Source organism: Colwellia sp. C2M11, from assembly GCF_018860915.1.
Taxonomy (GTDB): domain Bacteria; phylum Pseudomonadota; class Gammaproteobacteria; order Enterobacterales; family Alteromonadaceae; genus Colwellia.
Genome location: NZ_JAHKQD010000048.1, coordinates 115,344 through 159,874, shown reverse-complemented (window position 1 = coordinate 159,874; position 44,531 = coordinate 115,344). Strand labels below are relative to the sequence as shown.

Genomic DNA, 44,531 nt, shown 5'->3' with positions numbered 1-44,531 from the left:
TTAAGCTTAACGCCTAAACTTGCCATTACTTTTGGTGACCCATTTAAAGCGGGTCCTGAAGGCAAGTTTGACTTAGCGCTTTCCTCAGAAAAAGCCACTCTAACCAATCTTAACTTGCTAGTAAGTGCTAACGAAGTAGCACAGCAGTTACCACTGCCTTTACCTATGCTAGCGCAAGGTGATGTTGAATTAACGGTATCTGCAGCAGAAATTGACCTCACTAAAAACAACCAATGTATTAGTGCAACAGGTAATGGTGCATGGTCGAAAGCAGGCATAACCGCTTTAGATAAAACAGTGCCATTAGGTCAACTCAACGCAGACATTAGCTGCGCGAACGGCGTATTAACTTTGGTTATGTCACCAAAAAATGATTTAGGCTTAACCTTTACCGCATCTGTTGGTCAAAATGGTAAAGCCTCTGGCAAAGGTTATTTAAAGCCGGGCCCTAAGTTTCCAAGCGCCCTTAATGACGCCTTACCTTTTTTAGGCACACCTGATAGCCGTGGTCGTTATCGTTTAGTTTTTTAGTTGGCTAATCACCCTACATACGCCTTAACAAAGAACATTGTTAGACGAAGGTGACCGACATCACCGTAGGGACGAATTTATTCGCCTAATAAGAACAGGCGACTGAAGTCACCCCTACATACGCCCTACATTCACCCTGCATACGACCTAACAAAAAACATTGTTAGGCGAAGGTGCTCGACATCACCGTAGAGGCGAATTTATTCGCCTAATAAGAACAGGCGACTGAAGTCGCCCCTACATACGCCCTACATTCACCCTACATACGCCTTAACAAAAAACATTGTTAGGCGAAGGTGATCGACATCACCGTAGGGGCGAATTTATTCGCCTAATAAGAACAGGCGACTGAAGTCGCCCCTACATACGCCCTACATTCACCCTACATACGCCTTAACAAAAAACATTGTTAGGCGAAGGTGTTCGACATCACCGTAGGGGCGAATTTATTCGCCTAATAAGAACAGGCGACATTCGTCGTCATTCCTTACCTTTTTAGGTACGCCTGATAGCCGTGGTCGCTACCGTTTAGTTTTTTAGTTTGATTAGTGGCTCACTTTATAATTAAGAGAGCCACTATCTTTTATTTTTGTAGATCAAATGCTTACTCGCATTCTCTTCTGGATTGGCACTCAATTAATATTGATTAACTTGTTTTCTGCTTTCCCAAAATTATTTTGTTCAAATAAAACTGATAAATACGCATGTGTATTTATCAAGCCTGTTCATTAAAGTAAATGATCAGGTTTTAAACTGATTCATTCTCCTATCACCTTAATTATATTGATAATTTTAAGTCCATATTCTAAGAATATGATCCTAAGGTTCTTAGTAACCCCTTGCGTTTATTAGTTGGCTGTATATAATGACAGTTGTGAATAAATACAGGTCTTTACCTAGAAAGGAAAAGCTAATGCTAGCAACAAATGAATTAAAGCCGTTAACTAATCGTCAACAACAAATATTTGACTTGATTAAAGATAAAATTCAAGAAACTGGAATGCCACCTACTAGAGCCGAAATAGCGAGTTTTTTTGGTTTTAAATCTGCCAATGCAGCAGAAGAACATTTAAAAGCATTAGCAAAAAAAGGTTATATTGAAATGTTGCCAGGAACATCTCGTGGCATACGGTTATCTGAGCAGTTTATTGAAGAAGAAGGTCTTCCTCTTATTGGTAGAGTAGCTGCAGGTGAGCCAATTTTAGCCGAAGAGCATGTTGAAGAGCATTATCAAATGAGTGGTAGTTTATTCCACCCCGTGGCTAATTACTTGTTACGAGTAAATGGTGAAAGCATGAAAAATATTGGTATTTTAGATGGTGATCTATTAGCAGTACATCAAACAACTGACGTGCAAAATGGTCAAGTGATTGTTGCTAGAGTAGAAAATGAAGTGACAGTAAAACGCTTCAAACGTGATGGTAATATCGTCTATTTACAAGCTGAAAATGAAGATTTTGAACCTATCAAGGTAGATCTTAGCTCTCAAGATTTCTACATTGAAGGGCTTGCTGTTGGTATTATTCGTAACGGCAATTGGATGTAAGTTTTCTTTTTTATATTTTTTAATTGTTGCTATACCTTAGTGACAATTTTTATTAGTTATATTCACTAGCTTTATTTTATTAAATAAAAACCTCTCAAATTTGGTTGTTAAATAATCAATTAATAATTATTGATTATATCAATAGCCAAAATTCCCCTAGACTATACCAGTCATGCTATAGAGACAGCTTAGAGTAGTTACTCTATTGATTATATTAGCTTTTATCTAAATTATAATTTGACCTAGGTTAAGTTTTGAGCGATTCTAGAAGGTGAATCGAACAAATTAATACCAGTTTCATTAATTAAGTGAACAATTTTATACGTAGAAAAAACAGCCAAATACAAGGCATTTATTTCAATAACTAGTTGTTCTAATTATTAAATAAATAATGATGTAGTTGGTGATTTTAGCAAGTAGAAATGATCACATAGCTAGTGAGATTGCTATAACTAGCAAAAAACTGAATAAGAATAAAAAAGACGTCAATGCGCTAATTCGATAGCTAAACTTAAATATTTACGCTTATGTCATTTGAGTTAGTCATATCACGTCAGTTAATTTAATAAATTTCAAATTAAGTGCTTAATTAGAAAATAATAATAACTAAATTAACAGATCATCAGTTAAATGATTTTTGATGTACATTGCTGCTTTTCTGTTTTCTATTTTTATATGTTGTTTTAAACGGTGAATTATTACACCGATTTTATTTAAAACGAAGTAAATATTGATAGGGGAGAGGTTGAGTGAATAGAAGTAATCAACGTTGGTGGATGGAAATTTGTCTTGTTTGTTTAAGCTTATTTTCCAGTTCAGCTTGGTCAGATTCACAGTTAAATTTGACTAAAGGCGTAACGGCAGTTAGTAGGGAGGTGTATGATTTACATATGCTAGCACTCTACATATGTACTGGTATTGGGGTTGTTGTTTTTGGAGCGATGTTTTGGTCTATGATCTTCCATCGTAAATCAAAAGGAGCAAAAGCAGCTGACTTTCATGAAAGCACTAAAGTAGAAATACTCTGGACGGCAATTCCTGTCGTTATTCTTATCGCAATGGCCGTTCCGGCAACTAGTACCTTAATTGACATGGAAAATAATGATAACTCCGATGTCACTATTCAAGTTACAGGCTCGCAGTGGAAGTGGCATTATAAATATTTTGATCAAAATATTGAATATTACTCGGTATTGTCTACCCCGCGCGAGCAGTATGAAAATCAGGACGGTAGCTTTAGTGGTAATGGTGCTCTAAAAGGAGAAGATTACTTACTTGAAGTGGACAAGCCTTTAGTTATTCCTGCTAATAAAAAAGTCCGCTTTTTAATTACTTCTGATGATGTTATTCATTCTTGGTGGGTTCCTGCTTTTGCTGTTAAACAAGATGCTAATCCTGGCTTTATAAATGAAGCTTGGACAAATGTTGATGAGCCTGGAGTTTATCGCGGTCAATGTGCTGAGCTTTGCGGCAAAGATCATGGCTTTATGCCGATTGTAGTCGAAGTAAAATCTAGCGAAGACTATGATAAGTGGTTGGATGAACAACACGCATTGACTGCTCAAGCTGAAAATGCAGAGAAGGCATCATTAAGCTCTTCTATGAGTAAAGCAGAACTAATGCAGCTTGGCGAAACCGTATATCTTGCTCATTGTGCTGCATGTCATCAGCCTACAGGATTGGGCTTACCTCCTACATTTCCTGCACTTAAAGGGAGTGCTATTGCCACTCAAGGCTCTATTGAAGAGCATTTAACTTTAGTCATTAACGGCAAGGGTATGATGCCTCCGTTTGGGAAACAACTCAGTTTAAAAGAAATCGCCGCGGTTACTACATTCGAGCGTAATGCTTGGGGTAATGAAACCGGTGATTTAGTACAAAGCTCAGATGTTAAAGCGGTAAGCGAGGAGTAAGAGATGACGACACATACAATAGATGAATCGCTTGATGATGCACATCATGATCATAAAATGAAAGGTATTAAGCGATGGTTATATACAACAAACCATAAAGATATAGGGACTCTCTACTTATGGTTTTCTTTTATCATGTTATTAACTGGCGGTGCTTTAGCTATGGTGATCCGTGCTGAATTATTTCAGCCAGGTTTACAAATAGTAGAGCCAGACTTTTTTAATCAGTTAACTACTGTTCATGGTCTTATAATGGTTTTTGGTGCCATAATGCCAGCATTTACCGGTTTTGCTAACTGGATGTTGCCCATGATGATTGGTGCGCCGGATATGGCATTACCGCGAATGAATAACTGGAGTTTTTGGATTCTTCCTTTTGCATTTGCCATTCTGCTTAGTTCATTTTTTATGGAAAGCGGTGCGCCAAATTTTGGTTGGACATTTTATGCGCCTTTATCGACAACATATTCAAATGGTAGCACGGCATTTTTTGTTTTTGCTGTTCATATTATGGGGGTATCTTCAATTATGGGCGCAATTAATATTGTTGTGACTATTATGAATATGCGTGCACCGGGTATGACTTACATGAAAATGCCATTATTCGTTTGGACATTTTTCATAATGGCTTATTTACTCATTGCTGTTATGCCGGTGTTAGCGGGTGTTGTTACTATGGTGTTGACCGATACTTATTTCGGAACTAGCTTCTTTAATGCTGCTGGGGGCGGTGATCCTGTAATGTTCCAGCATATTTTTTGGTTTTTTGGACACCCTGAAGTTTATATTATGATTTTGCCGGCATTTGGTATTGTTTCAACTATCATTCCTGCCTTTGCTCGTAAAAAGTTATTTGGTTATAGCTCTATGGTGTATGCCACTGGCTCAATTGCACTGTTGTCATTCATTGTTTGGGCACACCATATGTTCACCACGGGTATGCCTTTATTTGGTGAGCTGTTCTTTATGTATTGTACTATGCTGATTGCCGTGCCCACAGGTGTGAAAGTATTTAACTGGGTCGCAACAATGTGGCGTGGTTCAATGACTTTTGAGGTACCAATGTTGTTCTCAATTGCCTTTGTGATTTTGTTCACAATTGGGGGGTTTTCTGGCTTAATGTTGGCATTAACTCCCGTAGACTTTCAATACCACGATACTTACTTTGTGGTTGCGCATTTTCATTATGTACTTGTAACTGGTTCATTATTTTCTATTTATGCCGGAGCGTATTTTTGGTTACCTAAGTGGACAGGGCATATGTATAGCGACTCCCTTTCTAAATGGCATTTCTGGTGTTCATTAATTTCAGTCAATCTACTCTTCTTCCCAATGCACTTTTTAGGTTTAGCTGGCATGCCTAGACGTATTCCGGATTATGCATTGCAATTTGCTGATTTTAATAAATGGGTCAGCATTGGTGGTTTTGCTTTTGGTTTATCACAATTGATTTTCTTAGCCGTTGTTATTAAGTGTATTCGAGGTGGAAATAAGGCCCCAGCTAAACCATGGGATGGGGCTGAGGGATTAGAATGGACCGTGGCAAGTCCAGCTCCATATCATACCTTTAGTACGCCGCCTAAGGTGGATTAGTTATGAGCGATAATACCGAGCAAAAACTTGTTAAACCGAATAACAGTAAAGTTATTAAAAAGTTAGTATTCATGGTATTTGCTATGTTTGGTTTCGGGTTTGCACTTGTACCTTTGTATGATGTTTTTTGTGATATTACGGGCTTAAACGGTAAGACCAATGATGTAGCCGTAGTTTATTCTGATAATGGTATTGATACGTCACGTACAATAAAGGTGCAATTTATTACGCGAATGGCGAAAGGAATTCCTTGGCAATTCGAACCTATAATTAATGAAATTTCTGTACACCCAGGTGAAATGAAATTCGTTAATTTCTTTGCTAAAAATGAAGCGAATCATGATATTACAGGGCAAGCTGTTCCTTCTGTTTCGCCAGGCTTAGCCGCTGGATATTTTCAAAAAATAGAGTGTTTTTGTTTTGAGCGGCAACCATTAAGAAGTGGTGAAGAAGTCGAGATGGGTTTACAGTTTTATGTTGATATTGATTTGCCTGTGGATATTCACACCCTGACATTATCATACACTTTGTATGATATTACTGAAAAAAAAGACTCATAAACTATTTATCACGCTTATAAATATTATGAGTAAAAGAGGTAATAAAAATGACAACCAAAGAATATGAAAGTTATTACGTACCATCACAAAGCCATTGGCCAATTGTAGGTGCAGTTGCATTATTTATGATTGCTGTCGGGGCTGCTAATTATGTTACCGATATTAAAAATGAAGTTAGTGGTTATGGTGGTTATTTGCTACTAGCGGGAATTGCTTTAGTCATTTATATGGTAGTTGGCTGGTTTAGTAATGTTATTAATGAATCGATGGCTGGAAAGTACAGTCGTCAAATGGATAATTCATTTCGACAAGGAATGAGTTGGTTTATTTTTTCTGAGGTTATGTTCTTCGCTGCCTTTTTTGGCGCACTATTATACGCACGTACTTTTTCTATACCGTGGTTAGATGGTGCTGGAAATAATGCGGAAACAGCGGCTGTTTTATGGCCAGAGTTTACTGCTAGTTGGCCATTAATTAAAACACCTGGAGGCACCGAAACTACTGCTATGGGATGGTATGGATTACCATTAATTAATACTATCCTATTATTAACTTCTTCCATTACCGCACATTTTGCCCATGTTGCGCTAGAAAAAAATAAGCGATCACAGCTAAAAGCTTGGTTAGGATTTACTATTATTTTAGGTTTGACCTTTATTAGTCTACAAGTTTTAGAGTATTCCCATGGTTATTCTGAAGAAATGCAACTGTATTTAACAAGTGGGATCTACGGTAATACCTTTTACATGTTAACTGGGTTTCATGGTTTACATGTAACACTAGGCTGCATTATGTTAATTGTTATGTTCTTTAGAGTGTTAAAAGGACATTTTACACCTGAAAATCATTTTGCATTTCAGGCAACAAGTTGGTACTGGCATTTTGTTGACGTAGTGTGGGTACTACTTTTTCTATTCGTCTACATTTTGTGATGTTAAATACTTTGCTAAATCCGTAATAACTGCATTGAAGGTACTCATTAATTGGCGTCAACTCCGTGCCTTCGCTTTGCTCTAACGAATTTATTTATCAAAAATTATAAAAATATTAACTTTAATAAGGTCTTGGGTTTGGTGTAATTAGGCCGGTGAGTAACCCTATTAGTATTAAAATCACTATCGCTACCGAGACCATTAATCTCCGGCCAATGTATTTAGTCATAGAAGGTTGGTTTGGATCGGGCTTTTTATTCATAATAAATAAAGCACGAAAGAGGTTGTAAACCATGAATAGCATAAGTGTGATAATAATAATTTTAAATAACATACACTCAATATCCTAAGTATTAACTTGTTGTAAGGATTTTATTTTTGATGCCAAGTAGTACACCTTTAAGTATTGATCAAAAGCGATCAAATTATTTTAGTAAGCATAATTTACTTTGGCTAGTCTTTACTGTGCTCGTTTTTTCAACATTAGTAAAGCTTGGCTTTTGGCAAATTAGTAGGGCATTAGAAAAAGAGCAGCGATTAGCACAGATTGACAAACTAAGCGCTAAAAAACCAATCTCACTAAGTCAGGTTTTAACCCTCTCAAATAATGGAAGTTCTTTAAATAAAATCAACGATTTCCCTGTATATATCGAAGGAAGCTTTGATGAAGGAAAAGTATTCTTATTAGATAACCAAGTGAGTAAAGGGCGTTTAGGGTATCGGGTCTACCAAGTAGCAGAAACAAGTAAACACGCAGTATTGGTAAGTCTTGGTTGGATACAAGGATCAATAAATAGGCAAGAAATACCGGATGTATCAGCCTTGAGTGGGCAATATAAATTTAAAGGGCATATTCGTTTAATAGAAGTAGGTATTCAATTAGTAGAGCAAGTATTTTCTCAAGCAAGCTGGCCATTAAGAGTGCAGCAAATTGAATTAGATAAGTTTTCAGCTTTACTCAAGCGAGAGTTATTGCCTTTTGTTATTTATTTAGACGAAAGTGAAAAAATAGGCTTTGAAAAAAATTGGCAACCTATAGTGATGCCACCAGAAAAACATCGTGCTTATGCTTTTCAGTGGTTTAGTTTGGCGATAGCTTGGTTACTTTTAATGTTATGGGCTAAGTTTAGTATAAGTAAGGGTGATAATAAAAATAATAGTAAGGCGAAATAATATGAATTCAGTACACAATGAAGTATCAGGTGTTCAAGAGGCAACCATTAAAAAGAGTAATCGTCGAAGCTTTTTATTGATGATTGTTGTTTTTTTGTTACCCGTTATATTGGCTAAACTTGCTTTAGATGGCGAGTGGTTGGCAAAAAGTGTAACGAATAAGGGGACTTTGTTAACTGAGGAGCTAACGCTTGATAAATTAGGAATCGACAATTCAGCGTTTGAACATCAGTGGTTGATTCTTTATAGCCTCCCATTGAACTGTGAGGAAAACTGTCAACATACTTTAGAGTCTGTTCATAATACTTATGTAGCTTTGGGTAAATATATGCCTAGAGTTACCCCTGTTGCTCTGTATCAGTCTGTGCTGTCTAACGATCAACTGCAACACCTTTCACAAAGTCAGTGGCAGCTAGTAGCAACCCCAAGTAAAGCTAAAACAATTATAACAGAGCAAAAAATATGGTTGGTTGACCCCCTTGGTAATGTTTTTATGAGCCATGAAATACCTAATGACACTAAGCAATTACCACATTTCGGTAAACAGATTTTAGCTGATATGAAAAAAATTCTTAAATATTCAAAGGTTGGTTAATATGAGCAATGTAGCACTGAATAGCGATCACACTAATATACTTAGAAAGTTAGTCATTCTGAGTATTGTGTTAGCGTTTATTGTTATTGCTTTAGGTGCATATACAAGACTGACGCATGCAGGACTAGGCTGCCCAGACTGGCCTACTTGTTACGGACAACTTGATGTACCTAAAACAGCAGAGCAAATTGCGAAAGCTGAATTAGCATTTCCTGAACGGCCCGTTGAGCCTCATAAAGCTTGGAATGAAATGATCCATCGATATTTCGCTGGTGCATTAGGTTTGTTTATTCTCGCTATTGCTTTTTTGTCATTTAAAAATCGTCATCAAAACACACCTTTACGCCTACCTTTACTTATTTTAGCGGTTGTTATTTTTCAAGCTGTATTAGGTATGTGGACAGTAACCATGATGTTAATGCCAATAGTGGTTATGGCTCACTTACTTGGCGGCTTTACTACTTTGAGTTTGCTATTTTTGTTGCATTTACGTTTACGAAAAACTCAAATAAGCGTCAGTGAGGCTCCAGTAAAAAAATATGGCAGCTTTGCTTTGCTTGGTATTATTGTTTTGGTTGGGCAAATAGGATTAGGGGGCTGGACGTCATCTCATTATGCTGCGTTAAGTTGTGTTGAATTACCTATTTGTCAGCCGGGCTGGCAAGAGCAACTGACTTTTGAAAACTCTTTTGACTTAGTGCCACCCGCACAGGAAAGTTATGAATTTGGGCACTTGCCTCATGAGGATCGTGTCACTATTCATGTGACGCATCGTTTTGGCGCTATTATTACTACAGTCTATTTAACTTGGTTGATGATAATGGTTTACCTTAGAGCTAAAACCAACGCCCTTAAAGTAGCAACATTAGTTGTAGGGGTTGCTTTAACAAGCCAGGTTTTACTTGGAATTTCTAATATTGTCTTGTCATTGCCGCTTGGCATTGCTGTTGCGCATAACGTGGTAGCGGCCTGCTTAATGTTAACGCTTATTAATTTAACTTATCGCTTGTACCATAGAGTATAAGGTAAGGAGATATAATGTCTGATGAAGTGCTAAATAATACAAAAATACCTACTATATCGATTTCTAGGTGGCGAGCTTATTATGATATTACTAAGCCAAAAGTAGTTGCTTTGTTAGTATTGACCGCGTTAGTTGGCATGAGTTTATCTGTGCCAGGCGGTTTGCCTTGGCAACTATTGCTACCTGCTATGTTAGGTATTGCGTTATTGTCATCTGCAGCGGCGGCAATTAATCACATTGTCGATGAAAAGATTGATGCGGTTATGGGCAGAACACATAATAGACCTTTACCTGAAGGTCGAATCACCACTAATAATGCCATCGTGTTTGCTTTTAGTATTGCCTTATTGGGTTTCATTCTACTCTATGGGTTAGTTAATCCATTAACGGCTTACTTAACGTTATCAGGGTTAGTGGGCTATAGTTTTGTTTATACCTTATATTTGAAGCGTGCAACTCCACAAAACATTACTATTGGCGGTCTCGCTGGTGCTATCCCGCCGTTACTAGGTTGGACAGCTATGACAAATGAAATTCATCCACATGCCTTGTTATTGGTTCTATTAGTTTTTACTTGGACACCGCCGCATTTTTGGGCCTTAGCCATTCATCGTAAAGATGAATATGCGAAAGTGAATATCCCCATGTTACCTGTGACGCATGGTATTAGCTTTACGAAAACCCAGATTTTACTTTATACCGTATTGTTATTTATTGTGGGTTTATTGCCTTATTTAGTTGGCATGAGTAATTGGCTATACTTAATTGGTGCTGTAGTACTTAATGCTATCTTTTTTGCTTATGCGTGGAAGCTTAAATTTAATGCTGATGAAAATACGGCTATGGATACATTCAAGTTTTCTATTATCCACTTGATGTTACTATTTATTATTTTGTTACTTGATCATTATTTATTGCCAATAGGCTAGAGAAACTAAGGTATGAAAAATTATGTAATTTACATCGGCGGTTTTATTGCCGCTGTTATTGGAGTCTTGGCATTTCAACAAGTCAATAATGTTGAGCAACCAGAGCATGCTTTGTATTATCAACAGCCCAGAATAATTAAGCCCTTTGAATTAACGGATCATACCGGTCAGTTATTTACTAAAGCTCAATTAAAAGATAATTGGTCACTGGTATTTTTAGGTTATACCTCTTGTCCTGATATTTGCCCTACTACATTACAAAATTTAGGTTTCATTTATGATGATTTAAAAGCGATAGCGAGCAACAGCCAAGTATTGTTAGTAACTGTTGATCCACATAGAGATACTCAAGAAAAATTAAACCAATATATACCTTATTTTAACGATGAATTCATTGCATTAAGGGGAGAGCATAGTGCGCTATTTCCTTTCGCACGTAATTTAGGTTTAATGTACGCTATTAGCGATGAAAGTGAAGGATATTTGGTTGATCACAGTGCGTCAATAGTGCTCATTAATCCTGATGGAAATATATCGTCTATATTTAAGCCTGAGCAAGAAGTTGGCAAAGTACCGGCCATTGATAGTGAGAAATTACTCAGTGATTATAAAAAAATAGTCGCGCTCTATTAAAGGCTGTACCAAGCTCCACCTTGTTGTAAAATAAACCATGGCTTCGAGTACCAATAGTATTGCCCTGGGTTATTTATACTCGCAGCGGTACAATTACAACGTACTCGGCCTACAGGTAAGTCACCGTTAAATTTGATAGTAAAACTATTATCTCCCTGCCATTGTACTTTTTGTTTACCTAAGCCGGAAATATAACAATTTAGACCTGATTTATAAAAGTCGTCAGTTTCTATAGTAAAAGTAACTTGTGAAATTTGTTTGTGCTCAAAGATAGTTTCAGCATCTTTGCCTTCTAATTTGATAGTAAAAGGTAAAGAATTAAGTTTATCTCTTAATGCTGATATTTCATCGTAAGGCATTGAGGCAGGGAAGCGCGGTATACTGGTTAAATCTGTATTTAGTCCAACAGCACCAGACTGTTGTGAAAAGGCAATAAAATCATTCTCTTTGGCCCAGTTTTGTATGGTAGGGCTGTATTCACCATAAGGATATGCATAATATCGCCAACTTTGACCTGTTTTCTCTTCAATTATTTGCTCTGCTTTTAATAAGAGTGCACTCTGTTTAGCTAACCATTGAGTTTGCGTTAGATTGTCTGGAATTCTGGTCATAGAGTCGTGAGTAAAGCCATGGTTGGCAATAATGACTCCTTCATCAGCTAGGGCTTTAAGTTGTTCCCATGAAAGGTAAGAAGATGAACTTTGAGTAATAACACTTGGGTTCACAAAAATAGTGTAAGGGTAATTAAATTTATCAAGTAATGGCTTAGCATTTGTTTCTATGTCAAGGTATGCATCATCAAATGTAATGACTACTGTTTTATTTTTTAATGGTTGTTGCTTTTTAATTTTATCTATCAATTGAGATAGGGGAATAACATTAAAATTGTGCTCTTGCAGGTATTTTAGGTGCACTTCAAACTGAGTAGGGGTAATACTGGTACTTTTAGGGGTAGTGTCACTAACATGATGGTATTGCAAAATAACAGCACCAAAACTGGTTGAGTGAAAAAATAATAACAATAAGGTGATAAAATTAAGTTTCATGAGCATCTCTTTTCGCACTGTTAGCTTAAAATACCGTTTTTTTAATCAAATGACTAGTAATAGACTACTTAAGCATTATTTTTCGTACAAAAAAGTATTATTTTTGCTAACAACCAACCAAACATAAGCCCTACAGTATTAGCTAATAAATCTAACCATTCTCCATAGCGGTTAACATAAGGTTGAACTAATTCAATTACACCGCTAAATGTAATAAAGCTAAGAACAAAATACAAAGAATATTTTGGGTGTCGTAATGCCGCTGGTAAAGCTAATGCAGCATAAGCAATGAAATGGTGTGTTTTATCAGTGCCTGGCACACTCGGTAAATGAATTGCAGGCCATAGTGATAATGTAGTAATAGCGACAATGAGTATAACTGTAAGATGAGACCAGTACTTCTGAATTAGATGAAGCATTAAGAAAGTTCTTTATCTTTGTGTTTATTTAGAATATTAAACCAGCGATTAGCAAAAATACCTAAATAACCCCAAGCGGAAATTATACAACCTAGAGCAATTAAAATCAGACCAGCTACTTGCCACAAGTGGTGGTAATAGTAACCGAAAGCAATAAATAATAAACCTAGGCTAAATAGGCCAAGCCCACGCAAAAAAATGGATAGACTTCGTGCGGGATCTTGACCTAATTTGGCTAATAAATTATTCATAAATTAATTTAATAGTAAGAGTGATCACCACGTTCATGTTCTGTGGCATCTTTTACGCCTTTAATTTCATCACCCATCATTTCGATGAGCTGAGCTTCAATACCATCTTTTACGGTAACATCTATTTGACTACAACCGTTACAGCCACCGCCAAATTGTAATACAGCATAGCCGTCATCGGTAATTTCAACTAAAGTACATTCACCACCATGTCCTGCTAATTGGGGGTTAACTTCCGCTTGTAAAAAATAATGAACACGTTCAAATAATGGAGCGTCATCAGCAACTTTACGCAATTTAGCATTTGGCGCTTTAAGGGTTAATTGAGAGCCCATTTGATCAGTAACAAAATCTATCTCGGCTTCTTCTAAAAAGCTTTTACTGTCAGCGTCAACCATGGCAGAAAATCCATCAAATGGTAATTCTATGTCATCAGGCTCTACAGCATCGGCAGGGCAATATGATACACCGCATTCTGCCTTAGCGGTTCCCGGGTTTACAACAAAGACACGAATATGGGTCCCTTCTGCTTGTTGGGATAATAGCTTAATAAAATGCTCTTGGGCGGTAGGGGATATAGTGATCATAATACAGTAACTCGCTTGTGCTCTTCAGTTTGAAACAGGAAATATAATCAAGCCATCGCAAAATAGATATTTATGAGGACTTAATAGCTTGAGTATACTTGAGCGTTTTACTCAAGTATAGGTATTTTACTTTGCAATATTGCTATGCGCTAATGATTTTTATGCTTTTATTTGCTATTTTAGCTGAGTTCATCAAATTGGAAGTTATTATGTCATTATATCGTTTGTTTACCTTGTTTATTTTAGTCATTCCTACGTGGATTTCTTTCGCTCAACCAGTACAAGAATATTTACCGAAACAAGCTACATTTAATTCAAGTACCCCTTTACCAAGTACAACGTTAGGTTTCGGAATAGGTGAACGTCACATAAGACATGATCAATTAAAGCAATACTTTAATACGCTAGCGCAAGATTCTACACGTATAAAAATGACTTCTATCGGTAGAACGCCACAGCAACGCGAGCAATTTTTAGTGACTATTTCAAGTCCTGAAAACTTAGTTAACTTAGATAATCTTCTAGCAAAAAGGCATGTACCCTACCAAACCCAAGCATCAAATAATGCCAATGAACCCTTGGTCATATGGTTAGGATATAGTGTTCATGGCGATGAAATTACTGGGGCTAATGCAGCTATGGTAGTGGCTTATTATTTAGCGGCTAGTGAAGAAGAACGTATTGAAACTATGCTAGCGAATACGATCATTGTCTTAGAGCCGAGCATTAATCCAGATGGAATGGATAGATTTGCGAGTTGGGCGGCTACCTATAGAAGCTCTGCGGGTAATAGTGATCCTGAAACTATTGAACATCACCAAGGTTGGGTTAGTGGCCGAACTAATCATTTTTGGTTTGATCTTAACCGAGATTGGTTGTTGTTAACGCAACAAGAAAGTCAACACAGACTGAAGTATTTTCATCAATATCAACCTCATGTGTTAGGTGACTACCATGAGATGGGCGCTAACAGTAGTTATTTTTTTCAACCAGGTATTGCAAGCAGAACACACCCACTAACACCTAGAAAAAATGTGACGCTAACTAAAGCACTAGCGAAGTTTCATGCAAAAGCATTAGATTCAGCTCAACGTTTATATTATAGCGAAGAAAATTTTGATGACTTTTATTATGGGAAAGGTTCAACTTATCCTGATATTAATGCTGGTATTGGTATTTTATTTGAGCAAGCTAGTTCTCGAGGTATGCAACAAGATACGATTAATGGTTTGTTAACATTTGAATATGGTATTCAAAACCATGTTTTAACATCGCTTTCAACTATTGAAGGTGCATGGGAAAACCGTCAAGTACTTAAAGACTATAGACAAGATTTTTATCAACAAGCGCTTAAAAAAGCTAAAAAAGAAAAGTTTACTGGTTATTTACTTAGCGAATCGCAAGATGCTTATCGCTTAAATACTTTACTAGATAAATTAGCACAGCATCAAATTAACGTGTATCAACTTGCAGAAGACTTTAATTATAAAGAAAAAAATTATGCTAAAGAAACAAGTTATTATGTACCGATAGTGCAAAGCCAATACCGAGTTATTCAAGCTTTATTTACCCAAGGAACTGATTTTCCAGATAATACTTTTTATGATGTTTCCGGCTGGACTATGCCGCTAGCAATGAATATTGATTTTCAAGCTCTCGATAAAACTAGAGGTTTAACACTGAAAAAAGAGCCTTGGTCTTCAAAAGATATTGCTCATGTAAGCAAGTTATCTACTAAGGATACAGATTATGCGTATGCATTTGAATGGCATCATTTTTTAGCACCTAAGCTACTAAATAAACTACAAAATAAAAAGATCAAAACTAAAGTAGCAACAAGTGAATTTGTTAGTCAAGTTGATGGTAAGCAGAGAGTATTTGCAGCTGGTACTATTATTATTCCTGCCGGTATTCAGCAAACGTCGAATTGGCGTGAAAGCTTAGCTGAGCTAGCACATGAAACTAATATAGCGTTAGTAACAATTAATAGTGGTTTAACTAGTCAAGGCATAGATTTGGGTAGTAATTCATTTAAAACTTTAGAACAGCCAAAAGTACTATTGTTAGGTGGTAATGGGATCTCTCAATACGAAGCAGGCGAAATTCGCTATTATCTTGATGAAATATTACAAATTCCCGTTAGTATTATTGAGCATTCTCGTTTATCAACGGTTGATTTATCAAATTACAGTCATGTAATTTTAGTTAATGGTGACTATAGAGTTCTTTCAGATAGTCATGTTAGTCAATTGAAGCTATGGCTTAAGCAAGGCGGTGTAGTTTTTGCTCAAAAAAGTGGTGCACAGTGGCTAGCTAAACAAAATATATTATCTGCTAGCTTTGTAGGGAAACAAGAGATTGATCAGTTGTTTAATAGTCAAGGATTAACTTACCAAGACAAAGAACAGCTTAGCGCGAAAAAACGTATAGCCGGCGCTATTTTTGCTACAGAGCTTGATACCTCACACCCCCTTGCTTTTGGTTATACCGATAAACAGTTACCTTTATTTAGAAATAGCACCCTCATTATGAATTCAAGGCAGCAACCTTTCCTAACGGTTGCAAAATATCATGAAGAGCCATTGTTAAGTGGTTATACAGACGAAAAACTAGTTAACCTTATCGCGGATAACTCAGCGCTTGTTGCGCATAATTATGGGCAAGGTCGTGTTATTGCTACGGCTGATGTATTAGCCTTTCGTGGCTATTGGTTAGGAAGTGCAAAATTATTGGCAAATAGTTTGTTTTTTGCTAAAGCTTTTAATGCACCAACAAGGTAAATATTATTAATGATTTGTGTGCGGTAAGGTTAAGCAAACCGTGACAATAGTTACTTTACTAGCGCCCGCATGTTTTAATATTTTACTGATTTCATTGGCTGTGCTGCCGGTAGTTAATACATCATCAACAACAATAATATGTTTAATATCATTGGGTAATTCTTTAGCTAATGTAAAAGCGTTAGCTAAAGTTTGCCGCCTTTCTTTACCGGTTTTTCCAACTTGACTGGTATTATTTTGAGTACGAACTAACGTAACTTCATCGTAAGGTAACTGTAAAGATTGAGCCAATGGCTGTGCAAGTAAATGTGCTTGGTTGTAACCGCGAATTTGCCACTTATTAATATGTAAAGGCACACTTAAAATAAGATCAGCCGGCGAAGTTAACGTTGTTAAGTGTTGTTCTTTCCATTGTTGTGCAAGTAAGGTTGCTAATAGGGAGGCAATTTCAAATCGCCCTTGATATTTTAGTTGTGGTAACCAATGAGTGAAAGGGGGCAGATAAGGCGCTAAGCAAATTAAATGGTCGAAGTTAATATTGGGTAATGCTTTATTTATTGCCGGCCAATTAAGTAAATCACCTTGTACAATTGCTTGATTAAACATGGGTAAATCATTTAAACAAGATGGACAGAGTAATTTTTGTTGGCTGGAACTTATATCGTGTAGGCAATTACCGCATATATCACACTGGCCTAGTGTGGATAAAAAACGTTGATAGAGCATTTGTACTCTTTTTTTCCATGCCATTGGTCGTTCCATTTTGTAAAATAAAGCGCATTAATTAATTCTACTAAGGATAAGCATGGCAGAAACTCTCAATATTTCCATTTTTCCCAGAATAGAAACTCCAACTTCTCATAAAAAAACTTCTTTAGTTCTACTTCATGGCTGGGGACTAAATTCAGCAGTATGGCAGCCTTTTATTGATAGCCTACCGGATAGTTTTTTTAATGATTTTAATATAATTACCATTGATTTACCTGGCTTTGGTAATAATGTTAACAAAAAAATAAATCCTTACTCAATAACGAATATTTGCCAATCTATTGTTGGTAGTATCACAGAACAGGCTGTTTATATAGGGTGGTCTTTAGGTGGGTTAATTGCCACTGAAATGGCACTTAGTTACCCAGAAAAAGTACTGGCTTTAGTGACTATTGCAAGCTCCCCTTATTTTCTGGAAGAAAAAAGCCAAAAAATAGAAGAAAGCCAATTGATATGGCCAGGCATTAAGGCAAAAGTTCTTGAGGGGTTTCATCACCAACTCCAAGTAGATATTCAAAAAACGATTGGTAATTTTTTAAAAATACAAGCAATGGGGAGCTCAGCTATTCGCCAAGATATTAATAAAATTAGTGAGTTAGTTTTTCAATATACTATGGCAAATAAAACGACACTTGAGCAGTCATTAAAGTTGTTAGAAAACAGTGATTATAGAAAGCAACTAAATAGCATAAAGCAACCATTTCTTCGTTTATATGGTGACGCAGATAGTCTTGTTCCTAAAGCCGTCATTGAGCAAGTGGAACACTTGGCGCCTACTAGCGATTGTTATCGTTTTAAGCAGGCTTCTCATGCACCATTTATTTCACATCTTGATAATTTTACAGTAGTACTGACTCGATGGCTTGTAAGTATGAGAAGAAGTCATTTTGTTAAACTAAATTAACTTTACTTTTTAAGTGTTTTGGTTAATAATTAGTCAGTGTAACTAAGGTTAATATAAAACCTAGAGAGGTAGATTTAATGGAAATTCAATCAGCATTTAATTCTGGTGTGCAAGGTTTTCAAAATGCCACTGAAATGGCCAATAAAGCAGCGGTAGATATAGTTGCTGAAACAACTGTCGCTCGTGATTCTGCAGTTAGTGAAATAGATGGTCAAGACACTGCTACATTTAGTAGTGAGTCATTTAGTAATGCGAATAAAGTACCTGAATTAAATCAATCAATAGTTGAGTTAAAAGTTGCCGAGTATCAAGCTAAATCTGCAACTGAAGTAATAAAAACAGCAGACGAAAGCTTAGGTACTCTGCTTGACGTAACAGCGTAAATTACAAGTATTCTCTGAATGTTGATTTTATCAATATAATTAACTGTCTCGAATAATTTAATTATGAACATTACCCCGCAAGTACCAAATTTATCTATACCAACTGTGCTTAATCCGCACACCGAAAGCTTGCGCCGTGAAAATAATCAACGAGAAGTTATTACCCAACCAGCACCGACCAGCCAGTCATCTGCAGAGAAAGGAGTAGCATCTGATAAAGAGCGTGGCAGAACACCTGCTCAAAACAATGCTGATATCGATTTTGCCAGTATTACGGAACAGGCAGAGTTAGCAAATTCCAGTATTACAGAGCAAAATGAACAAGACAATGCCCAACAGGGCCAAGGAAATGAGCAAAAACCTGGATCACAAGATTTGTCTAAATCTGAAGGTGGTGATTCAGTTGATGGTAATGAAGAACATACCCCAGAACAAGAAAAAGTTATTAGTGAGCTTAAAGCTAGAGATCAAGAAGTTCGGGCTCATGAAGCTGCACATGCGGCTGTAGGGGGGGCTATTGCAGGTTCACCTAGCTATTCTTATGAACAAGGGCCTGATGGTAAAAAGTATGCGGTAGCCGGGGAAGTCTCGGTAGATGTTGCGCCGGTAAATGGTGATCCTCGAGCAACGATTACCAAAATGCAAAAAGTGTATTCGGCAGCCTTAGCCCCTGCGAATCCTTCCGCGCAAGATAGAAGTGTAGCAAGCGCTGCCACACAGCAAATACTTGCAGCACAATCGGAATTATTAGTTGAGTTAGCGCAAGAAGAAGGTGCTGCTAAAACAGCAACTGATAGTGAGGAAAATGATAATATTTCGGTAATAGAAACTTCATCGTCAAATAGACAAGCCGACGCTATTACTCAACGTTCATTAAGAATAGAAAGCTTTTATTCCGATATAACCAAAGCTTATGAAAAGGCTCCAACATATAATTTTGAACTTACCGCTTAATTACATTGCTAACTTCACTACCTCGTTGTTATTAGTAGTGTAAATAAACCTAATTAAAATATAAAAAGCCTACAAGTGTGTAGGCTTTTTGTTTTACTGAATAACTAAAAAATTAAATGCCGTAAGCTTGACGATATTGAGTAATACTCGCTAAGCTAGCTGCTAACTCGGACTGAGTGTTTTGGTCATGTTCTGAGTTAGTTGCTAATTTTTCTTCAAGAAAGGTGACTACATCACCTAAAGTTACAATTGAAATCACCTGTGTACCAAAGTCACGTTCAACTTCTTGAATAGCAGATAATTCACCTTGTCCTTTTTCTTGACGATCAAGCGCAATTAATACACCTGAAAGCTCAGCGTTATGGCTTTTAATTATTTCCATCGATTCACGGATGGCAGTACCAGCGGTGATAACATCATCAACTAACATTATTTTTCCCTTTAGCTCTGCACCAACTAATGAGCCACCTTCACCATGTGTTTTTGCTTCTTTACGGTTAAAGCAATATGGAACATCTACGTTATGGTGATCAAACAACGCGACAGTTGTTGTTGTAGCAATAGGAATCCCTTTATAAGCAGGGCCAAATACTAGATCAAAATTAATATTAGCATCAACTAATGCTGCTGCATAAAAGCGTCCTAATCGGGCTAAATCTCCACCGGTTTTAAATAAACCTGCGTTAAAAAAATATGGGCTGGTACGGCCAGATTTTAATGTGAATTCGCCAAAACGTAATACTTGTTTTTCTAAAGCAAACTCAATAAAGTCACGTTGATAATCTTTCATTTTATTCTTTCCTATTGATATCAGGCTAAATTAACGCTGCTTTTTGTATTTCAAATAATTCATTAATACTGTTTTTAGCAAGGCTTAACATCGCTTGCATTTCTTCAAAGCTAAAAGGCTCTTCTTCAGCAGTACCTTGAACTTCAATTAACTTGCCTGTATCTGTCATAACAACATTCATATCTGTTTCGGCATTTGAATCTTCAGCATAATCTAAGTCAGATACCGGCTCACCTTTATAAACACCAACAGATACGGCGGCAATCATATGTTTAAGCGGGTTAGTTTTTATAATATCCTTGGCACGCATATAGTTAAGTGCATCAACAAGTGCCACACAAGCACCGGTAATAGAGGCAGTACGTGTTCCTCCATCTGCTTGAATAACATCACAATCAACAGAAATTGTATTTTCACCTAAGGCTTTTAAATCGACCGCAGCACGTAAGGCACGAGCAATTAAACGAGAAATTTCTAACGTGCGACCACTTTGCTTGCCTGAAGATGCTTCGCGGCGCATACGTGTGTGAGTAGAGCGAGGCAGCATACCATATTCAGCTGTAACCCAACCTTTACCTTGGCCCTTTAAAAAACGCGGCACACCTTCTTCAACCGAGGCAGTACAAATAACCTTGGTATCGCCAAATTCAATTAATACTGAACCTTCTGCATGACTAGTGAATTGACGAGTTATAGTTACTGGACGTATTTGTCCTAATGTTCTACCGCTTGGGCGCATGTTGTATTCCTAAAATGAAAAATCTATTAATTAAGCTTACTATTATAATCCAGCAAGGATTAATTTGAAATATAGTTAACAAAAACTAGATCTCGTTGTTTTACCTATACGTTAGGTAATATATTAATTTAAATTTTAATAGTAATGGACGCTTAATTTATACGGACGGATAAAGTCTAACAGTAGTGGATAAAAATATTGTAACGAGATAAGATCTTTCGATTTGATTGGCAAAGATCGCATCTTTTTATTTAAAAGGCGAAATTCGCCATTTTATAAAAACGTTTTATACTGAAGGTAACGTAAATTTTTTAATTAAGTTCTATTTGGGTCTTTGTTTTATATGGATTTATACAATTGACTATATTAAATAATTTTGTGATTTTTTATTTTTTAAGTAGATAGTAGGCAATTATTTATGACTAATACAAGTAAACTTTTTATAGCATTGTTCTCAATTCTTTTTTTAGAATCAATCGCGATAGCGTTTGTTTATAATACTTTTTTAGAAGCGATTGTTATAGGTTTACCAACCACGTTAATTGTTTTATGGCTAATTAAAACAGCGCCAGAAGCAACGTTAACAAAACATACCGCAGCAATTGCTGCAATGGTTTATGCCGCCTTGCATATTCATCAACTGAACGGCTTAATTGAAGTTCACTTCGAAATATTCATTTTAATGGCGTTATTGGTGATTTTTAGAGATTGGCGCGTGTTTATTTCAGCCATTGTTGTCATTGCAGCTCATCATTTTTCATTTTATTTCATGCAAAGCAGTGACATGCCTGTATATATTTTTGACCAAGACAGGTTAAAATTTTCTACTGTAATCATCCATGCTGTTTATGCGATAGTCGAAGCCGCTATTGCCGCGTTTATTGCTAAAACCTTATATGATGATAGTTTTGTTGGAACAGAGTTATCGACAGTCACTGAAAAACTAACCGCACATGAAGACTCAATTGATTTATCTGTGAGATCGAATGATAAGAGAAATAAAGTGTTAGGTAGTTTTAATAAGCTTTTATCGCGACTTGAAAATGTTATTTCTGAAGTTAAAAATCAAACTAGTGAATTAGTTGAACACTCAAATAATTTATTGAAAACTCAAGCAGCATTAACACTATCAGCTGATTCACGTAAGCAAGAAACGGACATGATAGCTACTTCTATTGAAGAAATTGTCGTTACTATTAATTCAATTGCTAATGAAACGGCAGAATTGAGTGATCAAATGAATCAAGTTAATGAGTTAACTCAAGAAACAAGTAGTAATATTAATAATATAAATCAACATAATCATGAGCTTGCTTCATCACTTAACCGAACGAATACCGAAATAGAGGGATTAGTAGAATCAAGTTCAATGATCACTACTGTATTGAATGAAATTACGGGGATTGCTGATCAAACAAATTTACTGGCATTAAATGCCGCAATTGAAGCCGCTAGGGCTGGAGAACAAGGGAGAGGTTTTGCTGTAGTTGCTGATGAAGTGAGAGCCTTAGCTAATCGAACTAAAGAAAGTACAGATAAAATAAGTGACACTTTAATAAAACTTAACAGTTCTTCTCAATCTTCAACTGAATCTATGAATCAGTGTATTGAAGCGGTAAATTCTATTATTGCAGTCTCTGAAATGACGAGTGAAAAAATATTGAGTGCTGTTGGCTTAGTTACCAATTCAACTGATATTGCCGTATTAGTTGCTACCTCAGTGGAAGAGCAGTCTTCAGTGATTAATGGTATTTCTCAAAATACAGAGAATATGAAAAACCTTGCGTTAGATGACGTAAAAGGCATAGAGCAACTTAAAGAAGAATCAGACCATATTAATCACTCAGCTGTTGTACTGAATGATAGTGTGAAACGTTTTTCTTAACTGTATAAATTACTAATTTAATGAGCCAAGTAGATAATAATGTGGGACGATATCAATATATCGTCTTCATTATTTGGTTAATTTTTATTGTGATTGCTGCTAAATATTTCCTCTATGACAGCTTAAGTTTATTTGATCCAGAAAATAGATTAAGCGGGGATTCGGCGGTTATTGTTGATGAAATAAAATCAAATTTAGTATTAGAGAATAATTTATCTAAGAAAACTATCATACATTTCACCAGTCAAGATTGCGCTTGTGCTGTTTATAGTGAAGATCATAAAAAAGCGACTAATCAGTATTCTATAGAGAATGATTTTGAAATAAAAAATATAGAACTTTCAGATAAACAACGTCATATTATTCCATCAACGCCAGCAGTATTAGTTTTAGATGAGCATGGGGAGTTAATTTATTTAGGCCCTTATGCTAAAGGTCTTGAATGCTCAGCAGGGCGCTCTATTGTTGATATAGTGCTAAAAAATTATGTTAAAGGCTTTAATGCTAATTTAATTATAAATAATGCCAAGGGCTGTTATTGTAATCTTTAATTTAATTAAGCTAAGCTTAATTATTATCTATAATATTTGAAAGCAGGGCATAGTGAACACTATGCCCTTTTTGATAAAATATAGGTTACCAATAAGCAATTATTTTAATTTAACCTGTATTACGCATTCCTGTAGCAATACCCGCCATACTCACCATTAATACTTTTTCGTTTTCTGTATTTTCAGGTTGTGCTCTTAAGCGCTTAAGGGCTTCAATTTGTAAAAGGTGCAAAGGTGCTAAGTAAGGACGACGAAGCTCAAAAGAGTTCTGGTTCCAAGGGTCATTTTCTAAGGCTTCCTTTTGTCCTAATATAGCTAAGACGGTTCGCTTGTCTTGTACAAGTTGCTCACGTAATTCATCACCCATAGATTTAAGTGAATTATCGACTAAAGAAGTGTCATACAAGGCAGACATTTTACTGTCTGATTTAAAGTAGACCATTTCAGTTAATGAAATACGAGAGTTGAAGTAAGGCCATTGTTGTAACATTTCTTTAATTAGAACTTCGTTGTCTTGATAAGCCTCTTTAATCGCCGTTCCTAAACCAAGCCAGCTAGGAATAACTAAGCGGTTTTGACTCCAAGCAAAAATCCAAGGGATAGCACGTAACGATTCAATCCCGCCATCTGACTTACGTTTACTCGGACGTGACCCTAACGGTAAAGACGACAGTTCTTGCTCTGGTGTCGCTTGACGGAAGTACTTAACAAAGTCGTCATTACCTTGTACATATTTACGATAAGCTTGGCAGCTTGTCTCAGACATGGTATCCATAATATCTCGCCATGCTTGTGTTGGCACTGGCGGTGGATTAATTAAACATTCTAAAATGGCTGACGCATATAAATGTAAACTACGGTTAGCTAAGTTTGGCGTACCAAATTTATGTCGGATGGTTTCGCCTTGCTCGGTTACACGTAATCCACCATCTAAAGTACCTGGCGGTTGTGATGCGATTGCTGCATGAGCTGGACCACCACCACGACCAATTGTACCACCGCGACCATGGAATAATTTTAGTTCGATGTTTTTTTCAAAAAACACCTCAACGAGTTTTTCTTGGCATTTATATTGACCCCAAGTTGCAGCAAGTACACCTGCATCTTTAGATGAGTCACTATAACCAATCATGACGTTATGTTGCCCATCACAAGTATTATGATAGCTCTCAATACTTAATAGCTCTGCCATAACTTGTGGTGCGTTATCTAAATCTTCAAGTGTTTCAAATAATGGTGCTATTGGCATATTCCATTGTACACCTAAGGATTTAAGTAATAATTTAACCGTTAAAACATCACTCACTTGACTCGCCATTGAAATAATATAAATACCAAAAAGTTCTGCAGGTTGTTCGGCAATTAATGCATAAGTATCAAATACCTCTTGTGTGTCTGCCGTCCAATTATGTTTTGGTAATAAAGGACGTGGATTTTGAAGCTCGGCAAGTAAAAACTCACGTCGTTTATTTTCATCCCAATCGGTATAACTGCCAAGGTTTAATAATTCTGTTACCTCAGCTAGTGCACTGTCGTGTCGCTCACTATGTTGTCTGATATCGAGTTTAACTAACGAAATACCAAAGCTATTTACCTTACGAATTAAATCAAGTATTAACGAATTGGCGACATTGGTTAGCCCTACTGCTAGTAAGCTATTACGACATGCTTGTAATGGCTGGCGTAATTGATCAGAGTTTGATAATACACTTTCTGTATAGCCCTCTTTTAACTGTTCAATGGAGGTTTTTAATAGTTGAATGACAGGTACTATTTGTTGTCGGTAAGGGCCACGAGAATCTTTATCTGCTTGTGTTAGTTCTGCAGTGGCTTTTGACATAGAAAGTTCTAAATAGAGCGCTTCAAAATCGCGTAAATACAAGGTACATGCCATTAATCTAGCATTAATTAAGGCTTCTTTACTTAAATTTGCGGTAACAAAAGGGTTACCGTCGCGATCACCTGCCATCCAACTAGCCATAGTGATTGGTGTATATTCTTCAGGTAAACGCTGTCCAGTGACTCTATAAGAAAAATCATCTAACTCTCTCATAAACTGAGGAATAGCATACCAAAAATTGTCTGAAATACTATTGAGCCCCCAACGGGATTCATCGAGTGGACTTGGACGTTGTTGTCGAATTTCATCAGTATGCCAGGCTTGTTCAATTAACTCTTCAATACGAGGAGATAATGCATTGTCGGGCGTATTTAACGCTTGGCCGATTTGATTGTATTTGTGAATAAAGGTTCTACGGTTAATTTCTGTAGGATGTGCTGTGAGTACGAGTTCAATTTTTAACTTTTTCAGTGCCGCTGTTATTACATCAGGGCTAACGTTAGTAATATGACTTTCAAGATCTTCAAGAGGATGGGCAAGGTCTAATTCACTCAAACCTTCTTCACTGGTAGTGTATTGTTGCTCGGCTACATTTAATAAATTTAAAAATTGGCTGAAAGCTCTAGCGTAAATAAGTAGTTCTTTTTCGCCACAATGAGCAAATTTCTCTTGTAATGCGGCGATAGCAGCAACATCACCAGCAGCTATTTCTCTGCCTTCTAAGCGCACAGTTTCTATTCTTTGTAGCCATTGCTGACCTTGATCTACAGCAATGGTTTTACCTAATAGAGTACCTAAATCGCGTACATTTTGTTGGATAGGTTCTAACATAGAGTCCCCTTAATGATTAGTTTACAGCTAAAGAAGTAACCTCTATTCGGGTTGGAGCATTATACAAGAAAGTCGAGGTTAAATAATAAACACTAATTGATATTATCATTATCATCAAAATAAAAGTTATAACAAAGATAACCTATATATAATTTTTATAATAAAGATAGATATAAGGCTACATTATACAGAATACAATGTTGCACATTCTGAAAAGCAGCGATATTACAATTGCTTGCTACAGTCTTAAAAAAAACTGGTGTTAGTTTATATTAGTTAACTTAAGCTTATTATTGTGACTTCAATAATAAGCTTAACTAAGTGAAGCGCTAGCTAGATTAAACAAGCTCAGGCATAATTTACCTTTATTTGTAACAATATAAACAAGGGTTAACTATGATTTACAGCATGACTGCTTTTTCTCGTGTAGAAGTTAAAGGTGATTGGGGAAACGCCGTTTGGGAAATTCGCTCAGTTAATCAACGTTTTTTAGAAACTTATTTTCGCCTACCTGAACAATTTCGCGGTATAGAGCCTGTGTTACGCGAACGTTTTCGTAAACAGCTTAATCGCGGTAAAGTAGAGTGTAATTTACGTTTCAATGCCAATATTGCTAATAAAAGTGAGCTAGCATTAAATGAAAATCTTGCACTACAACTTTTACAACATGCTAATTGGATTAATGAGCAAACACTGAACAGCCAAATAAATCCATTTGAAGTAATGCGTTGGCCTGGTGTTATGGAGGCTCCTGAATCAGATATGTCTGCTATTCAGGCTGAATTACTTGCCGCGTTTGATCAAGCGCTTAAAGATTTTATTGCCGCTCGTGCTAGTGAAGGTGAAAATCTCAAAGGTATGATTGAACAGCGTTTAGATGCGATAACTGCTGAAGCTCATAAAGTACAAACCTTTATGCCTGAAGTCATTGCTTGGCAGCGTAATCGTATTATTGAAAAGTTTACTGATGCCCAGATTGATCTTGATTCAGGACGCGTTGAACAAGAATTAGTTTTATTGGCTCAAAAAATGGATGTTGCCGAAGAACTTGACCGTTTAAATAGTCATGTTGGCGAAACTAAAAAAATATTAGAGAAGGGTGGCGCTCAAGGCCGTCGTTTAGACTTTATGATGCAAGAATTTAATCGTGAAGCGAATACCCTTGGCTCAAAATCGATTAATACCGACATTACTGCTAGTGCAGTTGAATTAAAAGTATTAATTGAACAAATGCGAGAACAGATAGCGAATATAGAATAGCTATTTGTTAAGTTTCCTTTAGTAATATACCCAAAAAGCCTCGATAATTATTTCTTTTGTTTTCTTGAAAGATGCTCTCTCTAGCAGTTAAATTTATTTATCCACCGGCAAAGGTACAATAAAACGTGGTTACTTCTATAAAAAGTAACCACGTTTGTTATTAAAATTTAATTTAACAGAGGTACAAATAGCTCTTTTGGTAATTCTTGTGCAGTAGGTGCCGACAAAGTCTCTATGCTACTTTCTGGCATTAATCCAGCCGCTGCTAACGCACTTTCAGGTTGTTCGTTTGGTACTGTTTCAGGTTGAACTGGTGCTTTAGAGCTTGAGCTATCATCACAGGCCATCAACGAAAATGCAGCTATAATAAGCAAAATATATTTCATTATTGCTCCTTAATATTTCACCCAAAAACTAGCATTATCGTGAATTTCACTTAATGTTAATTTACCTTCTGCTTCAATCAACGTTTGAGTGACAGAATTACTACTGTATGCTTCGTCATTCCACCAAACAATTTCTGCATCATCAAATATGCTCATATCATGTAAATGCTGATCTGCACCTGTCGTATATTGATTCCAACCTGGAGCACGGGCAGGCATGACCATTAAAGATGGCGCAGGATTAGCTGTTCCACTACTATCATGATCATGATTACCGGTTTCAGTATCCCAGCTAACAGAGATTTCTTGATCGTTATCATTGAGGCAGTATTGTGTTACTGGAATAAATACCGTGCTGAATATTGCATCGGGTAATTTACCTCTAAAACTTACCGTGTAATATTGAGTGTCGCTATCTCGCTCAGTACCCGCTGTTTTAACCCAAGTGATTTCGTTATAACCCTGGTCAGCTTCAACAGCTGTTGCTTGACCAAAGACCGCATCAATGGCATGAACTGATGTAATGCTTGAAGGGACTTTAGCGACAATACGTATAGTATCTTCAGCGCCAGAAACTTCATCGGTACATCCATGTGGAATACTTAGTTCAACAATACTTGTTGTATTAGAAAAGTGAGGGCCTGCAACTATGCCAACATGCGCCTGAGCAGCTGCTGTAATTAAACAAGAGCTTGTTAATAATGTTGTTTTTAATATGCTTCTCAATTTATCTTCCTTTTTTTAATGTAAGCTGAGGGAGATTATAAAGAGAATAAATAAAAATAAAATGTGGTAAATTGTCGCAGTTATGCTGAAAAATAATAGTTCAAAACTTGATAATGAGTTTACCTCTATTTAATCTAACGTCAGCCTATTTAACTTTAATATATATCTGATTTAACGAGGTATTCTGTCGAGTTTAAGCGTTGAGCAATTATTGGATAAAGCAATGGATAACCGCTTTTTGGGGATTAAGGTTTGGAGTAAAACACTGAGTTGAGTTCAAAAATCAGTTAATTATTTCTCAGTGTCAAACTATATGGATAAATCAGAATTTTATACGTTTAGCCAATAACAAAGTCGATAAAAACGAGAGCAGTACAAACAATCAGTAAAGCAAGTGAAGGCCATTTTATCCAGTGAGTTTTAAGCCATAAAATGCGCAAAGCACTCGTTTCTTCTACGTTTTTCAATTTTCCGGTTTGTCTTAATCGTAAGAAGTACATGTAAATGCCACTAAAGCTAAGAAAGCTTAAGGCAAGACCAAAGACAAACCAAACATACCGGTATATCCAATTTGAAAATGTACCAAAATGTAGTGGGTCTGCAGCTTCAGATAGTCGCAAGTGCCAATTTAATTTATCGCCTTCTCGGCCACCAATGTATTCACCACTATGGCTATCAAATACTTTCTTATTAGCACGATCTCTGACTAAAAAGGCATGTTCTTGTCCATCAATTTCAATCCGTTGTTGTTCAGGAATAAAGCGTATTTGGTTAATAATATAGTGAGGGTGATTTGTTGCTATATATTCAACAGCCTTTGATAATGCTGTTGTAGATGGAGATGTTATATCCGTTGATGGGACTGTTGTTACATTATTTTCTATGATTGGATAACTAGCATTAGCTCCCCATTTTTCAGCTAAATACCAAGTGCCTGTGAGGCTAATGATCAACACAAGCCATAAACTCCATAAACCAATAATTTTATGTAATTCAGCCCAAAATAGACGCTTTGTACTAGCTTCTTTTCGTGGTGTTGTGGAAGGTGCTAATGTTTTACTTGCATTGAAGCTTGATTTTATTCGATCAAATGCAAAGAAATACCGCCACCAATGTCGATATATATAAAATGAAGTAATGAATAGTAATAGCATTGCTAGGCCTAGTAGACCAACAATAGTAATCCCCCATTGGGTCGGTAGCATTAAATGTCGGTGTACTTGTCGAAAAAAGCGTTGCCAATTAAGCCATAGACCTTTACCTGTAATACGATGTTCAAATGCATCGAGGTAAATTCTAAATCGTTCACCTTTAATATCACGTGCGATAACTTCAACATTATGCCATGGTAATTGCGGTCTATTAATACTGTCTATTTTGGTTTCAGGGAAGTGATAATTAACGCGAGTCAATAATGCTGGCCAATCTAATTTTTGGTCATAGGTTACTTGGTGTTCTGCTCGAATAGCTGAATTAGTTAACCAGTCTAAATCAGTTGAAATGGTTGCGAATGTTCCGGTTACTAACACAAAAGAAAGCAGCAGGCTTAAATGAAAGCCTGCCCAATGATGTAGTGAAAACCAATTTTTTTGTGTCATAAAATAGAAGGGTGAGTTTAAATAAATTTAAGCGTCATTTCCTTAAGGGATTAAAATTGGTAAGTTAATTGACCGATAACGCTGCGCGGACTACCAGGGAAGTGACCATTACGCTGACTGAAACCACTAACGGCATACTCTTTATCTAAAAGGTTGTCGATATTGATGCTTAATAGCAAATCGTCCCATCTTGTTGTCCAACTCATATCAAACACGGTAAAAGGTTTAACCGTTTGTCCATCTAAACTATATTGTTTACTAACATAATTTACACCAAAGGCAATTGATGAATCAATAGTGCTTATTGCATATCGAGTCCATAATCCTGCTTGATGCCTTGGTGCATTAGTAAATTTACTGCCATCACCAAAAGAGTTGGTAATTGTATCACCTGTTACACCTTTAATGACTATAGTGTCGTTATATGCGTAGTTAGCTGTAATTGTGATATTGTCACCGAGATCACCAACTAGGGTCGATTCAAATCCGTTACTTTCTACTTCACCAATATTAAGTAATTCAGGAATTCCGTTATCACCAGCATTTTCGTCAGGGTTTGACATCACAACATTTTGTTTATTAATGCGATAAATAGCAAAAGTACTCATGATTTTGCCATCTAACCATGAACTTTTTATGCCAAGTTCAGTTTGTTTACCTGTTTCTGGCGCTAGTAACCCTTCATTAGCAACGCCTTCTTGATCGCTTGAAGATACAGGATTGAAACTCTCAGAGTAGTTGATATAAACAGACAAGTTTTCTTGTGGTTGATACGTTAAGGCAGCGCGTGGTGTTACACCATGGTCAGAGTAGCTATAATCTGTGGCTTTATTATATTCTTTAAAATTGTCGTAACGAAGACCGGCGATAAATGTCCATTGCTCATTAAATTTCATAACATCTTGTACATAGATACCATAACGATCAGTTTTGACACCATCGCCACCTTGGTCTGTTAAGTTGTATGTTGAAGGGTCCGTTAAACCATAGTTTAGTGTGAAAATATTAAGATTTGCGACACCATCGGCTTCGTACCGAGCGCGTAAGTAATCATATTCTGTATCAACATGATGAATATCTGCCCCGAATAATAATTGATGAGTAATATGGTCGCCGTCAATGGTATAAACAAAGTCTGTTGTTAAACTGCTTTCTTCATTGGCACGGTATTGTTTACGGTATTCACGTTTAATGGTTTGGTCGTCAATATTGGCTTCACCATCACTGTTTACATCTACCCACTCACGAGATTCATGGTAGGCTTGATCGCGTTCGTTATCTAAATATCGAAATGTGGTATTGACATAAAAATCATCGGTAAAATAATGATTTAAACTTGCTTGTAACACCAGGGCTTCCATATTTTGGTAGTCAAATTTTTCATTAGCGTTATACGATGGATCAACAAGAAAGTTACCTTGATCATCGGTAGGTACACCACGTAAGCGATTACCGCCTAAGTCTTGCTTAATCCAGTCAACACTGGTTGTTAATGTCGTTGCATCACTAAGATTAAAGGTTAAACCACCTACTATTTCAGTATTTTTAGCGTCTGCATTATTTCTAAAACTATCTTCTTGTTCATAAAAACCACCTAGGCGGTAAGCAATATCTTCAGACAACCCACCGGTTAGATCTAATGATGCACCGTGAGTTGCATTGTCACCAAGGGTAAACTTTAATACACGTTTTTCATTAAAACTTGGCTTTTTAGTCACGTAGTTAATCATGCCGCCTGGCTCACCACCACCATATAATGCTGAAGCGGGGCCTTTAAGCACTTCAACACGACTAACGTTGAAAAGTTGTGGCACACCAAAGCCTGAATAAGGATCGCCTCTAACGCCATCGTAAAAAACGTTTGCATCATCACGAAATCCGCGAAAAGTAACGCCTGAATAGCTAAATTCACTAACACCAGCAATAGAGCGATAAAGGTCGGTAATATCTCGTGCTGCTTGGTCAATAATAAGTTGTTCTGTTAGTACTTGTGCTGATTGTGGCAATTCTAATAATGATAAATCGGTTTTAGTACCAATTTTACTTTCAGTTTCTAAGTAATATTGCTGGGCTCGACCAACAACTTCAATTGTTTCTATTTTTTCATTTGTTGCAGCGGATAAATTATCGGAAACAATAAAAGTAGACAGAGATAAACAAAGCAATATTTTTTTTCTTGTAAACATCATAACGCCTTAAAAAGCATAACCATCAGTAATAATTATCTAAATGGTAACCATTATCATTACTATAGGCAATAAAAATAGTGTATATACTTTAAAATAATAATTATCAATAGAGGCTTTTACGTTAACTTTAGCGTGTTGTAGAGATAAATTTTTATAAGCTAGTGCTTGTTTTAGGTGATGATACTTGGAAATAAATAATCTAACTATCTGTTTTGATTTAACTTAATTTTTATTGCTTAGCGCTAAGTTGATAACTATTAAATAATTAACAACTTAGCTTAAAATTATACTGAATAACAATACAACATGTATGATAATAGGGGACTAGATGCTTCTAAGGCTTTAGTGCTACCATGATATTTCACATGGAAAATGAACATCATATTTCAAAGACACTTTTCGATAAGTGTGGCTAAGTTGAAGAGTTAATAATAAAAATTTATGGCTAACAATACATTTACACCTGAATTACTTGAACAAAATTTTACCCTAAATGAGTGGAAAAAAGGAACAAGGATTTTTCAAAACAAAGGTGTGAAAACTTGCGCCCTTGATGGAGAAACTATTCGAGGTGTCGTTTTTAGTGAGCGTTCTCGAGAGAATAGTTATTTAACACGTTTAGTTTTTAATAATAAGTCCGGTGTTATTGCCAGTTATTGTGATTGCTATATTGGCCGAGATTGTAAACATGGCGCGGCGTTAGCACAGTGCTTTATTCTCCAAAACTTTGATGAAAGAAGTACCGCTTCTTCTGAAAAAGTGATTGAAAAATGGATTAATCGTTTTCAAGCACAGCCGAGTCGTTATCAATCTAATAGTCAACAAAAATCCTTACTCTATTTCTTAAAGCCAAATAGCTATAACGAAGACGATTATCTTACCTTAGAAATTAAATCTACGCGGCCGAAAAAAAGTGGTGGTTGGAGTAAATCGCTTATTAGTGAATATTCTACTACATCATTAATTAATAGTGCTTATGCCAATAATGATGATGTAGCAGTACTTACCGAGCTTATGCGAACGAATCAATTTGGCGAGAATATTAAATATTTTGATTTGTTTGAACGTATTATTAATACTAAACGCTGTTTTTGGCATACTGATTATGACTTAGATCAAGCAATTACGTTAGGTGAACCGTTAGAGGCAAACTGGCAGTGGTTAGCGCTTGATAACAGCCTACATACCTTGCAACTGGTTTTAAAAGAACCTTCCACGAGTATACATATAATTAAAGCACAACCGCTTTGCTATTATGATGAAGAGCAAAATTGCTTCGGAGAAATTAAAACCAATACACAGTGTGATTTTGAAGCAGATTTACTTAATTCGCCTATTTTTGAAGAAGATAAACTACCTTGGGTAATAAATAAACTCTCAATGTCATTAGGAGATGCCTCGCAACGTTTACCTAAACCTAAAACGCAATTCTCACAAGAATTAACGAGACCTGAGGTGTATTTACATTTTTCGACACCGGCAAGAGCGGAGCCTCAGTCAGGATATGTAAAAGTTAGTTTTTCTTATCAAGGTCAATTAGTTAACCCGCATAATGAAGATGCCACTGTTAGTGATACTGTTAACAATACTAAGCTGTATCGAGATTTAGCCTTTGAACAATCGGTAGTCGATAAACTCGACACCTTGCATTTTTCAGTGCAGCCTAAGCGTAAAGCGTATACCCATCAGGGGTTTTTAAAGAAAGAAAAACCAGCGGAATTTTTAATGCTAATGCAAGGCCGTTATTTTTGGCATCGCTTTCTAGATCAAAAATTACCTTTGCTGAAAGAATTAGGCTGGCATATAAGTTTTACTGATGATTTTCATTATAAAGCATTAAGCACTGATAGCGTATTTGATGCCGAAGTAATTGAAACGGGCGATCATGATTTTTTCTCATTAGGGTTAAATTTGACTATTGATGGTAAAAAAATGCCAGCATTCCCTATTTTGATTAGCGCTATTGAACAATTGCCTAGATCAGCACTTTTTAACGAAGAAAGTATTGATAATGAAGAGGGAGTTAAGGATAAAGAATTACTTATTGAACCTAATTCACCTATTTATGTTGATTTAGAAAATGGCGAATTTGTTGCCTTACGCTATGAAAGTGTTCAGCCAATTTTAAAACAATTTATTGAATTGTTTATGCCTAATGCGTTAAATAAAGACGGGACTATGGAGTTGTCACGCTTTCAAAGTCATCAAACATTATCCATGCTGGATGACCAAGGCATGGTCGCAACTGGTACAACTAAATTAAGAGCACTGGCTGATAAATTAAAAAACTTTCAACAAGTGGATTCGGTTACTGTACCAGAAGGCTTAAATGCAACATTAAGAGCTTATCAGCAGCAAGGATTAAATTGGCTGCAGTTTTTGCGAGAATATCAATTAAATGGTATTTTGGCTGATGATATGGGGCTAGGTAAGACCATTCAAACTTTGGCGCATTTGCTAATTGAAAAACAGCAAGGTCGAATGACTAAACCTGTATTAATTGTGGCACCGACGAGTGTTATTTTTAACTGGGCAAATGAAATAGAAAAATTTACTCCAGAACTTTCTTATCAGATATTACATGGTACAAAACGTAAACAGCATTTTGGTTGTCTTGAAGGAGATGGTGGCATTGAACAACAGGTTGATGTAATTATCACCAGTTATGCCTTGATAACTAAAGATTTAGAACATTATTGCGAGCAACAATTTTATTACTTGATTCTTGATGAAGCACATTATATAAAAAACACTAAAACTAAATTATATCAATCGTTTATGCTGCTTAAGGCCAAGCATAAATTATGTTTAACGGGTACGCCTATGGAAAATCATTTAGGCGAATTTTGGGCACAATTTAATTTTTTACTACCTGGTTTTTTAGGCGGACAAAAGCAATTTACTAAGTTATTTAGAACCCCAATTGAGAAGCACGGAGAGCAAGAGCGTAAACAGCTATTAAATCAACGTATTAAACCATTCATTTTACGCAGAACGAAAGACAAAATAGCGACTGAGCTACCCAAGAAAACGGAAATTATTCAAACGTTACGTATTGAGGGTAAACAAGCTGAATTGTATGAGTCTGTTCGTTTAGCAATGGATAGCCGTTTAAAAGATATTATTGCTGATAAAGGTTTAAAACGCAGTCAAATTGAAGTGCTAGACGCGTTATTAAAGTTAAGACAGGTTTGTAATCATCCTAAGTTATTATCACTTAAGGGAGCTGAAAAAGTTAATCAATCTGCTAAGCTTGATTACTTAATGGAAACACTACCTGAACAAATTGCTGAAGGTCGTAAAATACTTATATTTTCTCAGTTTACCAGTATGCTTGCGCTGATTGAAGATGAGTTAGTAAAAGCGAATATAGGTTATGTTAAATTAACAGGATCAACCAAAAATAGGCAAGAAGTTGTTGATAAATTTCAAGCAGGCGAAGTTCCAGTATTTTTAATTAGTTTACGTGCGGGCGGTGTTGGCTTAAACCTAACAGCGGCTGATACAGTGATACACTTTGATCCCTGGTGGAATCCTGCAGTAGAAAATCAAGCGACGGATAGGGCTTATCGTATTGGACAAAATAAGCCGGTTTTTGTTTACAAGTATATTATTGAAAATTCGATAGAAGAGAAGATTCAGAAAATACAACAAAATAAAGCAGAGTTAGCTAAAGCACTATTATCAGAAGAAGTAAGTGATAACAAACTAAGCTTAACTGATGATATTTTAAGTTCATTACTTGCGCCACTAAGCTAGAATAGCGATAAACTTAGTCAGTAGCCTAGCTAACTTGCTTGAAGTCGTTTTAACTAGTGGTAATACTAGTTAAAACGCTACTTATTCAATAAACTTGAAATTAGAAAGTATATTGTGCTCTTAAAGTAATAGCATTTCCTGCGTCAAATTCACTACTGTTTTTTAATTGCTTGGTTTTTATATAGTCAGCCATAAATTTCAGGTTTTTGTCCATGGTATAGTTTACGCCGACCGAATAAATTTGTGCTTTCTCTGCTTCTTCAACTAATTCCAATTGACTATATCGGCTTGTTAACTCCCAACCTGGTGTAATGACATTGCCTAATTCACCTTTTTTGTATTCTCGGTTATCACCCGACAATTGATAGCTTACTTGTAAGTAGCCACCTTCATAATCATACTCTTGTGAATTAACATCAGTTACTCGGGCTTTCTGCCATTCTGCCGTTGTCGTAAAACCATGTTGTTGCCATAAAAATTCTATTCCTTGTAAGGAAACATCTTCAGCTAATAGATCTGTACCTTCAAATAAAGAATCAGAAAAATTGACTTCAAGCGGTTCATTAATACGATATTCACTACCATCAAGATCGCGCTCACTAAATGCGACACCGAGGTGAACCAGATTATTTTCTTGTTGCCAAGGAAGCCAAGTCAATCGGCCTGTTATCGCTGAACTACTTTGAGTTTCGTCGGGTCTAAAATAACCAAGTTGCCATGTAAACGATGAGAAATCACCCGATAAATTGGCCCCGATAGAACGTCCAGGACTAAGAGCTTCGGTAACTAAGCTGCGCTCCATCATCATGGTGTTGCGTGAACTGGTTAACTTTTCTAAGCCAAAGCCTTCTTTTTGTTGTCCTAAGGTAAGATCCGCCCATTGCCAGCCACTATATTTTAGATACGCGTCTTTAATTTCTGCTGTGTCATCCGAAAATCCTAGTTGTAGTTTTGTTTTCCAATTATCATCAATTTTATTTTTAAAGCTAAGTCGAGCGCGACGAATAGCTGTTTCGCTTGTTGGCTCGCCCTCATTTTCTAAAAAGGAATCGTCAAAATCGTTATGATCAATCATAACGTAACCACTGATATCAACATTATTACTTTTTGCTTGTAATATTGGACTAAGTACACAGCAAGATAATGTAAATGTTATTAATTTTGCAAGTAAGGGAGTCTGGTTCATAGTATTACCTCTAGCTTGTTTTAATTAGAGTTTGTGAAGCTGTATGAGTCGAATTACTGGCTTGCGGGCTATAACTCACCGTTAATTGAGCGGTATCACGTAGAAAGTCGATATGTTCAATTTCTACAGTTTCAACTTGTAAGCCCGTTCTTACCCTTAAGTCGTTAATCAATATATTTCTATTTGCAGGCGTTATGTTTTCTATTCGTTCATAACAAATACTCTGTGTTAGATAACCTTTGCTAAATAGTTTGGAGTCCATTACAAAAGCGAGCAGACAAATCACAATGTTAAGTGTCATTAAATCCATTAAGTTCATTTGACCAACCGATGTTAATAAAGCAATCGCGGTTACTAAAAACAAGTAAGTCATTTCTTTAATAGAAATAGATTCAGTGCGGTATCTGAGCATAGTGAAAACAGCAAATAGTCCGAAAGAAAACTCCATAGACATATCAACGCCATGTAGAAGGTAAGTGATCACAAAAATACCCACACCAAATAAAACAAAGGAACTTGCTACGGTTGAGTTTTTGTTAACGCGATAATAACAGGCGTAACATAATAGAAATAATGACGCTAAGTTTATGAAAAAACGGGTGATAAAAATGATGTCTAATTCAGTCATACTAATTACTCTTTAAAAATGAAGTTTGCTCAATGCGGTTAAGTTTTTCTATATGTGACAAAATGGCTTTAAATTGATTCGATTTTATTGACGTGTTGTATAGCAATGCGCAGCCAATACAGTACTTACTAAAAGAAGTAGGAAAAATATTGTTGGTGCTCATTAGTTGATAAAAAAGTGAGCGTTTAGACTTTTTATTTTGTTTAAGCTCTGCAATAAAAAAACCAGGAAGTTTTACGTTGTTATTTCCTCTGCGGTCTTGGTACCAAAGATCAAAGTCTAGCGTTAGTCGTTCTGCCTGTGCTTCGTTAGCCAATGCAATACGCTTGTAGCCACCTTGTTGGCTGATATCTAGGGTATTAACGTTGATATGCATTTTTTTATCAATAAATTGCGCACATCGAGCATACTCATTTTCTTCACCAGCAAGCTTAATTCGACTTTTGATGGTACGTTTTTTATTGTTTTTTAGTTTTACTTCTAAAAATTCAGTATTCGTATCAACATAACGACGACGACGTACTTTATAGCGGTTTAATTTACCATTATGGTGATCGTGGTACAGTGACATATTAGGTGTGTCAAAATACTGATTGTGGTAACTAGAAACTCGATTACTGTTTATTTCAAGTACGGTATATGAGCTTTTTAACTGTATAAGTAAATCAGGTAAAAATGCTAATGGCAGAATAAATTTACTATCCACCCTATTCATTAAATTAGCCGCATCAAGGTCATTAAGGCCATGACTGTTAAATAAACTTAATGCTTCTTCTAATGATGGATGGGGCGAAATTTTTGTATCTGCTAATACGCTCGCTTCATCAATATTTATTTTGTTTTTTATATGTAAATCAGGGCTTTGAAAAAAATCATTGTTGTTACCATGATCAAAATTAGGTTGCGTAATTTCCATTGGTTTCTCGCTCAAAATTAATAGTGATAGACGGGGAATACAGAGACAGAATTGAGCGTTATATGAGGGGGCTCGCTTCTGTCACTATAATTATTATTGAGTCTTAACGCGGTGGACCACCAACTGAGCTACTACAAAAACCACTACCATTATTGGTTGAAGGAAGATCACCTAGCAATTGCTTAGTCATATTCTCTACACGGTAGTCGACAAACTCGGTTAAGCCAAAAAAGTTACTCACTGTCGAATTAAGGTTTTGCTCGAATGCAGCTTCACCATAAAAAGCACTTGGATCGTTCGCTACATGTTCACGAATTAAATCTGCAATTTCTGTGACACGTGCACTGAAAGTACCACTTGATAAAGGCCCGTCGATTAATTGCCATAAATATTCATGGTAAATAGCTAAGCTGTCATCATCGGCGAATACATTAGCAATCATAGGTCTATCAGCCAGAGCACCACTGGTTGGCTCGTCGATATAAAGCTCTCTCATATCGGCATTACAGTTCATAGAAAATGTGCCAAAAGACTCATTAAAATCCCAAGGTAGGAAACTAAAGACGCCATCTTGTTCATAAATGTAGTAGTTATGCGCTAAAGTACCGTGATAACTGTCGAGGTTTGATAAGGCAACACTAACTGACATATATCTAAGTAAGCTATCAGTATCAATTACGTCAGTAGAGCCATTATCCATTTGTTCAACAAAATTGATAAAGGCACCGTTATCAGTGGTTTCTTCGTTGGTTTGTAAATTAATGTCACTGTAGCTATCAATGTCACCATTTATCCAGAGCAGATCGCTACCTGTACCGTCTGGCTTGTATAGGTCACCATTCGAGTTAGTGAAGTGATTCTCTAAAAATTCACCATCAATCGCTTCAACCATAAGGTATAAGCCAAATAGTTCACCGTTGACGTAGAAGTTAACATAAGAATTTTTTGGTGTTGCTACGCCCATTTCATCTAGCAATTCGTAGGCGATCACTTCACGCATATAAGAAGGATCGTTAAAAGAGTTTTGAAGGGTAAACTTCTTCAGACCAAAGAATTTTTGTCCGTCAACATATTCATTAATATCAAGTTTAAAGCTATATCGGTCACTGGTTGATTGTGCAACGCTGCTTAAACTGGAACCACCTTTAGTTCGAATAGCAACACTGTCTAACGTTACACCATTAAAGGTGATGCTGGTTTCATGGTATTCTTCGTCAAGCGGGTTCTCTAAAATATCTTGCCAGTTTTCGGTACTGATATTAATGTATAAATCATTAACAACACTTAAGTTAAAAGCGGTCGCTAGTTCATTTTCTCTACCAGGTGTTGGTGTTAAAAAGTCTTTATCCCAGCTGGTTTCGCTGCTATTGGAACTATCGCTTAATCCATAACTAAAGCCAGCAATAACATCACTGTCGTCCCAATCGATATAATCAACGGTTTCATCATTTAATATAAGACTTAATTCGTCTGTTTTACCTAGTTTAAAAGGAACGTAATAATCATTCGGATCTTCATCTGTTGCGTAGATAACGATATATTCATTAGGCGCTAAAACAACGTCAGGTAGTGTTACGGGATCAATGTCATCACTTTCATCAATAACTTGATAATTTGCAAGAGAAATATTGGTAGTGCCATTGTTATATAATTCAAACCAATCATTGCCGCCATCAATATCACTTGCCACTATTTCATTAATTAATAATGGGCCATGAAGTGCTGTGCTGTTATAAGCTTTAGGTGAAGGTCTCAGTGTTTGGGTTCCGTCACTGCCATCAGGAAAGCGACCATAACTATAATTAATTAATGCTTGTCCTTTACTCCATTTTAGTTGGTCAACAAGATCGTCTCTTTGATACAAGCTTAATTGGTCACTTGAGCCTAGCTTTAAGTTAATGGTCTCGCTATTTTCTATCTCATCACTTGTCGCATATATTTGGTAAAACTCCCCTGGATTCAGTGTTATACTAGGTAGAGAAAATAATTCATTATTTTCATCTGCTATGGTGTAGTCACCTAAATAAACCGCAGTATCTCCAGTAGCATAAAGCTCAAACCAGTCATAACCTCCGTCACTATCATTAGCGACAATTTCATTAATACGTAGTGGTGCATCTTCGTTAAGTATTACATCGCGAATAACTACTTCAGTGGCAGTGTATTCTATATTAGCCTCTCCAGGGGTTGGTGATAACGTTTGCTCACTACCTGAGCCATCAATGAATAGCCCATAACTAGTGCCTTCGATTGCATCGCCTTCTTCCCAATCTAGTTGATCTACTTGCACATCATCTTTAAATAAGGTGACAGCATCATCACTACCTAGTTTAAATGTTACATAATAACCATCGGTAGGTGGGGTGTCGTTTTCATCAATGGCTTGAATAACAATAAAGTCGCCTTGAGCTAATGTAATATCAGGTAATGCTTGAGCAGCGTGTTCTGTACTATCATCCACTATGCTATAACTTGATAAATTTACTGGGCCTTCAAGCGCATATAACTCAATCCAATCGTTACCATCATCTGCAGCGCTGGCGACAATTTCATTGATAATCAAGCTTGAAAACGTTGAGGGTTGTGTGATTTCAGTTGAATCATTGACGGTTGGGTCACTTTCAGTAGAACTATCTTCACTACTCGAATCACCACAGCCGAATAACAAGCTGCTACTGAGTAATAAAGTATAAGATAAGAGAGGTGAATATTTCATTTGTTAGCTTCTTAAAAAGTCATACGAGAAGGACACTTTATTAAGAGACGGTGCAAACAATGTGCAACAAATGAGGAATGTTACAATAATATGACAAAATTAAAAAAAGCGTTACCCTTATAAGAGCAACGCTTTTTTCAGAACAACACTGAATATATACCCGTTACCAATCAATATGCGTATTTCAGAGTGCTTGAGCGATATCAATTCAAGGCAGTGTTTTGTAATAATGGTCGCTCCCTTATAAAAAGCACTAACGAAGAAGTGATTTTGCTCAAGCGCTTCTTCGATGGGTCTAAAAACAATTTATGCCGCGTTATTAACTTTAGTAAGGGAATAACCATGACGTAAACTTAATGCCTTGCCTAAATTGTTTTTAGTTCCCACTGAAACCTGCATCTTGAATGGTAACGGGTATAAACAAGCTAAATATTAAAGTCAGTGTAAGTTTTATGCAGTGGTATTAATAATGGATTCACCATCTTCAATATCAAATTTTTGGTAAACTTGCGTTAAGATAGATTCCTTATCTTCATCGCTTAGTTCGTTACTGCTACTTGCTGCTAACTTTTCTTCCATCAGTTCTGCTAAGTAATCAACCATTGAAGTAATTTCTTCCGTACTTTGTTTCGGCGGTGGCGGTGGTCTGTTACCGTCTTCAGATACGTTGGCTATGTCACCAATACTTTTTGCGTCAAAACCTAAATCAGACATTGCTTTTTCCATTGCTCCACTAGGCTGAATTCCAGCTTGTGACAGGGTTTCGACAATGTTAAGGGCATCTGATTCGCTCAAATTTTCTGCATCATATTGCGATAATGTTTCGCTCAGAATGCTTTGTTGATCTTCAGTTAAACTTTGTTCTGTTCTTTGTTGTGGCATTTGCATGCTAGAGCTGATGTTATTAATCATTATGAGTTACCCTTACGATTTTGTGGTCTTGGCGGCTTATGGTTAGTAAATTCTTCATTACTTATCACGCCATTGTTGTCAGTATCTATTTCATCGAATACGGTTTGATGGTCACCATGCGGCAGTTCCTGAGATGAAAACTCATCAAAATCGATATCACCATCACTATTACTGTCTATGGATTCAAAAGTAGGGCGAGATGGTCTATCTCCGTCATTTTGAGTGTTTTTTGCTAATACTTGGTTTGAGGCTAAGACTAATAATGTAACGACTATTGCCTGCTTGATATATATATTCATAAAATCTCCTGTTGCTGCATGGTTAATACTGTGAATAACCATGTTCAAAATTACTATGCAAAGCTATTTTTCAAAGTAATATTAACAACAGAAATTGCAAATAATGTGCAAGAAAAGAGGAAGTTTTAGAATTGCTATCATTAATAAATAAAACAAAATAAAAAGGGTATTTATTACGCAGAAGTTCCGTTAATTAAGGCACGGTATTAATACTGTAAAGCTTTATAATTTCAAGTAAGCTACAACATTAAGCGATAACCTGTACCGTAAACAGATTGAATCCAGTCTTTTCCTTCACTTATATCAGCGAGCTTTTTGCGCAATTTTTTGATGTGACTATCAATAGTGCGATTATTTACAATACGTTGATCTGAATACATGTTTTGCATTAATTGTTCACGGGTAAAAATTCTTTCAGGCTTGTTTGCTAAAGGCTTTAACAATTGAAACTCTACCGAGGTTAAGGCAACTTCTTGATTGTGGAACTCAACGGTAAAACGGTGTTCATCAAGTTTGAGTATTTCGGTATTATAGTGAATTGTTTGGGTTCTTCTTAAAACGGCTTTAACTCGAGCAACAACTTCGCGCGGGCTAAAGGGTTTGCATATATAGTCATCTGCACCTAATTCTAGCCCTAATAATCGATCTATTTCCTCAACTTTTGCGGTGACGAGTAAAATAGGAATATTAGAAAATTGACGAATTTCTTTGCATATATCTATGCCGTTTTTACCTGGTAGCATAATGTCGAGTAAAATCACGCTAGGTTGATGCTCTTTTACCCAAGTAATAACCTCATCACCATGATGAATCAAATGAGGCTCATATTCGGTCAATTTGAAATAATCAGCTAACAACTCTGCAAGTTTAATTTCATCTTCTACAATCAATATTGAATTTGACATTTTAGTACTCTCAAACAGGAATAAGTGTGAGTGAATTATGTATTATTAAACTATAGGTAACTTAATAATAATGGCTAAACCACCAAGAGGTGAGTTTTCAGCGGTAATTTCTCCTTGATGTGCCATGACAATATGCCGACATATCGACAGACCCAAACCAGAGCCGCCAGTTTTTCTATTTCGAGAATCTTCAACACGGTATAAATGCTCGAATAAATGGCTCAAATGAATATCGTCTACGCCGACACCATTATCTTCAAATTTTATCAATACGTTTGAGCTATGATTAGTATTTTCAATGCTTAAAGAGATATTAAAGCATGTAGCGGTTGAGTATTTTATTGCATTATTAATGATATTCTCAAATGATTGACAAAGGCGAGTTTTATCGATGAAGACATTAATTTTTTCATCGATAATGTCAGTAGTAAGTTTGATACCAGCGTCATTCAAATAACTATGATATGTATCTATTACACTATGCATTAATTGTGTTAATTCTTCATTTTTCTTACGATAGCGCATTCCTCCAATGTCAGCACTGGTAAGTAAATTTAAATCGTCAATTAATCGTTGAAGGTGTTTTACTTCATCATTTGCTGAAGCAATATTTTTTTTATTTAGTGGTCTAACTCCATCTAACATAGCTTCTAATTCACCACGTAAAATAGCTACAGGAGTACGCAATTCATGAGAAATATTAGCGAGCCAACGTTTTCGGGTAGTTTCATTCTCTGCCAAAGAATGTGCTAATTCATTATAGTCCCTACTTAATCTGCCAAGTTCATCTTCTCTGTTTAAGTTGATGGATTGCTGATAGTCACCTTGGGTGAGTTTATGCATACCTTGGGTAATTAATTTTAGAGGTTCAACTAAATGTCGCGTTAATGGTAG

At 36.3% G+C, this 44,531-nt stretch carries 40 protein-coding genes (1 of these 40 only partly in view); 19 read left to right on the top strand and 21 right to left on the bottom strand.

Annotation, left to right across the window (positions count from 1 at the left end; genetic code table 11):
• From KO509_RS14705 to KO509_RS14680, 6 genes are all read left to right on the top strand, one after another.
• Nucleotides 1-531 (top strand): type II secretion system protein N (locus tag KO509_RS14705; RefSeq protein WP_215974018.1); only part of this gene is annotated, 531 nt, incomplete at its 5' end.
• A 913-nt stretch (nt 532-1,444) separates the two neighbouring features.
• Complete coding sequence (lexA, locus tag KO509_RS14700) at nt 1,445-2,077, top strand: transcriptional repressor LexA (protein WP_215974017.1); 633 nt, start codon at nt 1,445-1,447, stop codon at nt 2,075-2,077.
• Nucleotides 2,078-2,826: 749 nt separating this feature from the next.
• Nucleotides 2,827-3,990, top strand: coding sequence for a cytochrome c oxidase subunit II (gene coxB / locus KO509_RS14695; protein WP_303495334.1), 1,164 nt, complete (start codon nt 2,827-2,829; stop codon nt 3,988-3,990).
• 3 nt (nt 3,991-3,993) lie between these two features.
• Nucleotides 3,994-5,583: a cytochrome c oxidase subunit I gene (gene ctaD / locus KO509_RS14690; RefSeq protein ID WP_215974016.1), complete on the top strand. Its 1,590-nt coding sequence runs from the start codon at nt 3,994-3,996 to the stop codon at nt 5,581-5,583.
• 2 nt (nt 5,584-5,585) lie between these two features.
• Entirely contained in the window at nt 5,586-6,143 is a 558-nt protein-coding gene (locus KO509_RS14685; RefSeq protein ID WP_215974015.1) for a cytochrome c oxidase assembly protein, read from the top strand.
• Nucleotides 6,144-6,190: 47 nt separating this feature from the next.
• Nucleotides 6,191-7,075 (top strand): cytochrome c oxidase subunit 3, encoded by an 885-nt coding sequence (locus KO509_RS14680; protein WP_215974014.1) that lies wholly within the window; start codon nt 6,191-6,193, stop codon nt 7,073-7,075.
• 121 nt (nt 7,076-7,196) lie between these two features.
• Here the strand turns inward: KO509_RS14680 and KO509_RS14675 are convergent, their stop codons facing one another.
• Entirely contained in the window at nt 7,197-7,409 is a 213-nt protein-coding gene (locus KO509_RS14675; RefSeq protein WP_215974013.1) for a DUF2909 domain-containing protein, read from the bottom strand.
• 47 nt (nt 7,410-7,456) lie between these two features.
• Between KO509_RS14675 and KO509_RS14670 the strand changes: the two genes are divergently transcribed.
• The 5 genes from KO509_RS14670 to KO509_RS14650 are packed head-to-tail and all read left to right on the top strand — an operon-like array spanning nt 7,457 to nt 11,429.
• Nucleotides 7,457-8,248, top strand: coding sequence for an SURF1 family protein (locus KO509_RS14670; protein ID WP_215974012.1), 792 nt, complete (start codon nt 7,457-7,459; stop codon nt 8,246-8,248).
• A gap of 1 nt (nt 8,249) precedes the next feature.
• Nucleotides 8,250-8,843, top strand: coding sequence for a hypothetical protein (locus tag KO509_RS14665; RefSeq protein WP_215974011.1), 594 nt, complete (start codon nt 8,250-8,252; stop codon nt 8,841-8,843).
• A gap of 1 nt (nt 8,844) precedes the next feature.
• On the top strand, nt 8,845-9,867 hold the full coding sequence (locus KO509_RS14660; RefSeq protein WP_215974010.1) for a COX15/CtaA family protein: 1,023 nt from the start codon (nt 8,845-8,847) through the stop codon (nt 9,865-9,867).
• Nucleotides 9,868-9,881: 14 nt separating this feature from the next.
• Nucleotides 9,882-10,796, top strand: a complete 915-nt coding sequence (gene cyoE, locus KO509_RS14655; RefSeq protein WP_215974009.1) for a heme o synthase — start codon at nt 9,882-9,884, stop codon at nt 10,794-10,796.
• Between the two features lie 12 nt (nt 10,797-10,808).
• Entirely contained in the window at nt 10,809-11,429 is a 621-nt protein-coding gene (locus tag KO509_RS14650) for an SCO family protein (protein WP_215974008.1), read from the top strand.
• On the opposite strand, the gene KO509_RS14645 is transcribed toward KO509_RS14650, so the two are convergent.
• The 4 genes from KO509_RS14645 to nfuA all read right to left on the bottom strand — a co-directional run bounded on the left by KO509_RS14645 (nt 11,426) and on the right by nfuA (nt 13,732).
• Nucleotides 11,426-12,475 carry a polysaccharide deacetylase family protein gene (locus tag KO509_RS14645; RefSeq protein WP_252727612.1) on the bottom strand — a complete coding sequence of 350 codons (1,050 nt, stop codon included), beginning with the start codon at nt 12,473-12,475 and terminating at the stop codon, nt 11,426-11,428. The genes KO509_RS14650 and KO509_RS14645 overlap by 4 nt on opposite strands.
• 68 nt (nt 12,476-12,543) lie before the next feature.
• Nucleotides 12,544-12,894: a VanZ family protein gene (locus KO509_RS14640; RefSeq protein WP_215974006.1), complete on the bottom strand. Its 351-nt coding sequence runs from the start codon at nt 12,892-12,894 to the stop codon at nt 12,544-12,546.
• Entirely contained in the window at nt 12,894-13,145 is a 252-nt protein-coding gene (locus tag KO509_RS14635; RefSeq protein ID WP_215974005.1) for a hypothetical protein, read from the bottom strand. Before KO509_RS14635 ends, KO509_RS14640 begins: the two co-directional genes overlap by 1 nt.
• Before the next feature lie 8 nt (nt 13,146-13,153).
• Nucleotides 13,154-13,732, bottom strand: coding sequence for a Fe-S biogenesis protein NfuA (nfuA, locus tag KO509_RS14630; RefSeq protein ID WP_215974004.1), 579 nt, complete (start codon nt 13,730-13,732; stop codon nt 13,154-13,156).
• A 209-nt stretch (nt 13,733-13,941) separates the two neighbouring features.
• Between nfuA and KO509_RS14625 the strand changes: the two genes are divergently transcribed.
• Nucleotides 13,942-16,512, top strand: a complete 2,571-nt coding sequence (locus KO509_RS14625; RefSeq protein ID WP_215974003.1) for a M14 family zinc carboxypeptidase — start codon at nt 13,942-13,944, stop codon at nt 16,510-16,512.
• A 6-nt stretch (nt 16,513-16,518) separates the two neighbouring features.
• On the opposite strand, the gene KO509_RS14620 is transcribed toward KO509_RS14625, so the two are convergent.
• Entirely contained in the window at nt 16,519-17,262 is a 744-nt protein-coding gene (locus KO509_RS14620; RefSeq protein WP_215974002.1) for a ComF family protein, read from the bottom strand.
• Between the two features lie 55 nt (nt 17,263-17,317).
• Here KO509_RS14620 and bioH point away from each other — a divergent pair, with 55 nt between their 5' ends.
• From bioH to KO509_RS14605, 3 genes are all read left to right on the top strand, one after another.
• Nucleotides 17,318-18,184 carry a pimeloyl-ACP methyl ester esterase BioH gene (gene bioH / locus KO509_RS14615; RefSeq protein WP_215974001.1) on the top strand — a complete coding sequence of 289 codons (867 nt, stop codon included), beginning with the start codon at nt 17,318-17,320 and terminating at the stop codon, nt 18,182-18,184.
• A 77-nt stretch (nt 18,185-18,261) separates the two neighbouring features.
• Nucleotides 18,262-18,567 carry a hypothetical protein gene (locus tag KO509_RS14610; RefSeq protein WP_215974000.1) on the top strand — a complete coding sequence of 102 codons (306 nt, stop codon included), beginning with the start codon at nt 18,262-18,264 and terminating at the stop codon, nt 18,565-18,567.
• A 63-nt stretch (nt 18,568-18,630) separates the two neighbouring features.
• Nucleotides 18,631-19,521, top strand: a complete 891-nt coding sequence (locus KO509_RS14605) for a putative metalloprotease CJM1_0395 family protein (RefSeq protein WP_215973999.1) — start codon at nt 18,631-18,633, stop codon at nt 19,519-19,521.
• A gap of 112 nt (nt 19,522-19,633) precedes the next feature.
• On the opposite strand, the gene pyrE is transcribed toward KO509_RS14605, so the two are convergent.
• Nucleotides 19,634-20,311, bottom strand: a complete 678-nt coding sequence (pyrE, locus tag KO509_RS14600; RefSeq protein ID WP_215973998.1) for an orotate phosphoribosyltransferase — start codon at nt 20,309-20,311, stop codon at nt 19,634-19,636.
• A gap of 25 nt (nt 20,312-20,336) precedes the next feature.
• Nucleotides 20,337-21,050 (bottom strand): ribonuclease PH, encoded by a 714-nt coding sequence (gene rph, locus KO509_RS14595; protein ID WP_215973997.1) that lies wholly within the window; start codon nt 21,048-21,050, stop codon nt 20,337-20,339.
• A 418-nt stretch (nt 21,051-21,468) separates the two neighbouring features.
• Between rph and KO509_RS14590 the strand changes: the two genes are divergently transcribed.
• Nucleotides 21,469-22,935: a methyl-accepting chemotaxis protein gene (locus KO509_RS14590; protein WP_215973996.1), complete on the top strand. Its 1,467-nt coding sequence runs from the start codon at nt 21,469-21,471 to the stop codon at nt 22,933-22,935.
• A 20-nt stretch (nt 22,936-22,955) separates the two neighbouring features.
• On the top strand, nt 22,956-23,486 hold the full coding sequence (locus KO509_RS14585; protein ID WP_215973995.1) for a DUF6436 domain-containing protein: 531 nt from the start codon (nt 22,956-22,958) through the stop codon (nt 23,484-23,486).
• 109 nt (nt 23,487-23,595) lie between these two features.
• Here KO509_RS14585 and ppc read toward each other — a convergent pair whose 3' ends face one another.
• Nucleotides 23,596-26,157 carry a phosphoenolpyruvate carboxylase gene (gene ppc, locus KO509_RS14580; protein ID WP_215973994.1) on the bottom strand — a complete coding sequence of 854 codons (2,562 nt, stop codon included), beginning with the start codon at nt 26,155-26,157 and terminating at the stop codon, nt 23,596-23,598.
• A 396-nt stretch (nt 26,158-26,553) separates the two neighbouring features.
• Between ppc and KO509_RS14575 the strand changes: the two genes are divergently transcribed.
• Nucleotides 26,554-27,417 (top strand): YicC/YloC family endoribonuclease, encoded by an 864-nt coding sequence (locus KO509_RS14575; protein WP_215973993.1) that lies wholly within the window; start codon nt 26,554-26,556, stop codon nt 27,415-27,417.
• Nucleotides 27,418-27,584: 167 nt separating this feature from the next.
• On the opposite strand, the gene KO509_RS14570 is transcribed toward KO509_RS14575, so the two are convergent.
• The 4 genes from KO509_RS14570 to KO509_RS14555 form a co-directional block, all read right to left on the bottom strand.
• Nucleotides 27,585-27,803 carry a hypothetical protein gene (locus KO509_RS14570; protein ID WP_215973992.1) on the bottom strand — a complete coding sequence of 73 codons (219 nt, stop codon included), beginning with the start codon at nt 27,801-27,803 and terminating at the stop codon, nt 27,585-27,587.
• Between the two features lie 9 nt (nt 27,804-27,812).
• Nucleotides 27,813-28,529 (bottom strand): DUF1775 domain-containing protein, encoded by a 717-nt coding sequence (locus tag KO509_RS14565; RefSeq protein ID WP_215973991.1) that lies wholly within the window; start codon nt 28,527-28,529, stop codon nt 27,813-27,815.
• A gap of 338 nt (nt 28,530-28,867) precedes the next feature.
• The gene (locus tag KO509_RS14560) at nt 28,868-30,127 is read right to left on the bottom strand and encodes a PepSY-associated TM helix domain-containing protein (RefSeq protein WP_215973990.1); all 1,260 of its coding nucleotides are present in this window, start codon (nt 30,125-30,127) and stop codon (nt 28,868-28,870) included.
• Between the two features lie 50 nt (nt 30,128-30,177).
• A complete protein-coding gene (locus KO509_RS14555) occupies nt 30,178-32,313 on the bottom strand; it encodes a TonB-dependent siderophore receptor (RefSeq protein WP_215973989.1) in 2,136 nt (711 codons plus the stop codon).
• Nucleotides 32,314-32,757: 444 nt separating this feature from the next.
• On the opposite strand from KO509_RS14555, the gene KO509_RS14550 reads away from it, so the two are divergent.
• Nucleotides 32,758-36,075, top strand: coding sequence for a DEAD/DEAH box helicase (locus KO509_RS14550; protein WP_215973988.1), 3,318 nt, complete (start codon nt 32,758-32,760; stop codon nt 36,073-36,075).
• Nucleotides 36,076-36,175: 100 nt separating this feature from the next.
• Here KO509_RS14550 and KO509_RS14545 read toward each other — a convergent pair whose 3' ends face one another.
• The 8 genes from KO509_RS14545 to KO509_RS14510 form a co-directional block, all read right to left on the bottom strand.
• Nucleotides 36,176-37,261, bottom strand: coding sequence for a porin (locus KO509_RS14545; RefSeq protein WP_215973987.1), 1,086 nt, complete (start codon nt 37,259-37,261; stop codon nt 36,176-36,178).
• 10 nt (nt 37,262-37,271) lie between these two features.
• Nucleotides 37,272-37,889, bottom strand: a complete 618-nt coding sequence (locus tag KO509_RS14540) for a DUF4956 domain-containing protein (protein WP_215973986.1) — start codon at nt 37,887-37,889, stop codon at nt 37,272-37,274.
• Between the two features lies 1 nt (nt 37,890).
• A complete protein-coding gene (locus tag KO509_RS14535; protein ID WP_215973985.1) occupies nt 37,891-38,805 on the bottom strand; it encodes a polyphosphate polymerase domain-containing protein in 915 nt (304 codons plus the stop codon).
• A 103-nt stretch (nt 38,806-38,908) separates the two neighbouring features.
• Complete coding sequence (locus KO509_RS14530) at nt 38,909-41,521, bottom strand: CotH kinase family protein (RefSeq protein WP_215973984.1); 2,613 nt, start codon at nt 41,519-41,521, stop codon at nt 38,909-38,911.
• Nucleotides 41,522-41,971: 450 nt separating this feature from the next.
• A complete protein-coding gene (locus KO509_RS14525) occupies nt 41,972-42,433 on the bottom strand; it encodes a hypothetical protein (RefSeq protein WP_215973983.1) in 462 nt (153 codons plus the stop codon).
• Nucleotides 42,433-42,732, bottom strand: a complete 300-nt coding sequence (locus KO509_RS14520; RefSeq protein ID WP_215973982.1) for an EF-hand domain-containing protein — start codon at nt 42,730-42,732, stop codon at nt 42,433-42,435. The genes KO509_RS14525 and KO509_RS14520 overlap by 1 nt, the downstream gene beginning before the upstream one ends.
• A gap of 239 nt (nt 42,733-42,971) precedes the next feature.
• Nucleotides 42,972-43,637 carry a response regulator gene (locus KO509_RS14515; RefSeq protein ID WP_215973981.1) on the bottom strand — a complete coding sequence of 222 codons (666 nt, stop codon included), beginning with the start codon at nt 43,635-43,637 and terminating at the stop codon, nt 42,972-42,974.
• Between the two features lie 45 nt (nt 43,638-43,682).
• Nucleotides 43,683-44,531 carry the 3' portion of an ATP-binding protein gene (locus KO509_RS14510; protein ID WP_215973980.1) on the bottom strand. 627 nt of this gene lie beyond the right edge of the window, so 849 of the gene's 1,476 nt are visible here — the last part of the coding sequence; the start codon falls outside the window, past its right edge; the stop codon is at nt 43,683-43,685.

Bases quoted from the DNA above. Each gene is read 5' to 3' on its own strand.
- lexA (WP_215974017.1), top strand. From the start codon at position 1,445: ATGCTAGCAACAAATGAATTAAAGCCGTTAACTAATCGTCAACAACAA.
- ctaD (WP_215974016.1), top strand. From the start codon at position 3,994: ATGACGACACATACAATAGATGAATCGCTTGATGATGCACATCATGAT.
- KO509_RS14685 (WP_215974015.1), top strand. From the start codon at position 5,586: ATGAGCGATAATACCGAGCAAAAACTTGTTAAACCGAATAACAGTAAA.
- KO509_RS14680 (WP_215974014.1), top strand. From the start codon at position 6,191: ATGACAACCAAAGAATATGAAAGTTATTACGTACCATCACAAAGCCAT.
- KO509_RS14675 (WP_215974013.1), bottom strand. From the start codon at position 7,409: ATGTTATTTAAAATTATTATTATCACACTTATGCTATTCATGGTTTAC.
- KO509_RS14670 (WP_215974012.1), top strand. From the start codon at position 7,457: ATGCCAAGTAGTACACCTTTAAGTATTGATCAAAAGCGATCAAATTAT.
- KO509_RS14665 (WP_215974011.1), top strand. From the start codon at position 8,250: ATGAATTCAGTACACAATGAAGTATCAGGTGTTCAAGAGGCAACCATT.
- KO509_RS14660 (WP_215974010.1), top strand. From the start codon at position 8,845: ATGAGCAATGTAGCACTGAATAGCGATCACACTAATATACTTAGAAAG.
- cyoE (WP_215974009.1), top strand. From the start codon at position 9,882: ATGTCTGATGAAGTGCTAAATAATACAAAAATACCTACTATATCGATT.
- KO509_RS14650 (WP_215974008.1), top strand. From the start codon at position 10,809: ATGAAAAATTATGTAATTTACATCGGCGGTTTTATTGCCGCTGTTATT.
- KO509_RS14645 (WP_252727612.1), bottom strand. From the start codon at position 12,475: ATGAAACTTAATTTTATCACCTTATTGTTATTATTTTTTCACTCAACC.
- KO509_RS14640 (WP_215974006.1), bottom strand. From the start codon at position 12,894: ATGCTTCATCTAATTCAGAAGTACTGGTCTCATCTTACAGTTATACTC.
- KO509_RS14635 (WP_215974005.1), bottom strand. From the start codon at position 13,145: ATGAATAATTTATTAGCCAAATTAGGTCAAGATCCCGCACGAAGTCTA.
- nfuA (WP_215974004.1), bottom strand. From the start codon at position 13,732: ATGATCACTATATCCCCTACCGCCCAAGAGCATTTTATTAAGCTATTA.
- KO509_RS14625 (WP_215974003.1), top strand. From the start codon at position 13,942: ATGTCATTATATCGTTTGTTTACCTTGTTTATTTTAGTCATTCCTACG.
- KO509_RS14620 (WP_215974002.1), bottom strand. From the start codon at position 17,262: ATGGCATGGAAAAAAAGAGTACAAATGCTCTATCAACGTTTTTTATCC.
- bioH (WP_215974001.1), top strand. From the start codon at position 17,318: ATGGCAGAAACTCTCAATATTTCCATTTTTCCCAGAATAGAAACTCCA.
- KO509_RS14610 (WP_215974000.1), top strand. From the start codon at position 18,262: ATGGAAATTCAATCAGCATTTAATTCTGGTGTGCAAGGTTTTCAAAAT.
- KO509_RS14605 (WP_215973999.1), top strand. From the start codon at position 18,631: ATGAACATTACCCCGCAAGTACCAAATTTATCTATACCAACTGTGCTT.
- pyrE (WP_215973998.1), bottom strand. From the start codon at position 20,311: ATGAAAGATTATCAACGTGACTTTATTGAGTTTGCTTTAGAAAAACAA.
- rph (WP_215973997.1), bottom strand. From the start codon at position 21,050: ATGCGCCCAAGCGGTAGAACATTAGGACAAATACGTCCAGTAACTATA.
- KO509_RS14590 (WP_215973996.1), top strand. From the start codon at position 21,469: ATGACTAATACAAGTAAACTTTTTATAGCATTGTTCTCAATTCTTTTT.
- KO509_RS14585 (WP_215973995.1), top strand. From the start codon at position 22,956: ATGAGCCAAGTAGATAATAATGTGGGACGATATCAATATATCGTCTTC.
- ppc (WP_215973994.1), bottom strand. From the start codon at position 26,157: ATGTTAGAACCTATCCAACAAAATGTACGCGATTTAGGTACTCTATTA.
- KO509_RS14575 (WP_215973993.1), top strand. From the start codon at position 26,554: ATGATTTACAGCATGACTGCTTTTTCTCGTGTAGAAGTTAAAGGTGAT.
- KO509_RS14570 (WP_215973992.1), bottom strand. From the start codon at position 27,803: ATGAAATATATTTTGCTTATTATAGCTGCATTTTCGTTGATGGCCTGT.
- KO509_RS14560 (WP_215973990.1), bottom strand. From the start codon at position 30,127: ATGACACAAAAAAATTGGTTTTCACTACATCATTGGGCAGGCTTTCAT.
- KO509_RS14555 (WP_215973989.1), bottom strand. From the start codon at position 32,313: ATGTTTACAAGAAAAAAAATATTGCTTTGTTTATCTCTGTCTACTTTT.
- KO509_RS14550 (WP_215973988.1), top strand. From the start codon at position 32,758: ATGGCTAACAATACATTTACACCTGAATTACTTGAACAAAATTTTACC.
- KO509_RS14545 (WP_215973987.1), bottom strand. From the start codon at position 37,261: ATGAACCAGACTCCCTTACTTGCAAAATTAATAACATTTACATTATCT.
- KO509_RS14540 (WP_215973986.1), bottom strand. From the start codon at position 37,889: ATGACTGAATTAGACATCATTTTTATCACCCGTTTTTTCATAAACTTA.
- KO509_RS14535 (WP_215973985.1), bottom strand. From the start codon at position 38,805: ATGGAAATTACGCAACCTAATTTTGATCATGGTAACAACAATGATTTT.
- KO509_RS14530 (WP_215973984.1), bottom strand. From the start codon at position 41,521: ATGAAATATTCACCTCTCTTATCTTATACTTTATTACTCAGTAGCAGC.
- KO509_RS14525 (WP_215973983.1), bottom strand. From the start codon at position 42,433: ATGATTAATAACATCAGCTCTAGCATGCAAATGCCACAACAAAGAACA.
- KO509_RS14520 (WP_215973982.1), bottom strand. From the start codon at position 42,732: ATGAATATATATATCAAGCAGGCAATAGTCGTTACATTATTAGTCTTA.
- KO509_RS14515 (WP_215973981.1), bottom strand. From the start codon at position 43,637: ATGTCAAATTCAATATTGATTGTAGAAGATGAAATTAAACTTGCAGAG.